The sequence below is a fragment of the Aquimarina muelleri DSM 19832 genome (genome assembly GCF_000430665.1).
Taxonomy (GTDB): Bacteria; Bacteroidota; Bacteroidia; order Flavobacteriales; family Flavobacteriaceae; genus Aquimarina; species Aquimarina muelleri.
Genome location: NZ_AUML01000027.1, coordinates 1 through 46,139, shown reverse-complemented (window position 1 = coordinate 46,139; position 46,139 = coordinate 1). Strand labels below are relative to the sequence as shown.

The following is a 46,139-nucleotide window of genomic DNA, read 5'->3' as shown; positions in this document are numbered from 1 at the left end:
GGTTGAGGAATGCAAATTCAGGGTTGAGGAATGCAAATTCAGGGTTGAGGAATGCAAATTCAAAATCTCGAACCCTGAGGCACTCGAAGGGGAGTTAACCGAAGTATAAGATTCTTTAAATATTTAAAATGTATGCTAATAGTACTAACATCAGAGCAAGAATTAGAAAACGAAGCAAAACAAATTAATGATTTGTTTGATGCAGGATTAGAGATATTGCATTTACGTAAACCAACCTTTACTAGTAATGCATATAAAGCACTATTAGATCAGATAGATATGCAGTATCATAATCAAATTATGATTCATCAGTTTCCAGAACTTACAAAGCAATATAAATTGCGAGGAATACATTTACAGGAACAAGCCAGATTAGATTTTGACCCGTCGGCTCTGGATACAACTATTTTAGTATATAAAAATAAGGGATTTTCGGTAACAAGTTCCTTTCATTCCAAAGAAGATATTATAGCTTGTACTGCTAATTTTGAATATGTTTTATTAAGCCCTGTTTTTGGGTCGATATCTAAAGCAGGGTATAAAGGAAAAGGATTTAATGTTACAGATCTAAATGCAATGGTAATAGGAATGGGTGGAATTAATGAAAGCACATTACAAGCAACATTCGATCTTGGATATAAAGGAGTAGGTGTTTTAGGAGGAATATGGAACACAGAAGATTCTTTAAAAAGTTTTAAAACCATTTACAATAAACTCAAAACCATCTGTTGATTTAAGAATGAAAAAACGTCCATATATACTTACTATTGCAGGTTTTGATCCATCAAATGGAGCTGGGCTTACGGCAGATATAAAAACAATAGAAGCACTAAAAGGATACGGATTGGCAGTTTGTACAGCAAATACTATCCAGAATGATATACAATTTAAGGAGTGTATTTGGCAAGATATTGAAGTAATTAAAAACCAAATAGAAATAATATTAGATCGTTTTGCGATACGTTTTGTAAAAATAGGGATCGTTCAAGATTGGAGAGTGGCTAATCAAATCATAGATTTTTTGTTAGAAAAAAACAAGACAATTAAAATCGTGTTAGACCCTGTATTAAAATCCAGTTCAGATTTTGATTTTCACGACCATTTACCTGCATCCAAATCGAATATACAATTTGACCAAATTTTGGATAAAATCTATTTACTAACACCAAACTATCCAGAAATAGAAAAGCTGTATGTAGATAAAACCGTAGACGAAACAGTCGCTTATATCAGTAGTAAAACTAATCTTTTTTTAAAAGGAGGGCATAGAAAAGATACTATAGGAAAAGATGAGTTGTTTACGGTAACAGGAAAGCATTATATACTCCATCCAAAAGCAAAAAAAATAGCAGAAAAGCACGGTAGCGGTTGCATACTTTCTGCTGCAATTACAACGCAATTGGCATTAGGTTTTCCTTTGCTTAAAGCCTGTTTTAGAGGGAAAAGATATACCGAAAAAGTATTAAGTTCTAATACCAGTTTGTTAGGGTATCATAAGATGTAGAAGTTAAAGCATAAAAATAATGATGAAAGAAATGTATTTGCAGTATATCTCCCAAGGAGAAACACCAAAAGAGCATCTTGATAATATAGAACAAGTATGCAAAGCAGGAGGTAAATGGATACAATTACGAATTAAAGATCAAGATATGGCAACCTATTTGGATACCGCGATAAAATGTAGAAATATCTGTGACCAATATAATGCAATCATGATTATTAATGATAATATAGGTGTGGCAAAGGCCGCTTTGGCAGATGGGGTGCATTTGGGATTACAGGATATGGATACTAGAGAAGCCCGTAAAATTTTAGGAGATAATTTTATTATAGGAGCTACAGCAAATACTTTGCAGGATTGTAAAAAACATAGGGAGGATGAGGTAGATTATATAGGGTTGGGACCTTATCGCCATACAACTACCAAAAAAAAGCTAAGTCCAGTATTAGGGATAAAAGGGTATGAAGAGATACTCTCAAAATTTAGAATTCAAAATATAAAAATGCCTGTTGTAGCAATTGGAGGAATAACAGAACAAGATATTATAGCTCTTATGCAAACAGGAATATCAGGAATAGCAGTTTCTGGACTGTTGACTAATAAAGAGAATATCAAAGAAAAGATTAAGAATATAAAAGAGCAGATAGAAAACAAGTTTTCTTCTAAATAATTAAAAAATGGATAGATTAAAAATTGCAGATAAAGAGTTTTCTTCCCGATTATTTACAGGAACAGGAAAATTCAGCTCTTCTTCACTAATGAGAGAAGCGCTACTTACATCCAAAAGTGAATTAATTACTGTAGCATTAAAACGAGTAGATGTTACAAATCAAGAAGATGATATATTAAATCATTTAGATCATGCTCGAATTAATTTATTACCTAATACCTCTGGAGTCCGCGATGCTAAAGAAGCAATTTTTGCCGCACAGTTGGCAAGAGAAGCTTTAGAAACAAATTGGATAAAATTAGAAATTCATCCAGATCCAAAATACTTATTACCAGATCCTATAGAAACATTAAAAGCAGCAGAACAATTAGTAAAGTTAGGATTTGTAGTAATGCCCTATATTCATGCAGATCCTGTTTTGTGTAAACGATTAGAAGAAGTAGGAGCGCAATGTGTTATGCCATTAGGAGCTCCTATTGGCAGTAATAAAGGATTAAAAACATTAGAATTTTTAGAAATTATAATAGACCAAAGTAACATACCAGTTATTGTAGATGCAGGTATTGGTAGTCCCTCACACGCAGCACAAGCAATGGAGATAGGCGCAGATGCAGTGTTGGTTAATACAGCAATTGCAGTATCCCAAGAACCAGTAATGATGGCTAATGCATTTAGGATGGCGGTAGAAGCAGGACGTATTGCGTATAACGCAAAACTAGCACCGATAAAACAATATGCAGAAGCAAGTAGCCCGTTAACAAGCTTTCTTTTGGAAAAGAATTAGTTTTTGGCGACTAGCTTTTAGCTGATCTGGAAAACGATTAAAAATACTATAGATCTAAAACTATATCAATACGACAAGAATTATAATGAGAAATTTTAGAAATTATGAAGTTTGGAAAAAAGCTCATCAATTCACATTAGTTGTATATAAGGTAACAAAAAAGTTCCCAAAAGAAGAAATGTTTGGATTAACATCACAATTAAGAAGAGCATCACTTTCTATTCCGACTAATATAGCAGAAGGAACAGCAAGAAATTCAGAAAAAAGAATTTGCACATTTTTTGAATATAGCATCTGGATCTGCTTCAGAAGTAGAGTATTTAATTGAATTTTCTAAGGATATCGAGTATATTAATAAGGAAGAATTTAAAAAATTAAATTCAGGAATTGTTGAAGTACGAAAAATGCTTAATTTATTACATTCTATAGTCAAAAAGAACTAAAAGCTAACAGTTAAAGGCTAATAGCTAAGAGGCAACAGTAAAAACTAAAAAATGAAGACCTTCAAAGACATATTCGAACAATATAATTGGAACGAAATACTATCCAGTATTCTTTCTAAAACAGAAAAGGATGTAATCCAAGCATTAAACACATCCAGAAGAAATCTTGAAGATTTTAAAGCCTTAATTTCTCCAGCAGCAGTACCATATCTAGAGCAAATGGCGCAAATGAGTAATAGTATTACAAAAAAACGTTTTGGGAACACCATCCAGATGTATGCGCCAATGTATTTAAGCAATGAATGTCAAAATATTTGTACCTATTGTGGGTTTAGTATGACCAATAAAATACCCAGAAGAACACTAACAGATAAGGAAATTTTAAAAGAAGTAGATTTTTTGAAATCCAAAGGGTATGATCATATCCTTTTGGTTACAGGCGAAGCTAATAAAACAGTAGGAGTAGATTATATTAATAATGCAATACAAGTAATACAATCCAGATTTGCTAATATCACGATAGAAGTACAGCCAATGGATCAATCAGACTATGAAACTTTAATAAAAAGTGGTCTGTATGCAGTATTAGTATATCAGGAAACCTATCATAAATCAGAATATAAAAAGCACCATCCAAAAGGGAAGAAATCTAATTTTGACTATCGATTAGAGACTCCTGATAGACTTGGGCGCGCAGGAATTCATAAAATAGGATTAGGAGCACTTTTTGGGCTAGAAGATTGGAGGGTAGATAGCTTTTTTACCGCCTTACATTTACAGTATCTTCAAAAAGTATATTGGAAAACAAAATACTCTATATCCTTTCCTAGATTAAGGCCACACAGCGGGGGAGTAGAACCAAAGGTAGAGATGACAGATCCAGATTTGGTACAATTAATTTGCGCTTTTAGATTGTTAGATGAAGATGTAGAATTATCCATGTCTACCAGAGAAAGTGAGGTCTTTAGAGAAAACATAGTAAATCTAGGTATAACCTCTATAAGTGCCGAATCTAAAACCAATCCCGGAGGCTATGCCGTTGCTCCACAATCTTTAGAGCAATTTGAAATCTCTGACGAACGATCTACAGAACAAGTAGTAACTATGTTAAAATCTAAAGGACTGGATGTCGTTTGGAAAGACTGGGCCAATAATTGGCAATAATTTTAAGTAGCCAGTTTTAGTTAGTTATGGATAAAGTATTTCCATCTCTTCGAATAGTGTACCGCCTTAGAGCAAACTGTCCTTCGCCAGAAGTTTGTTGTCCAGTAACAATATTATACGCATTACCATCCTTACAATTACAGGTAGCAGTAATCCCTTCAATATCTTGAGTAGAACAATCACTAGGAGAATGATTAGGATCACTTAGCTCAAAAGCGGTGTATTGTGTGTTATCAATATTATAAATAATAATCCCCTTTATGCTTCCATTTGCGGTGTAGTCTATAAAATGACTTGCAGGGAATTTAAGAGGATTAAATTGAGGTAAATTTAGATTGATTTGATAATTAATACGGGTAGGAGGTAAAAATTGGTTGTTGTCAGGTCGATCATCACTACTACAGGATAAAATCAAAATAGGGAGTATTAAAAATAGAATCTTTTTCATCTGTTCTTACTTATTATTAAATAGTCATACTTTAGTTCCATTCGACATAAGTGTTGAATTTACTATCAAACATTATTAATAGTAGCAATTCAATTTATGACATAATGTGTTGCGGTGGCAAATTACGTAAAATTGCCTTCTTCAGTAATTTTTTTGTTATCTTTGAATAACGAATCCCATTCTTGTGGGATTTTTTTGTATTTATATAAACGACGAAGTTATGAGCAAAGTATCTTATTACACTGCAGAAGGGCTTAAAAAATTAAGAGACGAACTAGGTCAACTTAAAGATGTAGAACGTCCAAAAGCTTCTGAAGCAATAGCTGAGGCGCGTGATAAAGGAGATTTAAGTGAAAATGCTGAGTATGACGCAGCAAAAGAAGCGCAAGGATTATTAGAGATGAGAATTTCTAAATTAGAAGAAACCCTTGCTAACGCGCGATTAATAGATGAATCTCAATTGGATATGTCTAAAGCACTTATACATTCTACTGTAAAGATTAAAAACCAGACAAATGGTGCAGAAATGACATATAAATTAGTAGCACAAAGCGAAGCAGATCTTAAAACAGGTAAAATATCTGTAGACTCTCCTATAGGGAAAGGCCTTTTAGGAAAAAGCGTGGGTGAAATAGCTGAAATACAGGTGCCTAACGGTATTATGAAATTCGATATTGTAGAGATTAGAAGAGATTAATAAGAATTATTTTTTTCTGAAATTTAAGAAAAGCCTTTTTTATTTTGTAAAAAAGGCTTTTTTATGGTTTTGACTTACAGATAAATGAACTATATTTCGAAACCGTAACCCAACTAAATTTTAATTAATGCCTACCCTATTTACTAAAATTGTAAAAGGCGAAATTCCATCATTTAAAGTGGCCGAAGATGAGAGTTTTTATGCCTTTTTGGATATTAATCCAAATGCAAAAGGACATACATTGTGTATTCCTAAAAAAGAAGAAGATAAAATTTTTGACCTAGATGAGGATACTTATATAGGTTTAATGCGTTTTTCTCGCAAAGTAGCAAAAGCTATAGAAAAAACAGTGTCTTGCAAGCGTGTAGGAATTGCTGTTGTTGGTCTAGAGGTTCCACATGCACATGTGCACTTAATACCACTTAATGAAATGAGTGAAATGACTTTTCAGCACAAAATATCTATGCTAGAGTCAGATCTAAAAACATTGGCAGCAGAGATTCAATCTAATTTGTAAAAATGAAGGAATCAGATTTTAAGTTACATCTACAGCTAAGGATTGATTGGAGTGAAATGGATACTTATCAACACGTAAATAATGTAAACTTCATGAAATATATGCAAAGCGCACGTGTTCAATTTTGGGAAGTGACAGGTTTAGCAAAATTACATAAAGAAACCAATAAAGGCCCTATGTTGGCTTCTACAAAATGTGATTTTAAAAACCCATTGTTTTTTCCTGGTAATGTAATTATAAAAACTAGAGTTGAGTTTATTAAAAACTCTAGTTTTGGATTACATCATTTATTATACAATGATGCAGGAGTACTTTGCGCAGAAGGTCATGATGTAGCAGTTTGTTTTGATTTTAATACCAATAAAACTTTTTTGATTACAGATAGTTTACGACAAACGATGGAGCAATATTAATTTAAATCACTTATTCCTATAATATTAGGGTGATAAAGATAGATGTAAGCACCAGCAGCTACAAGTAAAATTAGAAATAAAATACTATAAAAAAACCAAGTAAATCGTATTTTTCCAGATGGTTGGGATATTGTTTTTTTATGATAATCATATACCCTTTCAATGTCTGTAGTCCATTGCCCTGGAAAAATCTGATTTTCGCATTTATTACAATAAATACTTTCTATAAGGTTACTTTTGGTAGTTACCAAAAACTTAGATTTCATTTTTTTTTGCTTAAAAGAAAGAACCATGTCTTGGGTAGAATAGCATTCTGGGCAATTGTTATTAAGAGACGCTTCTTTTAAAATAATATACTCCGTTTTCACTTTGTCTAGATTTAGTATTTAATAGCAATTAAAGGTATAACGTTGTGATAAAAATATTGTTATATCAATGAAGTGAATTTCAAGTTTTACTAAAAATTAGATAGTAGTCTCAGATTTGCGAAGTGTAATCTGAAAAGTAGTCCCTTTCCCAAGATCTGTTCTAAGTACTTTGATTTTTCCGGAATGATATTCTTCTATAATCCTTTTAGCTAAAGATAATCCCAATCCCCATCCTCTACTTTTAGAAGTGTATCCTGGTTCAAATATTTTAGTAAATTTACTTTTAGGAATACCTTTACCTGTATCGCTGATCCTTATAAAAACCTTTTTTTCATCATCCACAAGATCAATCTCAAGACTTCCTTTGCCTCTCATTGCATCAATAGCATTTTTCACAAGATTTTCGATTGTCCAACTATAAAGTTGAGAATTTAGATATACAAGAATTGGTTTATTGGGTAAATTAAGAGAAAAATTAATTAATTTAGAACTTCTGGACTGCAGATAGGTATAAGCATTTCGAGTTTCTTCTACAATATCTACTTCTTCCAAATTAGGGATAGATCCAATTTTAGAAAAACGCTCTGTAATTATTTTTAATCTCTCAATATCTTTATCTATTTCTACAATATACTCAGGATTAACATTCTCGGTTTTAAGAATTTCGTTCCATCCTACTAATGAGGATAATGGAGTACCAATTTGGTGAGCCGTCTCTTTTGCCATACCAGCCCACAACTTATTTTGTTCACTAGCTTTAGAAGTAGTAAAAAAGAAGTATATCACCCCTATTAGTAAAAATATAATTATCGCAATGGTCATCGGATAATATTTTAATTTGTTTAGAATATCTGAATTGCCATAATATATATATTGAACGGTATCCTTAAGATCCAGCTCGATAGGGTCATTTTCAGATTTTAATCTTTTCAAATAAGATTGAAGTTTGGTTTCATTATGGATAACATTTTTGGAAATATTTTGAAAATAGCTAGGATCAGGGTTGTCTAAAGAATCTCTAATAAAATCACCTTTAGAATCTGTAATAATAATAGGGATAGATTTGTTAGTAGCTCCGATTACAATAGACAACTCTAGATAGTCATCAGATTGTTCGCTGCCTAATGCTTTTTGAGATTGTACCCAAATCTCGACCTTTGTTCGCTCGTCGTCCTTAAGACGTTGCATAAATAATGAGGTATTCCATAGAACCAGTCCGGTTATTACTAAAACAGCTATAATAATAAAATAGCTCGAAAAATGACGCTCATCAGAAAAATTCATAGGTTGCCTAACTAAATCCTAAATATAAACGTTTTAATATAATTTTATTGTTATTATACCGAATACTAAAACTAGTTTTTAGAATACTTTAAAAATTAAACTTTGGTTATCTTTGTCTAATATAAAATAAATTATGATTACAATAGATCCATTACAAGTAACTACAGGAAAATTACATGGTTTAATGCTAGGAGCAATTGGTCCAAGACCTATTGCTTTTGCTAGTACAATGGATGAAGATGGTAACCCAAATTTATCACCATTTAGTTTTTTTAATGTATTTAGTGCTAACCCACCAATTCTTATTTTTTCTCCAGCTAGAAGGGTTAGAGATAATACGACTAAACACACATTAGAGAATGCAAAAGCTACTAAAGAAGTAGTGATCAATATTGTAAATTATGATATTGTGCAACAAATGTCATTATCGAGTACAGAGTATCCTGAAAGTGTAAATGAGTTTGTGAAATCTGGATTGACTATGGAGCCTGGCACAAAGGTTAATGCATATCGAGTAGGAGAGTCTCCAGTGCAATTTGAGTGTAAAGTAAATCAAATAATTCCGATGGGCGAAGAGGGAGGAGCTGGTAATCTTATCATTTGTGAAGTGCTTTTAATGCATATTAGTGAAGATATTTTGGACGAAAATGATAAAATAGATCAACATAAGATAGACCAAGTTGCCCGTATGGGAGGTAATTGGTATACAAGAGCTAATATGGGAATGTTTGAAGTCCCTAAACCATTAAGTACCATAGGTGTTGGAGTGGATTTTTTGCCAGATGAGATAAGAAAAAGCACTATTTTTACAGGCAATGATTTGGGTAAGTTAGGAAATGTGGCAAAAATACCAGAAAATAAAGAAGCTATAGAATTTGTTAATAACCATAATGATATTAAGGATAAAATTGAACAGTCTAACCTAATAGAAATTCATAAATTTGCAAAGCAGTATTTAGATTTAGATGATATAGATACTGCATGGAATATTTTAGCAGCAAATAAATAATACAATTAAGATGGAAGTACAAGGTAAAGTAAAGATGATAGGAGAGACGCAAACCTTTGGAGGCAATGGTTTTAGAAAGAGAGAAATTGTAGTTACTACTGAGGAGCAATACCCACAACATATTATGGTAGAGTTTGTTCAGGATAAATGTGACTTATTAAATCCCTTTAATGTTGGTCAGGATGTAAAAATAAGTATTAATCTACGTGGTCGTGAGTGGGTAAACCCTCAAGGAGAAACTAAGTATTTTAATTCTATACAAGGATGGAGAATCGAAAATTTACAACCTGCAGCTCAAAATGCTTCAGCTCCTCCTGTTCCACCTGCGGATGCATTTGAACCTGCATCAGATCTTTCTGAAGAAGAACATGATGATTTACCTTTTTAAGGATATGTAATATTTTAATCCACATTGTGGAGTTTGGTTCTCCGAGGCTTGCCTCGAAAACAAAATATATTTTCGGAAGCATACCTAGTCAGCTTGCTCCGAAGTTATTGATTGGAAATAAAAAAGTCCGATATTTTGTATCGGACTTTTCCTTATTGTGGTTTTAGGTTAACCTTCTAATATGACTCAAAAAAATAATGATGCGCAAAATTTATCTAAAAAAGCCTAACAAAAATTGCTATTTTTTAAGTAAATTTAAAACAACTGATTGATATTTAACGTTGTATACGTTTTTTAAAATATTTTGTACATACTTACAGATATAATACGATTTCCGCCCGTTACCTATGCAGATAGTGATGGATTACTGGCTATTGGTGGCGATCTTTCTGTAGATAGATTATTAGTAGCATATAATAAAGGTATTTTTCCTTGGTATAGTGAGGACCAACCTATTTTATGGTTTAGTCCAGATCCCAGGATGGTACTTTTTCCATCAGAACTTAAGGTAAGTAAGTCCATGCGTCAGATTATCCGTAAAAATCAATTTAAGGTTACGTTTAATGAAGATTTTGAAAGTGTAGTTCATAATTGTGCTACCATAAATCGTACGGGACAGGATGGTACATGGATAACAACAGATATGCAGAAAGCATACAAGAAACTCTACGAGATGGGGCGAGTTATATCTGTAGAGGTATGGCACGATAAAAAATTAGTTGGAGGCTTATATGGAATATGGCTAAAAGAAAAAGGAGTGTTTTGTGGAGAAAGTATGTTTTCTAAAGTTAGTAATGCTTCTAAATATGGATTTATTACTTTAGTAGAAAGGTTAAAAGAAAAAGAGATAAAACTTATAGATTGTCAAGTGTATACGGATCATTTGGCAAGTCTGGGCGCGAGAGAAATAACCAGAGCAGCATTTATGAAATATTTAGAATAATATGTTGAAAAAATAATTAATTATTCTCACAGGGTTTAATTTATTGGGGTCTGCGCCATAAGCAAAATATATTTTCGGTAGTATAATTCTCGGATTTGTTCCGAGGTTATTGATTTTCATTTTTAAAAATGTAACACTTATGGTAATTCATAATTTAGGACTAGAAAATTCTATTTTAAATCAATTTGTTTTGGAACTTAGAGATCTTACTATACAAAAAGATAGTATGCGTTTTCGTAAAAATATCGAACGAATAGGTGAGGTCTTAAGTTATGAGCTTAGTAAAACCCTGAACCATGAAATCAAAAAGGTGCAAACCCCACTAGGAGCAAAAGAAATTTCTGTTCCAGATAAGCAATTAGTGTTATGTTCTATACTTAGAGCAGGGTTACCTTTGCATCAAGGTCTTTTGAATTATTTTGATAGTGCCGAAAATGCATTTATTTCAGCATTTCGTGAACATAAAGAAGGTAAAGATGAATTTGAAATTATTATAAAATATCTAGCTTCTCCTTCTTTAATAGATAAAACTTTGATATTAGCAGATCCTATGCTGGCGACTGGCAAAACCTTGGTAGATACTTTTAAAGCAATGAAAAAACATGGAACACCTAAACAAATACATATCGTTTCGGTAATAGGATCACAACCAGGTCTAGAATATATCAAAGAAGTGTTTCCTGATAATACGCACCTATGGATTGCGGCAGTAGACGAAAAACTGAATAGTAAAGGCTATATAATCCCTGGTTTAGGAGATGCAGGGGATTTGGCTTTTGGGGTTAGATTATAAGACAAATATATTAAACCTCTTCATATCTAAAACAACCAGCTATATGATCGTTAACCATACCAGTAGCTTGCATAAAAGCATACATAACTGTAGATCCTACAAACTTAAAACCTCGTTTTTTTAAGTCTTTACTAATTTTGTCAGATATCTCTGTGGTTGCGGGGCAATCTTTATGATTCTTCCAGTTATTTTTAATAGGTGTATTATTTACAAAACTCCAGATATAGGTGTCAAAATTGCCAAATTCTTTTTGAATTTCTATAAATTTTTGAGCATTTACAATTGCCGAGTTTACTTTTAATTTGTTGCGAATAATCCCTGCATTTTGTAACAATTCCTCTCTTTTAGCCTCGTTATAAGTAGCAATGATTTTGTAATCAAAATTATCAAAAGCAATTCTAAAATTTTCTCGTTTTCGCAAAATGGTAATCCAGCTTAATCCGGCCTGAAAAGTTTCTAAAACTAAGAATTCAAATAAAAGTTGATCATCATGTAGAGGAACCCCCCATTCGTTATCATGGTAGGATTCGTATAATGGATCTCCAAGACACCACCCACATTTTTGTTTTGGCATACTCTATGTTTTATAGGCTAGACCCCTAAAATACATTTTATTTTAAAAAGATATAATGCAATTAGGAAGTAGTTTTTGGATTCTTTCTCTTTCGTCTTTAGCTAAATTGTTGCCAGATAAATGTATGCTTTTCAATTTTTTTAAACCCTCTATAGATTCAGGCAAATAAGTAAGTTGATTATTCTCCAGATTTAATTGTTGTAGATTCTTAAGTTTATTAATAAAATCTGGTATTTCAGTGATTTTATTATAAGATAAGGATAGAGATTTTAATCTTTTTAATTTTTCTATAGACTTGGGTAAATTTTTGAGTTGGTTGTTTGTTAGGTGTAACTCTTGTAAGTTTTTAAATTCTTCTATGTGTTCTGGTATTTCGGTAAGGTTATTATCAGAGAGATATAAAACATCTACATTTTTTTTATGGATAAGAGCTTTTTGTATAGAATAATAGCTGTTTTTAAAACTGATTTTGCAATTAGGTAACAGTTGTTTGCTTTTATTTTTTTCTGCTTTTGAAAACGAATTTCCAGATACATTAAGATCTCTTAGGTTAATAAGATTTTTTATTGTTTTTGGTAATTTGTCAATTTTATTAGAGTTTAAGTATAAAAGCTTTAATTTAGAAATAGTGCCCAAAGACTCTGGGATATCTTGTAGTTTATTGTTTTTACAAATTAACCATTCTAGGTTTTGTAAGTTTCCAAAACTATTTGGTAGTTTTTCAATCTCGTTATCCGAAAGGTTTAAAGCCTCTATGTTTTTTAATCCGCCAATGCTTGTAGGTAACTTAGATAACTGGTTTTTTTGTAAAAATAACTCTTTTAATTTAATAAGGTTTCCAAAACTTGAAGGTAGCTCATGGATTTGATTATCACTTAAATCTAGTTTTTTTAGATTAGATAATTTGCCAAAAGATTCAGGCAGTGTTTCTATTTTGTTATTTCTTAAAAATAACCACCCCATGTTTTTTAGATTTCCGATAGAATCAGGTAGTTTTTGAATTTGATTTTCAGATAATAATAGTACTTCGATATGGTTTAAATTACATATCTGATCTGTTAATTCGGTAATCGTATTCTTTTTTAAGTTGAGGGTTCGTAAATTTTTAAGAGTACCTATAGATGGAGGAATTGTGTTTATCTTGTTACCCTCGAGATTAAGGTATTGCAAATTTGGTAATTGTGTAATAGAATCAAGAAACTCTGTTAGGTTACTATAACTCAAGTTTAATTTATAAACCTGTTCTTTATTTTTAAAAGCATCCTGTAAAGAAAAGTATATTTTATCCTTTTGCCCTATAGCAGAGAAATAGCATATAAGTAGAAGAGAGATAGTAATGGTTCTTTTCATCCGTTTATATTAATGGTTAGATAGAATTTTTTAATAATCATTTAGAATAGTATCTGCTTTATTGTTTTGTCTCATTTCATAAATATGTTCTACATAGTAAACCTCATGAAATAAATAAGGTACCCAGTGCATCTGTGCGAAGAATAGCTTTTTTTAGAAGCCTTTCTCGTAAAGTTATGGTTTAAATTTTTTATTTCTAGGGATAAAACAATATTTTTTAAGGTAATATTCATTACAAAGGTTTAAAAATAAAGGGTAGAAAACGTAGCTATAACTAGTGAAAATAGGTTACCAGTTTTCAGGGGTGTATTTTTAAAAGTATCATTTTGTATTTAGTATTGTTTCTGGCTTTTCAACTTTAGAAAAAGCAACTATTCGTTATAAACTCTTCTGAAAACCTTCTGTCTTTTACTTTTTTTAAACAAAATATATCCACTTATACAAGTACCCCAGGGTACTATAACTGTTAAAGCACGCGGTGATTTACCTGTCTACCTACTTGGGTGTGAACGAGTACCCACTTTATTACTGGGTGCTATAGGTAAATTTGCTGTCCATATTACAAATTTTGGAGTATAACTTGTCTTTTTTGTAGGTTATCGTATGAAAATAGATAGTAAACCTATCTTTTTTGAATATTGGAGTTATAAATTTATACTAGCCTCAAAACTATATTTTATATCTGTTAAGTAGTAGTTTTATTTATCGCTTTTGCGGATACAAAAATATATTACAATTAGGAAAAAAGCGAACTAACTGCTCTCTTTGCATACGAGATAAATAATTGTAGGTGGCATATAAGGTGGTTAATTTACTAAGATTTTGTATGGATTTTGGGATAGAGGTAAGATTGTTTTTTGCAATATATAATGCTTTTAAGCTCTTTAAATTTTTAATAGTTTCCGGCAAAGAACTTATTTGATTTTTATTCAAGTTTAATATTTTTAGATTTTGGAGATTAGAAAAACTAAGAGATAGGTTTTTGAGTTCGTTTTTATATAATAAAAGAATTTCAAGGTTGGATAAATTACTTATAGATTCTGGTAGATAATTTAGCTTATTACTGTGTAAAATTAGTTTTTTTAAAGATTTAAGGTGCCCGATTTTAGAAGGTAAGGATACAAGATTATTTTCGTTTAGATACATCTTTTTTAGTGCAAATAATTTATAAATAGAATCGGGTATTTTGTACAATTGATTTTTACTTAGATCCAAAACTTGTAATGCAGATAAATTACCAATAGATTCGGGTAGTGTTTTTAATTTGTTTTTTTGGAATGTACATTCTTTTAAGGAATGCATTTTTCCTATAGATTTAGGGATTTCTTTTAAATTATTATTATTAAGATTTAAAAACTCTAACTGGGATAATTTACCAAAAGATATAGGTAATGAAGTTAGTTGGTTTTTATCGAGATTAAGAGATTTAAGGTTTTTTAGATCACTAAAGGGTTCTGATAAGCTAATGATTTGATTATCAAATATATACAGTTTTTCTAAAGAAGTTAAATGATCAAAATTAGGAGGTAGTGAAGTTAGTTGGTTGTAGCTTAATATTAATTCTTTTAAATTATGTAGGCTCCCTATTTCATTAGGGAGTTCTTTAAGCTGGTTTTGGTGCAAATGTAATACCTCCAACTTGTTTAGGTTTTTGATTGAGCTAGGTAGGGATTGTAATTGGTTTTTGTAAGTTTTTAAATAAACAAGGCTTTTGAGTTTTCCTATGGTAGCGGGTAAATTCTTTAGTTGATTTCTATCTAAAATAAGAGTATGCAAATTAGTTAAATCACCAATAGATTCAGGAATCGAAATAAGTTTATTCTCATAAAGATTTAGGGTGGATAGATTTGTTAGTTTTCCTATACAATCTGGCAGTTCTGTGATTTTGTTTTCAAAAAGAGTAAAAGTTATGAGATTTTTTAAAGAACAAATATTTTTAGGTAATTGGGTTAGTTTGTTCCATTCTAAATGTAATGTTTTTAGATGTATAAGGTTTTCTATAGATTGAGGAATAAGAGAAATTTTATTCCCTTCGAGATTTAATGTTTCTAATTGTGATAAATCACCTATATATTCTGGTAAAATAGTAAGTTGATTTTTATGTAAGTATAACCCTTTTAATAGGGTTAGCTTTCGGATAGATTTTGGTAAGTGTTTAATGCTGTTATCACTAAGATTAAGAACTTGTAAGTTGGGTAATCTTTCTATAAATGAGGGGATAATACTAATTTTATTTCCTTGTATTAATAGAGAGCGTAGATTAGGAAACTCAACTATGCTACTAGGCAATTCGGTAATATTTTTATAAGAAAGATCTAAAATAAATACTTGGTTTTTATTTTCTAAAGCCTCTTCTATAGAGTAGAAAACTTTATCTTTCTGAGCAAATAAAATTACTGGCAGCAAAATTATAAAGATAACAAGCTGTGTTTTTTTTAACGAAACATAATTCAATTGAAAAAAGGTATTTGTTTTTACAAAGATTAAAAAAACGAACTAGAAAAGAACTTGGTAATACAACTTATTTTTAGAAGAATGAGATATCATTTTTGTAAGGTTTCTAAATTAAAACGATCTAATTAAATAATAAAAAGCATCCTATTAAATGAAAAATACAACACTTAAAAATATATCCACATATATCGAAGAAGGTATTAAAAAGTCATACACGTATCAAGAATACAAAAATCTGGTAAGTAGTTTGTTAGCTGATGGTAAATCTACAGGAGATGAACAATCTGAGGTATTAACAAATTATAGTATGCTTAATGATCGCAGGATGAAAAGATGGGATAAAACATTAAAGATTAATGAATCTGTTAGTAATCGGTTTTCTGGTACAGATCTCGATGTAACTTGGGTAGTGTTATCTGAAGGTTGGTGTGGCGATGCTGCACATGTATTACCTGTTTTGAATAAACTTGCAGAATTAAATAAGGGAATTGATTTAAAAATTGTTCTAAGAGATGATAATAAGGAGTTAATGAATAATTTTTTAACCAATGGGGGTAAATCGATTCCTAAATTGATTATATATGATAATCAAAAACAAGAAGTAGTAAACTCTTGGGGTCCAAGACCATCTTTAGCTACTAAAATGGTAAATGATTATAAAGAAAAATACGGTGAATTAGATTCTCAATTTAAAGAAGACTTACAGCTTTGGTATAATAAAGATAAAGGTGCAAATATTGCAAAGGACTTATTAAATTTATTATAAAAGTCATCTTGACTTTAAGAGATTTAAAAAATATAGGTGGGTTCTATAACTAATATCCGTAATTAAAATAATAAGTAATAGAGCCTTCTTGTTTTTCTATATCAGATCTAGAAAATAAGGCTTGCCTAGCATAATCCATAGCGTTATCGAACAGACACTCATTTCTGGTGGTAGAATTTTTTTTATCTATTTTAGTACCCACAACATATCCATTTTTATTGACCTCGATTTTAACTACTACTTTACCACTACCATTACAGGTGTATACGGGGTTTGGTAAATCTATAGATTCTCTGTCTTTTAAACTATAGGTAAGAGAACTATTTCTATTGTTGGTAGCTTCGCCTTGTGGTTTAGAGTCCTCTTTTTTATCATTTTCCTTTTTTTCTTCTTCTTCATCAATAGGGACTTCACCTTCAGCGATTTTAGATTCTTCACCTTCTTCGGGAGTAGCTTCTTCGGTTTCTGTTAAGGATTTAATGCGCTCTTCAAAATCCTCATGATCTTCAAAATCTTCGTTATATGCAGAGTGTGTTCTTTTGTTGTTGTTTATTTGTCTGTCTTCTTGAGCAATAAGTTCTTCTTCAGGCTGTTGTTCTTCTTCTAAAAGAAATTCTTCGGGAATTTCCATTAAGATTTCAGATTGCTCTGTTTGTTTACTCATCATATTGATGTTGTACAAACTCAAAACAACAATACACATTAACATAGATGTGATAATCAAAGCTTTATGTTTTTCTATGAATTCCATAAGTATTTATAACTAATTTTGTTCTACAATATTTTATGTAGTTTCAATTTTTGATTGGAACTGGTTTTCAAAAGCAACGACTGTAGTTGCATTTTCTACTAAAAAAGAACCTATTTTAGTTCTTCTTAAAACAGTTAAGTGGGCTCCACTATCTAAAACTTTTCCGAAATCATGTGCTAAAGATCTTATGTAAGTGCCTTTGCCACAGACTACCCTAAAATCAATTTCTGGTAGTTTGATTCTGGTAATTTCAAATTCTTTAATAATTATTTTTCTTGCAGTAATCTCTACAGCTTCCCCTTCTCTGGCATATTCGTATAATCGTTTACCGTCTTTTTTTAATGCTGAAAAAACAGGGGGATATTGGTCTATTTCTCCAATAAAACGATCTGTTGCATTTCGTATCATTTCTTCCGAAATATGTGCTATAGAAAAAGTCTGATCCACTTCGGTTTCTAAATCGTAAGATGGTGTAGTTTCTCCTAATTTTAAAGTACCCGTATATTCTTTGATTTGCCCTTGAAATTCTTCTATGCGTTTTGTAAATTTTCCTGTGCAAATAACTAATAAACCAGTAGCAAGAGGATCTAATGTTCCTGCATGACCAACTTTTATCTTTTTGATATTAAAATTCTTTCGAATTAACCAACGAAGTTTGTTTACAACTTGGAAAGATGTCCATTGCAAGGGTTTATCGATCAAAAGAACTTGACCGTCTTTATAATCTTGTTCGGTTAGCATTATAGATGGGGCTATTTAGTAAAACCAAAACTGATGGCTATTAGACCAACAATGACACAATATACGGCAAAATACGTTAGTTTACTCTTTTTAACTAAGGAAATCATCCAAGTACAGGCAAAAAGCCCAGAAATAAAAGCGGCTATAAACCCAAGTATAATTGGAGTAGTATTTTCTGAAGAAAAATTAAGATCTCCACTAAGGATATCTTTAGCTATTTTTCCGAAAATTAAAGGAATTACCATTAAAAATGAAAAACGTGCAGCTTTAGTTTTGTCGTTTCCTAATAAAACTGATGTAGAGATTGTAGCGCCACTTCGCGAAATCCCTGGAAGCATGGCAATTGCCTGTGCAATACCAATTACAAATGCATTAGAGGTGCTTACTGGTTTTCGGGTGCTTTTAGCCTTGTCTGCAAACCATAATAATGCAGCGGTAATAAGCAGCATAAAACCTACAAATAATACATTGCCTCCAAAAAGCTTTTCTAGTTGTTCTTCAAAAAATAAACCTACCAAAACAGCAGGAATCATAGAAATAATAATCTTTAATGAAAAAAGGGTTTCTTTATTTTTTTTGAATTGTAATAATCCTCTTATGATCTCAAGGATATCTTTTCTAAAAACCACAATAGTACTAAGTGCTGTTGCAAAATGTAAAACTACGGTAAAAAGTAAGGATTCTTCAGGGACAGTTTTATCCCCTAAAATAGCTTTGCCAAGCTCTAGGTGACCACTAGAGGATACGGGTAAAAACTCTGTAAGTCCCTGTATTATTCCTAAAATTATTGCATCAATGGTTTCCATGAAGAAATATGTGTTTTCTTAAAGTTGGATGCAAATATATAACTACCTTAAAATAAAATGTTGAATTATTGTTTTTTCTTCTTATCAGGATTAAGAAGAATAGCATATACCTCGATGCCAAAACCAATTAAAACAATAGTTGGAGCTAATCTAATTCGTCTAAAATTATAAATTTCAGGATTAAAAACATTAGGATCATCACTTCCTCCACCTGCCATAAGGATAAAACCAAATGCAATTACAGCAATCCCGATAGCCATAACGATATAGTTTTTCTTTTTAAAAACAAATTCAGGTTGGTGAGGAGTGTTTTTATTTGGTTGTTTTTTCATGTGTATCGTTATTTATTTCATTATAAAGCACATTTTTATCGATCATCAATTTCGAAATATGTCCCATATTTTTATCACGGGTAAATATAGTCCATCTTTTTATACCATACAAAGTAACTTTTTTTTGTAAAATAGTCTCTTGTAATTTTTCTAAAGACAAAGAGTGTTGTAATCCCCTGTTAATATAATAGTAGTGGTCATCGTTTTGCAAGGTTATTACAATATCCAGACCAGAACCTTCTTTAAGATCTGTAACTACACCTTCAATTTTCATAACATCTTCTGGTTGTACATCGCGTACTGGTCGAAATGTTTGTATACTAGCCCATATAAATACTATAAATAGAGTTAAGGCACTAAAAAACCATATTTTACCAGCTTTACCCATTAAGAAGAAATTATTATGTTTGTTTTCTTTTTGCTAGAAAGGATTAAAAGTATTCCTGCAATTATAAAAGGAATACTTAATAATTGTCCCATGTTTAAGGTCATACTATCTTCGAATGTGACTTGATTTTCTTTAAAAAACTCGATTACTAATCGTGCTATAAACAAAACACTTAGTAAGGTGCCAAATATAAATCCTTGCTTTTCTATTAAAGTAGTTTTTTTGTATATATACCAAAGCAAAGCAAAAATTAGTAAGTAAGAAAATGCTTCATATAGTTGTGTAGGATGCCTAGGGATAGTGTCGTCTAATAAAAATACGATGCCATAATTTCCATCAGTGGGTTTTCCATATATTTCAGAATTCATAAAGTTTCCAAATCTAATAAAAGCTCCAACAATAGGAGTTACAATAGCAATGCGATCCAGTATCCAAAATATAGGTGTTTTATATTTTTTGCAGTATAAAAGTATAGCAAAAATAGCTCCCAGGCTACCGCCATGACTTGCTAAGCCAGTAAATCCGGTAAAATGCCATTCGCCATTAGTGATCTGAAATGGTAGAAAAATTTCTAAGATGTGCTGCGAGTAATAGTCAAAATCATAAAAAAGACAATGCCCTAATCGCATACCCGCTACTATGCCGATTAAAAGATAGCTAGATAGTTTTTCAAGTTTTTCTACAGAAACGCCCTCTGTTGTATAGATATGTTTAGCAACCGTATAAGCTATTATAATGCCCAAAACAAATAAGAGTCCGTAGTATTTGAGAGGAAAAACTCCAAAGAGTTTTATGATTTCTGGATCCAAATTCCATTCGATAACTCCCATAAAAATGTATTAATAATATAGTTCGTCTGTTCTTAGGTTTAAGAATCGTTGTGTAGCAAAAAAAGTGCTGATCCATGTAATAAGAACTCCAATACCAAAAATACCTGCAAACAAAATGATGAGCAATATTTTGTCATCTAACAGTGCAAGTTCAGGAAATGTTTGATTAAGATAGTACAGTACTACACCAACCCCTGTTAAGGCTACAATGGCCCCTGTCATTCCTAGTCGAACGCTTTTCCATATAAAAGGTCTACGAATAAATTTTTTTGTAGCACCAACCATTTGCATAGTTTTAATAATAAACCGTTTGGAGTATACCGATAAACGAATAGAGCTATTAATGAGTAATACTGCTATAAAAGTGAAAATACCGCTAATGAGTAATACCCAAAAACTTATACGTTTTATATTATCATTTAGTAATGAAATTAGTGGTTTGTCATAAATTACTTCATCTACAAAATTCTTTTTTAAAATAGTAGCATTAATTTCTTCAATTTTAGCTTGATCCACATAATCTGCTTTAAGGTATACGTCAATTGAATTTTGAAGTGGATTATACCCAAGAAAATCCATAAAATTTTCTCCTATGTCTTTGCTGTGCTCCTCAGCAGCTTCATCTTTAGAAATAAAAGTTGTGGATTTGGTGTATTCTGCCAGTGCAAGGGTTTTTTCAAGTTGTTTGATTTCGACATCTTTGGCGGTATCTTTTAAATAAATGGTAAGTGCAATTTTTTCTTTAAAGTGATCCGCTACTTTTTTGGTGTTTAAAACCAACAAGCCTAATAAGCCCAATAAAAACAATACCAAGGATATACTAATAACCACGGAAAAATAAGAAGATATTAGTCGTCGTTTTTGATATTTTTCAAAAGAGGAACTCATAAATAAATCGATTTGTGTGTAAAAATAATAAAGTTTAGTGAGACTCTTGTTTTTAAAACACTTTTGTGTTTTAAATAAGTTAGTCAAATTATTTTAATCTACATTGTGGAGCTTAATTCTCTCGAGACTTACCTCGAAAACAATCATATTTTTGGAAACATACCTCGTGAGCTTGCTCTGATGTTGTTGATTGAAAACTTAGAAAGTGTATTCTTCAAATATCGGATGTTCTAATTTTAACTAACTTTGGTTTCTGTATGCATAACGACAATATAGGGTAAAATATTCTAAGTTGTCTGGCATCTAAAAAAAGCAGTAGCTTAATATCTATTTAATATGCACATAGTAATTATAGGAGTTGGAGGAGTTGGGGGATATTTTGGAGGAAAAATATCTAATTCGGGTCAAAAAGTAACTTTGGTAGCCAGAGGTAAACATCTGGAAACTATTCGTAAAAAAGGTCTACTGGTTAAGAGCATTGATGGAGATTTTGTGACGCATCTTTTTATGGTAACAGATACTATAGAGATGGTAGAAAAGGCAGATCTAGTGCTAATTTGCACAAAATCTTGGCAAGTTGTAGAAGCAGGAAAATCAATTGCACCTATTTTAAAAGAAAACACCATTGTTATTCCTTTACAAAATGGGGCAGACAATGCAGAAAAAGTTTGCTCGGTATTAGATGCAAAACATGTAGTAGGAGGATTATGTAAGATTTATAGTAAGATAGAAGCCTCAGGAATTATTTCGCACTTTGGGCATACTCCTGAAATTGTTTTTGGAGAATTAGATAAGAGTATAACCGAACGACTTACACTAGTTAAACAAATATTTGATAAAGCAGGATTTAAGAACACAGTTTCTGAAGATATAGAAGTAGATATCTGGGGTAAATTTATGTTTATTGCTACTGTAAGTGGCTTAGGAGCATTAACAAGAGCGACTATAGGAGAGATGTACGAAAATAAAGAAACCTATCATATTTTAGAGCAGACAGCAACCGAGATTTACGAAGTAGGTATTGCCAAAGGGATTTCGTTTCCAAAAGATATGGTACAGCGGATTATGTTATTTATAGGGGCGCAATCTTATGCCTCTACAGCTTCTACGCAAAGGGATATTATGGAAGGCAAACCGTCAGAATTAGATAACTTTAATGGGTATATTGTAAAAGAAGGAAAAAAATTAGGGATTGCAACACCAGTAAATATGTTTATTTATAACTGCTTGCTACCTATGGAAAAGAAGGCTCGAAAATAGAGGATGGGCAATGATACTGTGTTATTTTTATTCACTATTAAACATAACAAAAAATTAATTTTTAAACAATGATCTGCTTAGGGTTTTCAAGATAGTAAAACCTATGAGGTCTTTTTGTGGGAGAATCTATTTTTTAGTTAGATAAACAAAGCCTACTAGAATTTCTTCTTAGCAGGCTTTGTCAAACTAACCAATCAATTATTGAAAAAAAAACTTAGCGTTACATACAGTTTGAGTAACACTGCATTATTTTTTAATTTTCTGCCAATTACTATCCGCTTTCTTCTTCAATTTTTCAGGGCCCTTTTCTACCCATTTTTCTAATGTGTTGATCCCCCAAGAATTATAAAAAAGATATAATTTGTTTTCCCGTACTTCAAAAGTTTTGGGATTTATTTTTTCTTTTTTACTATTTATTGCGATTGCATATGCACAATATCCACCATACTGAGGAATATATTTATAAGGACTACTTTTAAAATTATCTAAATTTTTCTGACTTGTGAATTTGTAGCTAACTCCATCTTGAGTTGTTTGGTATTTAGGATCTCCTTTAACCGCTTTATTATTAAAATATTCAGTTACATCATACCCTGATGCTATAAAACCGTTGTCGGTGTTGTAATCTATTTTTTGAGCGATTATATTTGATATAAAAACAGATCCTAAAAAAAGTAAAACAAAGAAATTATTCATGTCTAATACAGAGTTATTAGTATTAGATCGAAAAAAGATAAAGACCTTACATTTTTAAATCCACATTGTGGAGTTTAATTTTCCAAAGCTTGCCTCGAAAACAAAATATAGATGTGTTATCTAATTCATAACGTAATCCAAGAGTAAGTATAAGAATTGAAAATCTATATATGATATTATGTCTACTAGATTTTTTTTCATGGACCTATTCTGATTTTTCTAATAACCAAGAAAAGAATAATATAAAAACAGTAAGTAAAGAGAGGATTGGGAGAGGTTATATGAACCTATTAGCAATCAAAGAAGTTAGTAGAGTTGATGAAGGGATGAAAAATAACACAGATTCCTTTTGTAGTCATAGTTATAAAGCCATTAAGTTACACCCTCTAATGTCACTATGGTCAAATCTGCCTAAAATTTCAAAACTATTATCTTTATAGATCTTGCCCAAATCCTGTGTAGCTATAAAAGAGCAGGAGTTTATGTTAGCAAGGTCTATAATATTTACACCACCAGTTTTGTTGGTTTTGAGAAGGGTTAAAGGGTCTTCGGTATTTCTAATAGAAACCCTCATCCATGGGGGGCAATAAAAAATGCCATTACCTTTGGAGTACGCTTGCGAGAGCAATTCTGTCATACCGTATTCACTATGGATTTTCGAAACACCAAAGCCGTCTTTAAGGACTTCATGTAATTCTTCTCGGATCATTTCTTTTCTTCGCCCTTTCATGCCTCCAGTCTCCATAATTACAGAAATATCGTTCAATTGTAAGTTATGGTTTTCGACAAGGTCCAGTAAAGCAAAAGATACTCCTAGAAGTAATATTTTTTTGTTTTGAGAAGTAAGTTTTCTTATTACAGATACTAGTTTGTGAATGTCGTGTAAATAAAAACCGCTTTCGGGGTGATTACTATCTTTAATAAGCTTTTCTGCCATATATACTAAAGAAGATCCTTCTCTTTCCAGATATGACGGTAACAATGCTAAAACTACATATTCTGTAATATCTCCATAAAAATATTGAAAACCTTTAGTGAAACTTTTTTTATAAACAGATAGATCACTAATATAGTGTTTGCTGGTTATGCTACCTGTTGTTCCACTACTCGTAAATATTTTCTGTATGGTAGCTTGATGACTTATTATTTTTTCTTGTTTAAAGAATTGTATAGGTAAATACGGAATCTGATTTATGTGTTGTACAGAAGTTTTTGTGATCCCAAGTAGGTTACAAAATCTTTGATAAATAATATTATTATGATATTGATGAGTAAAAACACGTAATGCTAATCGCTCAAAATCTGAATGGTTTTGAATAGAAAAAATAGTATCAGCTAGCATAAAGGTTGTTCCACAAATTTTGTAAAACAAAGGTATAAAAATGAGATAAATAGATGTCCTGTTTATTAGGATAAAAGTGGTAAAGAATTTTAGGAAGTAAAAGTAATAGTAAAGCTAGTTAGCCACGTACAAATTTTAAGGTAGCTTTTTGTTCTCCTTCCTTAATTCTAATAACATAAACGGCAGGTGGTAAAGAAGAGATATCTAATTCTCTGCCTATTAACACTTTAAACATTACTTTTTCACCCAATACAGTGAAAATAGAAATGGTTTTGGTTAGGTTTTTGGTAGAGGTAATAGATAGTTTATCGCCAGTCGCAGGATTAGGATAAATGCTAATACCTTCAATTTTTTCAATTTTTGAGCTTTCTTTTTGGATACTATTAGATTGTGCTTGAATTCCCGAGGAAAACGAGAAACAAACAAGACCAATAAATATAAGTAGCAAGTAGATTTTTTTCATACAAAAATTCATTTTGGGATGATAAATATACAACATAAAAATTAAAAATTAGATAAAAATAAATGTACTTAGCTGTTAAACACTGATTAAACGCTTGACCCATATTTTAACTATGGTTTAAACGTAATATATTTTTAATTCTTATATCTGTACCCTATAAGTAAGAATAATATTGTTTAAGATTCTAAAAAGATATTTAATTTTGAAATTCAAAAATAATACTGCATATTTGTTTTATCATGAATTTATAAAAAAAATTAAGTACGTAATAGTACATCTGCAATCTTTTATTTTATAAGTTAAGAACTTCTTCTTAGCTTTTCTATTCATTTTATCATCTTATTTTTTTATTATCATGACTCAAAATAGATCTACTATCACTCATATACTCTCTTGTTTTAAGATTGCAATAACTGGTAAAGAACAAGAATTTACATCTGGGAGTATTCGTCGGGCCATTTTTATGCTTTCAGTTCCTATGGTTCTAGAAATGATGATGGAGTCGGTTTTCTTTCTTGTAGATGCTTACTTCGTTTCGAGTTTAGGAGCCAATGCTATAGCAGCCGTTGGGTTAACAGAATCTGTACTTACTCTGGTATACGCTATTGCTATAGGACTTAGTATGGGAGTTACTGCTATCGTTGCTCGAAGAGTTGGTGAAAAAGATATTAATGGAGCTTCACAAGTAGCAATTCAATCTATTTTTTTAGGAGTTTTTATTGCGTTTATAATCAGTTTGTTAGGTGTGGTTTTCCCGAAAGAGATACTTGGTCTTATGGGTGCGGAATCAGACCTTATTGAAGAAGGTTATGGTTATACACAAATATTATTAGGTGGTAATGTAACTATTATGCTTTTGTTTTTAATCAATGCCATATTTCGCGGTGCAGGTGATGCTTCTGTGGCGATGCGGGTATTGATATTTTCAAATATATTGAATATTATCTTAGATCCTATTTTTATTTTTGGATTTGGTCCTGTTCCTGCATATGGAGTTCAGGGAGCTGCTATTGCTACAACTATAGGTAGAGGTAGTGCAGTTTTATTTCAATTATTAATCCTTTTTTATGGGTGGAGTAAAATCAAAATAGGTGTTAAAGATATTATTTTTCGAGCAGGAGTAATGCTTAACCTTATTAAAGTGTCTTTGGGTGGGATTGGACAGTTTATTATTGGTACCTCTAGTTGGGTGTTTTTAATGCGTATTATGGCAGAGTTCGGGAGTGAGGTACTGGCAGGGTATACTATTGCCATTCGAGTATTAATGTTTACTCTTATGCCTTCTTGGGGAATGAGTAATGCTGCGGCTACATTAGTTGGGCAAAATCTTGGCGCATCAAAACCTGAACGAGCAGAACAATCAGTTTGGAAAACAGCGAAATACAATACTTGTTTTATGGGAGCTGTATCCATGGTTTATCTGTTATTTGCAGAAACTATTATAAAGATATTTAGTAATGAGATGCTTATTGTAGAATATGGAGCATTAAGTTTACGAGTAATTGCTGCTGGATATATATTTTATGCTTATGGTATGGTAATAATACAATCGTTTAATGGGGCTGGAGATACTAAAACACCGACCGTCATAAATTTTTTCTGTTTTTGGGTCTTTCAATTGCCTTTTGCATATTTTGCAGCATTAGTTATGGATTGGGGGGCTATAGGAGTATTCTTGGCAATTACTTTTGCCGAAATACTAATAGCGATACTTGGTGTTTTTTGGTTTAGAAAAGGAAAATGGAAAGAAGTGAAGGTGTAAATAAAGGATCTAGAAACTTGTGATAAATAAAATAAAACGTTTTAATTTGATGGCTTATCTAACTGTTGTGTAGTCTAGTATTTGTGTTTTTTATTACGGTTTTTTTGTAAAACAACCCCTAGATTAACTACTTCTAGGGGTCTAATTGAAACTTAATTATATTAACACAAACTCAACTTATACTAATCATGATAGTTTCAATGTATTGTTAATTATATATAATATACTACTTGTTTTTAAATTCACTAACAAAAGTATCTTTATAAGTTCTTGTAAAATATGATATATATCATTTCATTAATCTATCGTTAGTATATTTTAGATGTAGGGTTTCATTTCTTGTTTACGTTTTTTAAGTTGTTTTTCTAAATCATTTAAAGTTTCTTTAAATGCCATCTCAAATTTTTCTGCGTTAGAAGTAGCATATATTTTTGGACCAGGCAAACTCAATTCTACATCACAAATTTTTCCTTTTCCTTTAGGATCATTTTCTTTCTTAAAAAACACATCGGCTCTGATTATCCAGTCATATTTTTTAAATAGTTTATCTAATCGTTCTTGTACATAGATTTTCATCGTTTCACTAGTAGGCATTTGTACAAATTGTATATTAGTCTTCATATTTTTTTCAATTATCATAGTTATTTTAATGTTACTAAAGCTTAATTTTTATATCAAAAATAGAAGATATAATCTTCTTTTAACATGATAAATATCATTTCAAAAAAACATGTTTTTTTTCGAAACTTGACAAAATTATTGCCAGCATCTCGCATAATTCTATTTTATTATCTAATCTTTTTTGAGGAAATATAAATTTGGTTATACTCCTAAATGAATGAAATAGTATTGTTGTTTTTAAAAAAGATTAAAAATCAAAGTTTAATGTCTGTGATAAAAAAGAAGATGTTTAGATAAGTACATTGTAATTCTAAACTAACTTAAATAGAATATTTATATTTACTAAAACTTAATTTATGTCCTCTCAATTCCGTCTGGATCGCGCATATCAAAATGCTAAAATTATTTCTTTTGATGATAGCTCTAAGTTTGTATTATTTAGTGACTGTCATCGAGGAGATAATAGTTTTGCAGATGATTTTGCTAATAACAGAAATATTTATTTTCATGCACTTAAATATTATTATAATGAGAATTATACTTATTGTGAACTTGGAGATGGCGATGAACTTTGGGAGAATCTAAATTTTGAAACTATTTTTAGAGCGCATAAAAATGTATATGAATTGCTTCAACTTTTTTATCAAAAGAATCGATTAGAAATGATATGGGGTAACCATGATATGGTTTATCGAGATCCTAAATATGCAAAAAAAAACTTAAGTACTTATCTTGATCATAAAACAGGAAAAGAAGTGCCTCTTTTTCCTAATATAAAGTATAATGAGGCTATTGTATTAAGACATCAAGAGACAGAACAAGAGATTTTTTTACTTCACGGGCATCAAGCAGACTTTATGAATTATATAGGTTGGAGAATAAACAGGTTTCTAGTGCGAATTTTATGGAAGCCTTTACAAGTAGTTGGGATTGCTGATCCCACTAGTCCAGCAAAAAATTATAAAGAGACTATAAGAATAGAGCGAAGGATAAAAAAATGGATAATTAATAATAAAAATAAATTTACGGTAATTGGACATACTCATCGACCTAGATTTCCTGAAGCAGGAGAACTTGCCTTGTTTAATGATGGTAGTTGTGTGCATCCAAGATCTATTACAGGTATAGAAATAGAAAATGGGCATATAACTTTAATCAAGTGGCAAATTTCTACTACAGAAGATGGTACCTTAAAAATTATACGAGTTATTTTAGAAGGTCCTCAAAAAACAACGGATTTTATTACTTAATAAATTTTTAGCTTATATTAAGCACTTTTTCGATCTGTGGTGCATATTTTTTTATAGTCATTTCTACTCCAGATTTAAGAGTCATTTGGTTTACACTACATCCTACACATGCTCCTTCTAGTTGTACTTTAACGACTTTGTCATCTTCAATAGATACCAGAGAAATATTACCACCATCACTTTCCAAAAATGGTCTAATTTCATCCAGAGCTTTTTCTACATTAATTCTTAATTCTTCTGAAGTCATTTTTTATTTTTTTACAGCAGAACATCCTGCCATTGTTGTTATTTTAATTGCTTCGGTAGGAGGTAAATTATCGTTTCTATTTACGACTTCCTGAACTACATTTTTAGTTAATTCCTCAAATGCTTTTTCTATTGGAGTTGCTGTTTGTAATGCTGCGGGTCTACCTGCATCTCCTGCCTCACGTATGCTTTGCACTAAAGGAATTTCTCCTAAAAATGGAATATCCAAATCTTCGGCAAGATGCTTAGCTCCTTCTTTACCAAATATATAATATTTATTGTTAGGAAGTTCTTCTGGAGTAAAGTATGCCATATTTTCTATAATCCCTAATACAGGTACATTAATACTGTCTTGCTGAAACATAGCTACTCCTTTTCTTGCATCTGCTAGTGCTACATTTTGCGGAGTACTTACTACTACAGCTCCTGTTATAGGCAGGGACTGCATAATAGACAGGTGTATATCTCCTGTTCCAGGAGGTAAATCGATTAGCATAAAATCTAATTCGCCCCATGCAGCATCAAAAATCATTTGGTTTAATGCTTTTGCTGCCATAGGTCCTCGCCAAACTACTGCTTGATTAGGTTGTGTAAAAAAACCTATAGATAAGATCTTAACTCCATAATTTTCTATAGGCTTCATTTTTGATTTACCATCTTCTTTTACAGATAGTGGACGTTCTCTTTCTACATCAAACATAATAGGAGCAGAAGGGCCATAAATATCTGCATCTAAAAGTCCTACTTTAAATCCCATTTTGGCAAGTGTTACTGCCAAATTAGAGGTTACTGTAGATTTACCCACACCACCTTTACCAGATGCTACTGCAATTATATTGGTTATTCCAGGGATTTGTTTTCCCTTAATTTCATTTTTTTGAGGTTGCGTTGCTGGAGCTTCGACTTTGATGTTTACTTTTATTTTTGCTTTTTCATACACTTTTTCATGAATTACTTTCATTACATCTACCTCGGCACGTTTACGAATGTGTAATGCTGGGGTTGTCAATACTAAATCTACAACAACTTCATCTCCAAAAGTGATTATGTTTTTTACTGCACCACTCTCTACCATATTTTTGCCTTCGCCAGCTACAGTAATAGTTTCTAATGCTTTTAATATATCTGATTTCTCTAACTTCATGGGTGTTATTTCTTTTTCAAGGTACTATATTCATCCAGATGGATCTTAAACGCAAAGATAGGTTGAAAAGTTAAGATTATAAAGCCTGTGAATTGAAATGATTTATAGTGGTATCGCTATTTATAATCACCTAATATTTGTAAATTTTTCAAAAATTAGGAAATATTAGGATAAATTGTATATTTGATGATATTTGTAAATTTTTCAAAAATTAGGAAATATGATTGAAAAAGCGCCTAAATTTGAACCAGATAATGATACTTATTTTCAAATGGGAGCATTGAATATAGAAAATAGTCTAGACAGAGATGCGTTCGCAAAAATAAATTCGAATTATTTGTTTTGGGATAAAGTAAAGTATTTGAAATTTAAAAACCTAGATGCCAATGCTGTCTGGAGACACATAAAGACAAAAAGGTTTTTGAATCAGGTAACCTTGTATCTTGAAGGGGAAAATAGAAGTCTATGGTTTAATTATAATATAAATGGATTTCTACAGCAAAAACTCCATTACCTAGATCATAATTTTGGAGCAGGGTTACAAAAAGAACAATTACTTTCTGAGCTAGACAAACAACAATATCTTAATAATGCATTGATGGAAGAATCTATTTTTTCATCAATGATAGAAGGTGCTACTACCACAAGAGTGCAGGCTAAGGATATGCTCAGAAAAAATAAAAATCCGAAAAATAAATCGGAACAGATGATTCTGAACAATTATGAAACTATCCAATTTATAAGCGATCATAAAACTGAAAATATTTCTATCGAGAAACTTTATGAGGTTCATAGACTGGTTACCAAAAACACCTTAGAAGAAGAAAAAGTAGGTGTTTTTAGAAAAAACAATGAGATACACGTAATGAATGAAATCACAGGAGAGATTGTTCATACCCCTCCAGACTTTAAAGCACTCGATGCTCTTATGTTGTCTTTTTGTGATTTTTTTAATACCAATCCTAAAGAAAGTTTTATCCATCCAATTGTAAAAGCAAGTATTTTACATTTCTTAATAGGGTACATACACCCGTTTGTAGATGGAAATGGCAGAACTGCCCGTGCTATTTTTTACTGGTATTTGTTAAAAGAAGGATATTGGCTAGTAGAATATTTATCTATATCCAGAGTAATTATGAAAACGAAAACCCAATATGAAAAAGCTTATCTATACACAGAAATTGACGACATGGATGTTACTTATTTTATTGACTATCAAGTAAAAGTACTTACGCAAGCTTTTGAGGACTTAAAAAATTATGTAGCCAAAAAGAAAAAAGAGGAAATCCAACTTTCTGTTTTTTACAAAGAACCAAATATTAATGAAAGACAGGCTCAATTATTATTTTGGATAAAGGAAAATAATAATCGTTTTTTTTCGGTAAAAGAAGTCGAAAACATTTTTTCAATTACTAATCAAACTGCAAGAACTGATCTTGAAAGTTTGGTAGAGCGAAATATTTTGAAGAAAATAAACATCAACAAAAAAACCGCAAACTACTGGAAAGGTGATGATTTTGATAAAAAATTCTTATAATTCTTGCATAGGATCCCAAAATATACCCTCAAAATCTATTATTTGGTTATCTACCACTTTAACCCCCTCATTTTCTAATAATTGTTGCATTAGATTGGTTCCTTCAAAATGATGTTTTCCGGTTAGAAGTCCTTTTCGGTTTACAACACGGTGTGCAGGGATATCTTCTCTACCACCACATGCATTCATTGCCCAGCCTACCATCCTTGCACTTCTTGCTGCGCCTAAGCATTTGGCAATTGCTCCATACGATGTTACTCTACCATATGGAATTAGTTTTACTACTTCATACACTCTATCAAAAAAGTTTGTATCAGATCCTGATTGGGTGTCTATTTCTTTTTTATTTACTCCCATGTGTATATAATTCTCGCTAAAGTTATGACTACTAAAATTAGCATTAATATACCCATAAAATAATTAGTATATTTTGTGATGGATGCTGTTTTCTTTTCAATTTTTAAAAAGGAAAATACATAAAAATACAGGGTAACAAAAGTACCTGTACCTGCTGCTATTGTAAACGCTGCGATACGTAAAACATCGTATTCCATTTTCCCACTAACACTCATTCCTGCTGCTATTGCACAAAAGTATGGTATTGGCAAAACATTAAGAGCAGATATCATCATCCCTTTAAAAAAACTTCTGGTTTCATCATGTTTATGGGCTTTGATTTTTGTTTTGTTTTGTTTTGCTTTTGCAAAAAAATAGATTGCCATAAAAAAAAATATTACAGCTCCTGTACGTAATAATATATTTTTAACAAATGGATTAAAGAAAATATACTTTGCTAAAAGAATTGCAATAAGTGCTTGAAAAAGCACTACTACAGAAGCTCCGATTGCAACAAGGATACCATTTTTTTTACCTCTTTCTAGGCAAGTTCTGGCTACAGTCATATTTACCAACCCAGGAGGTATTACTCCTACCAATGAAGCAAAAAATGTGACTAAAAATAGTTTAGTAGTTTCCAAAATAGCGAGACCAGTTACGTAATCTTAAAACAAATGTAAGTTATAGGTTTATTTTTTTCCAAATATTGTTTTTCATAAAAAGTTTGAATAGTAGTTACAACTTCTGGAGCTCCTTCATTATGATATACGTTATGATTTGCATAAAGCACCTCGTGTCCTTCGCCATGAAGTAAACCTAATGTATACCCATGCATAAACTCACTATCTGTTTTAAGATGTACAACCCCATCCTTTTTTAATAATTTTTTATATCGTTGTAAAAATTCGTGATTAGTTAATCGATGTTTGGTTCGTTTATATTTAATTTGAGGGTCTGGAAAAGTGATCCAAATTTCATCTATTTCTCCTTCTTCAAAAATATATTCAATCAACTCTATTTGTGTTCTAATAAAACCAACATTATGCATTTCATCTTCGATAGCTGTTTTTGCACCACGCCAAAAACGAGCTCCTTTGATATCTATGCCTATAAAATTTTTATCTGGATACTGTTTTGCTAATCCTACAGTATACTCTCCTTTACCACAACCTAATTCTAAAACAATAGGGTTTTGGTTTTTAAAGAACTTATCATTCCATTTTCCTTTGTATCCTAATGTATTATTAATTACTTCCTCTCTAGTAGGTTCTACTACATTAGGAAAGGTTTTATTTTCATTAAATCTTTTTAGTTTATTCTTACTTCCCACTGATTCTTTTATTTCTTTGATTTATCTCATTCATTCAGGTTACATGAGGGATAGGAACCAGCTATCTCATAGCGTGGATAGCCCGACCGCAGAGCCCGTGCGATGTGGTCATGCCCAAAACTCATCTTCTAAATAGGTAAAACCCATATTTATATCTAAATATATTGGACATAAAACAGAGTAAATTACACTAAAGATAATTTTTTGGTAAAATTAAGGAAATATATGGAGAAGAAAATAGGATTACTTTTATTATTAAGAATCAATTTGTTAGTTGATATAATAAACTAAAAACTAGAACCTTTGAACAGAAAAGTACTTGTTGCTCCTCTTAATTGGGGGTTAGGTCATGCAACCCGGTGTATCCCTATTATTAATGCTCTTATACAAGAGGGCTTGGAGCCTGTAGTTGCCTCTGATGGTGTTGCTTTATCTTTATTAAAAAAAGAATTTCCTTTATTAGAGACTAAAGAATTACCTTCATATAATATAGAATATGCTAAGAAGGGGAGTAATTTTAAATTAAAATTGCTTATAAATAGTCCTAAAATTGCTCATGCAATAAGTGCTGAAAAAAAGGTTGTAAAAAAGATTATTGAGGAGGAAAATTTTTGTGGAATTATATCTGACAATAGAATGGGAGTGAGGCATAAGAGTATTCCTTCTGTATTTATTACACACCAACTAACTGTGCTTAGCGGAAAAACCACATCTATTAGTACGAAATTACATAATAAGTATATCAAAAGATTTGATGTTTGCTGGGTTCCTGATATGGCAGACGATCCTAACCTTAGTGGTGAATTGGGGCATCCTAAAAAAAGTAATATCCCTGTTACTTATTTAGGCCCGTTAAGCAGGTTTGAATATCAGATTGTTCCTAAAAAGTATGATATTATGGTTTTGCTTTCTGGTCCAGAGCCACAACGTACTTTATTAGAGAAAAAATTACTTCAGGAGTTTGAACAAAGTGACAAAAGAATTGTATTTGTTCGTGGACTTATTGAACAGAGCCATAAAACGTATGTAAAAAACAATATTACTATTCATAACTACCTAACGGGAAAAGATTTGGAAGAAACTATTAATAGTAGTAATTTGATTATTTCCAGATCTGGATATACTACAGTTATGGATCTTGCTAAATTGAAGAAAAAAGCTTTTTTTATTCCTACTCCTGGACAATTTGAACAGGAGTATTTGGCAGAGCGCTTAACTAGTAACAAACTGGTGCCTAGCTGTAGTCAAAATGATTTTACATTAACAAAATTAAGAGATTTAAATGCCTTTAGAGGACTTAGTAGTTTTAGTACTGACATCGACTACAGGGAACTTTTTCACTTTTTCCAGAGTAAATGAAAATTCACTTCCAACTCGGTAGTCGCTTTCTACGTATATACGTTCATGGTGTGCTTCGATAATGTGTTTTACAATGGCAAGACCTAGCCCAGAACCACCTTCTTTACGAGAACCACTTTTGTCTACACGATAAAAGCGTTCGAATAAACGAGGGATATGTGCTTGTGCTATCCCTTCGCCATTGTCTGTAACTCTAATTATTGTTTTATTGCGAATTAAATCCTCAATACTTACCTCTGTAGTACCATCTTCTTTACCGTATTTAATAGAGTTTACGATTAGGTTAGAAAGAACTTGTTGTATTCTTTCTTTGTCTGCATGAACAAGTATTGGTTGACTATAATTCATGTCAAAGGTTAAAACTATATTTTTTTTTGCTGCTTTCATTTCGTACAAATCAAAAACGCTTTGTACTAATTCTACAATATCAAAATTAGTATAATTAAGATTAAGATCTCCAACTTCTAGTTTGGTGATCATGTCCAAATCTTTTACTATATAGATTAAACGTTCTACTCCTTTATTTGCTCGATTTAGATATTTATCAAGAATAACCTTATCATACATTGCGCCATCTAATAAGGTTAGTATATAACCTTGTACTGTAAATAGAGGGGTTTTTAATTCGTGAGAAACATTACCCATAAATTCTTTACGATAAGCTTCTCTAACGTTTAAGGTTTCTATTTCTGTTTTTCTTTGTTGTGCGAATTTTTCAACTTCTTTGATGAGAGTTCTCATATCTGTAGTAACAGGGCCGCCACTGATTGTGTCTACCCCTAGCATTTCGATATCATCATATATTTTACGTACCCTGCGATAAATAAACTTTTCGACTCTATATTGTATAATCAAAAAACAGATAAGGTAACACCCAATTATAAAACCTACTATAAAAAATAGATGTAATAAAGACTGGATGTATAAAAAAACGCTCAACACGAGCGCTAATAATACGGTTATATATAAAGACGAAAGGTATGCAAACCTATATGATTTTTTAAAAATTTCAGCCATTAAACAACAAACTTATACCCTACTCCTTTTATTGTTTTAAAACTATTATCCCCTATTTTTTCTCTTAATTTTCTGATATGAACATCGATAGTACGACCTCCTACGATTACTTCGTTGCCCCAAACTTTATCTAAAATATCTTCTCTTTTAAAAACTTTACCTGGTTTTGAAGCTAATAAAGATAATAATTCGAATTCTTTTCTTGGTAATATAATTTCTGTTTTATCTTTAATTATTTTATACTCGTCTCTGTTAATTACTAGATCTCCTATCTTAACAATATTATCTGAAGACCCTTCTTCCTTAAGTCTGCGTAACAATGCTTTTACTTTACTTACCAAAACTTTAGGCCGAATAGGTTTTGTTATATAATCATCTGCTCCAGCATCAAAACCAGCTACTTGCGAGTAGTCCTCTCCTCTGGCAGTAAGAAATGTAATGATTGTGTCTTGTAGATCTGGTACCTTACGAATATGCTCACAAGCCTCAATACCATCCATCTCTGGCATCATTACGTCCAAGATGATTAAGTGTGGTTTTTTCTTTTTTGCAATTTTTACTGCTTCGGCTCCGTTTTCTGCTGTTAATACTGTGTATCCCTCTGCTGTAAGATTATATCCAACAATTTCTAATATGTCAGGCTCATCATCAACTAGTAAAATTATAATTTCTTTTTTATTCATCTGTTCTGTATAAAATTATATCACTTTAGGTAAATATACTATGTTAAAATGAAGTTTCTATAGTCATATAGCTAGGAAACAATAATCTAACATAAAGATTTTATAAGCATAACAATTACTTAATATTACTACATTTTTTTCAATTATCAAAAAAAAGACTGAATAGTGATTATCCAGTCTTTTGTGCTTTTTTTGATAAATTTTTTATTTGTGTTCTCTATATGTTTCTAATAAATTCATTGTTGCTGTGATTAAATCTTTGGTTTCTAATAATAACCCAAAATATAAAGTTGTGTTTTTTGGACTATTTTCTTCAGTTCTGGTTCTTGCAACTTGTTTATCTATTTTTCTATTTACTGTATTAAATAATTCTTGTTTTTCGTTTATAATTATATCAATATTATCAAATTCTCTATCGCTAAATGCTTTTTTAATTTGTTCAAACAATTCATTTAGTTGTTCTTCAATTTCTTTTAAATCTTTGATTTGATTAAACCGAAGTTTTTTATGATTATTGTTTACATGTTTATGACTTGCTTTAGAGATATAATCTAAAGATTGAGACATGTCTTGTAAGTAACCTAAAATATTGATATAAAAATTACTAGCTCCTATACTTGATTCGTCAAGATTTTTAATGAAATAAAAGATATTGTCTCTTAAGTGCTCAACTTCTTCGTCTAATTTTGCTATTCCTTTTTTAGTTTTCTTTAGAGCTATTAAATCATATTTTACAAGACTATCAATAGTACTTATATATATTTTATTTCCTCTGTTTACAAAAGATTTAATGTTATCTGCACTTTCTTCAATAACTCCTTGAACAGAAGTGCTTTCTGAATTTTTAAGACTATCTTCTGCTTTTTCTGCTTTTACTTTATTTCTGTAGTTAATGGTGTTTCTAGCTAAAAGAAACACTGCTACTAATAATAATACAGCAATCATTACAGAGCCTCCTAAATTAATCAAAAATGCTACTGCTGCAGCTGCAATAAAGGCCATTATGGCAGTAAAAAACCACCCTCCGATTACATTTAATACTCCAGCTACACGATAAACAGCACTTTCTGTTCCCCAGGCTCGATCTGCTAATGAGGTACCCATTGCGACCATAAAAGTCACATAGGTAGTAGAAAGAGGCAAGCCCATAGAAGTAGCTATTGATATTAAAACACCAGCAACCATTAGATTTACTGCTGCTCTAACCATGTCAAAGGCTGGCATTTCGTAAGTCTTATTTTTAGGTAAATCAATAACAGGTTTTGTGAATTTTTTTTCTATAAAGACCATAGCAGGTGTTGGTGTTATAGCCTTAAGCCCCTGAGATAGTAATACTGTTCCTCTTACAATACCTCTGGACAAAAAATTAGGTTTAAAACGTTCTTTAGCTTCTCCTTCTCTGGAAAGATTAATTTCTGTTTCCGCAACATATCGTGCTTTTTTCGAAAACCACAAAGTAAGTACCATAATTGTTCCTGCTAGAAAAAGTAGGATTACTGGGGTGTCTACTTTTGTTGCCAGAACATTCATAGAGAATTCTGATGCGGGTACTCCAGATACGACCCAAGCTTCATAAGATTGCCAACCAGCAATAGGAACACCAATAAAATTTACCAAATCATTACCCGAAAAGGCTAATGCTAAAGCAAAGGTTCCTATAACGATAATAAGTTTATAGATATTTACCTTGAACAGGGTGACTAATATATAAGATAAAGAAGAAAACAATAAGAATCCTGCTATTACAATTTCTAACAGACGTTTTTCGAGAAACCCTCTTAAAGTCATTTTAATAGTACCTGCATCTCCATCAATTTTAAAGAAATCTTTTTGGTCTTTAGCTAATTCTTTTACACTCTCATAAGCACTTCCGAAGTAATTATTTGCCCAATCCAATAAGCCATCAGCTCCTCCGTTATAAACTACATCAACTATAGATTTAGCGTAATTAGTACCTTTGATTCCTTTTATAAAAATAAAATATAAAAGAGCAGTTAATGCAATGCCTCCAAATATGGCACCAACCCATTTGGCTTTCTTTTCAAAATCATACGACAGTAACAAACGAGTTATGAATTGCACAATAGCTCCTACAGAGAAAGCAATTACTACAGATAACAATATACCTGTAATGATCTTTGTTGCTGTTTTAGTATTGATATAATTATCTAAATCAGAAAAAGTAAGTCCTTGGTCTCCACCAATTTTTATTAAAGCAATACATACTGCTGCTCCCAAAAGATTAAACACAATGGATACCGTTGTAGAAGTTGGCATTCCTAAAGTGTTAAAAAAGTCTAGAAGGAGTATGTCTGTAATCATAACAGCCATAAAAATTATCATGATTTCATCAAAATAAAATTCACTGGGATTGAATATTCCTTTACGTGCAACCTCCATAAGTCCACTAGAAAATATAGCTCCTGCGGCAATTCCTATACTCGCTACTATCATTATAGTTCTAAAAGACACTGCTTTAGAACCGATAGCTGAATTTAAGAAATTAACAGCATCATTACTAACTCCTACAATAAGGTCAGCAATTGCTAAAACAGCAAGAGCAACAACCATTAACAAGTAAATATTATCCATTATTTTTTATTTAAGGTGCAAAAATACAATCAATTCCCAGTAAAATGTTATCAAATTGTTATCTATTCAATCTTCATTTAGAAATGTATATCAAATTGCAATCTATACATTAGCCCACTACTATCACTATCTTTTGTAGAATAAGTAATATCCGATTGTACTTTTAAATTATGTCCCACTATATATTTGGAAACTCCTAAAGTATATTGTTCTTTTAATTCATTACTAATAGTTGTATGATAATTAAGATTTGTATAACGAGTTGCTATCTCCCAATTATTTTTAAACAGATACCCTATCTGGATATTTAACGCATTACCAACTTTTACATTTTTTATATCTCCAGCGGTATTCACAAATGTTATTTCATCTGCATTTCTATCTGTAAACTCTCCCATAAAGGATAAGCCTTTATATTTAAACATTGCATCTAGAAATACAGTATAGATATTAGTTTCATGAAAACCATGACTAGTTTTCATGTATGACCCTTGGTTACTTCTGTCTTTAACTGCATTAGCATTAAAATCGTAGGTAATCCCTAATGCTAATTTAGGTTTCTGTTCCCTATAGAGGTCTCCTCCTTTATAATCTCCTTTTCCTTTAAAATCACCAAAAGGTAACAGTTCTATTCTACTTGTGTATTGATGTCCTCCTAAGTTTCCTGTAGTTATATTTCTTCCTTCACCTTGAGAAAAAGCAAATACTTCTTTCAAGATAAATTTGTCTGATAACTTAAAATTATGCCATAATTGTAGCCCGATATCACGATCGATATTAAACGCGCTATTTAACATTGACCGATCTACAAATTGTAAATTAGCAGATGAAATAACTCGTTCTCTATTTCCTGGCAGTTTAGTTTGCCCCGCCCAAAGAGTGAAGTTTTTATAGAAATTCCATTTAATAACTGCATCAAAAATATAACGGGGGGTGTTGTTAGTGTATTCTGAGGACCCTGAAATATCTCTGTTAGATAATCCAATCTCGAGTTTATATTTTAGTTTTGGACTATATGCAAATCCTCCGAATTTTAGTCTAGCTCTTCGAACAAGAAAATCTGTTTTTGATTTACTATAATGATCATCATTAATATCCCAAGCAGTAGTAGAAAGTAACTGAAACCTAGTTGCAAATTTCATGCTCCATGAACTGTCTTTTGCAATTATGTTTAAGTTTCCTTGTCCAAATTTGGTTTTTGTTACTTCCTGAGAGGTTGCTATACACGTTACAAAGAAGAATAACATAATCCATACAATCTTTAATTGTATCATTTCAATATTAGTTTTTGTCGCTGCAAAGAACTAATACGTATGTTAGTTTAACGTTAAGTAAATGTTTTATAATGATTATATTAACTTATTTTCGAGCCCTTTATAAAGACTGAAAAAGAAGGATGCCTTAAAAAAGACATCCTCATGTATTTCAAAAATCTAAGTCGACAAAAACTAATATGATTATTTGAACTACTTTGTCTCGCAACATGACAAAAGTATTTTATTAGCTTAATACCTGTGTTATTAAAACTTTAAGCAATTGTTAAAAATCATTTTTATTATTTTGTGGTATTTATCATAGCTTATTTAGTCTACTGTAAATTACCCAGAAAAAACTATGCTATTGAATTTTGTAGCTTTTCAGAAGTTTTCTAAAAGATTGAGAGAAATACAGCTATTAAATATTTTTTTAAACACATTAAAAAACATCTATTAAGAATAAAAAACCTCTTTATTAACATATATTTTGATTTATTCAAAAACCTGATAAATAGACTATTGAAGATTTAATGTTAATTTAATGTTACCTAAATATTGTTTAAATGTAAAATATATAGTACTTTTATGTTAAAGTCGACATCCCAAATAATCATAAAAAATTAAAATTATGAAAAACATAATCGCAGTTATCGCCATTTTATTTTCTATATCTGCAATGGCTCAGGATGTAAAACCTACTTTTGAAAAACAAGGAAACCTTATTAAAGGCACATTTTATTTTGAAGATGGAACTTTAAGACAACAAGGTTTTTATAATAAAGAAGGAGTGCTTCATGGAGAGTGGAAATCCTATGATGCTACAGGAAAGAAAATTGCCATGGGGCAATATAAAAATGGAGTAAAAACCGGGAAATGGTTTTTCTGGAGTGGTAACAAACTATCAGAAGTAAATTATGATAAAAATCAAATTGCAGATGTAACTACTTGGACGGATAAAAACAATGTAGTAGTTAATTACAAAAATTAAGTTTTTTGTTGTCTGGTCCTAAATAATCGATACAGATTAATAAGGATTAAAATTAATTATTTAAAGCTGAAGAATGATATCATTCTTCAGCTTTTTTGATATATTGTTTTTATATCAAAGAGCAATTTTTTATTCTTCAATCCTGTTTTTTTTAGATTTTTAAGCAGTAATAATAGTTAAAAGAACTTACCATCTTTTTTAAGGCTTGTATCTCTGTAATCTTATCCAAACTAAATGTTTAAAAAATGAAAGTAACAATTACTTATTAGCCGCAGGTGTTTTACCAAAATGTTAAGTACGATCTTGTGAATATAGGTAAATTAACACTGTAATAACAATTACCTAATGATTTATAAAAGCAAACATACTTTGTTTAATCCATATCTTCTTCTTGGATTTAGGTATTAAAAGAGATTAATAAATATAATATAAGATATTGATTTTTAGTTATTTATTATTTTTACTTTTTAAGTAGGTTACTTTAGAAATCATGTAAAAACCTCGTAATTCCGACTTTTTAGGTCATTTTCCTACATCACAATCCCTTAAACTAACGATAATAGTGAGGTAAACATAATTACTGTAAAACCGTATTTATTTGTATCAGATTTTGAAAACACATAATGAGAAAAACATTTACGGTAATAGCACTATTTTTTATAGGGGCTATTTTTGCACAAGAAACCGGTACTATCGCCGGAAAACTACTAGACAAAGAATCTAATAACCAACCTCTTCCTTTTGCCAACGTTGTTGTAAAAGGTACTGCCAAAGGATCCTCTACCGATTTTGATGGCTTATTTGAGATTACAGGAGTACCCGCGGGGACATATACTTTAGAGTTTAGTTTTACAGGATATCAAACTGTAGAAATACCCAATGTGGTTGTACAAGCAAGCAAAGTAGTTGTGGTAGATGCAACTATGGGAGCTACTGCCGCAGCATTAGAAGAAGTAGTTATAAAAGTAGTTACCAGTAGAGAACGAGAAGAAGCCCTCTTAATAGAACAAAAAAATGCAGTAGAAATTAAGCAAGCAATCGGAGCCCAAGAGTTAGCCAGAAAAGGGGTTAGTGATGCAACTGCTGCTGCTGCTAAAATATCAGGAGTAGCTAAACAAGAAGGTTCTAATAAAATCTACGTAAGAGGTCTTGGAGATAGATATAATGGAACTACTCTTAATAACCTGCCTCTACCCTCTAATGATCCTGTTAATAAAAATATATCACTAGATTTATTTCCTACAGACATAATTCAAAACTTAAGTGTTAGCAAAGCTTTTTCATATAACCAGAGTGGTGATGTAGGAGGAGCCAACATAAATATAAACAGTAAAATTTTTGAAGGAAGTGGGGGTCTAAATTTTGGTGTATCAAGTGGATTTAATACCCAAACAATAGGTGTTGATAATTTCAAATCTATAGATGGTGCAAACTGGATAGGTGTCGCAGATCACACAGAGCCAAAATTAACAGATTTAACCGTTTATGCATTTGATGATAATTTAGCTCCAGATCAAGCTGGTAGAACACCTCTAAATATGGGTTTATCTTTAGATTGGGGTAAAAAATATCAAGTTGGTGATGAAGGATATTTTTCTGTTTTTTTGGTAGGGTCTTTTAGTAACGATTATTCCTATAAAGATGGCACATCTGTTAATTTTAATAATGATGGAACTTTTGGAAGTAATTATTCTAAAGCAGAAGAGTTTGATTATTCTTCTAATAAAGTAGCAATGGGTAATTTTAATTATAAAATAAACTCTGCAAATAAACTCTCTTATAACACTCTTCTTATACAATCTAATAGTCAACAAGTTCAGGATTATACTGGTACAAAACCAGATGTAGCAGATACAGAAGGTGAACAGGCACGAGTTGTTCAACAAACTCAAAATCAAAACTTATTATTAGTTAATCAATTAATTTCTGAACATCAAATAGGAGGTCTTTATGATCTTAATTTAGGTGCATCTTATAACACAGTTAAAAATGATGAACCTAATAGAAAGAAAAATATTTTTATTCAGGATTCTAATGAAAATAGTGTTCGTCTAGCTTCTGGAACTCCTAGAAACAATAGTAGATACTATCATAATCTTAATGAAAATGATATAGCTGCTACTGCAGTAGTTACAAGATATTTTGGAGGAAGATCAAAAGATGAAAACAAAGGAAAACTAACACTTGGATATAATTTTAGAAATACCAAAAGAGATTTCGAAGCTACTTATTTCGATTATAATCTACGTAGCACGATAGAGATAGACCCTAATAATCTGGAAGCAACTTTAAATCAAGAAGCTTTAGATAATAATATATTTAGATTTACTACAGGATTTGGATTTGGTGAGGACGCTCTTAATCCATTTACATATGATGCTAAAAAACTTATAAACTCTGTCTCTCTTGGTATAGATTATAAGTTTTCTGAAAAATTCTATGCAAGTATTGGTGGTAAATTCGAAGATATCAAAATGGAAGTAGAATGGTTTACAAATCTTACAAATTCGGATAGAGATAATAATGGCCCTCTAAATGTGGATGAAACTTATTTTCTTCCTTCTCTTAATATGAAATACAATGTAAACGATAAAAACATACTTCGCTTATCGGCTAGCCAAACTTATACTTATCCGCAATTTAAAGAGGTAGCGCCGTTTGTATACGAAGGAATTGATTATCTGGAATCTGGAAATCCAGCTTTAAAACCTTCCGAGAATTATAATTTGGATTTAAAGTGGGAAATATATCCTCAAAGCGACGAATTAATTTCTGCATCTGTATTTGGAAAACAAATAAATAATGCCATTAACAGGATAGAACGAATTTCTGCCGCAGATAGAAATTTTACATACGCAAATCTTGGTGATGCAACAATTGTTGGTATGGAAGTAGAAGTAAAAAAGAATCTTCTAAAAATAGAGGAAGACAACAGGTCTCAAAAAATTAGTTTAGGTGCTAATGCAACTTATATGCATACAAATCTAGAGTTTAAAGATAAAAACATTCTTGAGGATCAAGGATTACTAGTAACAGGTAGCGAATCAGAATTAGAAGGAGCATCACCTTTACTGTTAAATAGTGATGTTACATATAGAAATACTGTAGATAAAAAAGAATTTTTAGCAACCATCGTATTTGCCTATCAATCTGATAAAGTATATGGGATCGGATCAAATTTCAACAATAATATAGTTCAAAAAGGCTTTGCAAATTTAGATTTTATAATGGAAAGAAAGTTTAATGAAAAAATTGGACTGAAATTTAAAGCGACAAACCTTTTAAACCCAGAAATTAAACAAGTAAGGGATGTTCCTCAAGAATTAGTGATGAGGTCTTATAAAAGAGGCGTAGGTATTTCTCTTGGTCTAAATTACTCATTTTAAATATATAATACATACATAACAAACCCTTTACGTTGAATTTAGATTCTATAGGGTTCTTTGTCAATAATAAATAATAACTCAAAAAAAGCAAAAAAATGAAAAAATTAAGGTTTTTACCAATCTTTGTAATTGCAGCAACAATATTCTCTTGCTCTAGTGATGATGACGCTCCAACAACACCTCCAACAGGTGGACCAACATTAGATGGTATTATTGCAACGCAAGATGATGATGATTTAATTGTAGCAGATCTTAAAGGTAATGTAACTGGTAATATCACTTTAGCAGCAAGTGAGGATTGGGTTCTTACAGGCCCTTTAACCGTAAAATCAGGAAGTACTTTAACTATCGAAGCTGGTACTACTATAAAAGCTAAAGCTGGTGTAACAGATGTATATCTAGCTGTAGAACAAGGCGCTAAAATAGAGGCCGAAGGTACTGCTTCTGCTCCTATAAAATTTACATCTAACGCTTCTAACCCAAGACCAGGAGATTGGGGAGGAATTGTAATCGCAGGAAAAACTCCAACCAATAAAGGAGCAACTGCAGAATCTGAAGTTGCAGGTCTTAACTACGGAGGAACAGATGCTACCGATAACTCTGGTACGCTTACATATGTAATTGCAGAATATACTGGTGCTAAAATTAATGGAGATCAAGAATTTAATGGAATCTCCCTATATACTGTAGGTACAGGAACAACTATTAACAACATTGCAGTATTTAATGGTGCAGACGATGGTATCGAATTCTTTGGTGGTACTGTTAGCGTAGAAAACATTCTTTGTGTTAACATTAAAGATGACATGTTCGATTTTACAGAAGGTTATAACGGAACTTTAACCAATCTGTTTGGAGTTAGAGAAAGTGACTTTAATGATGGTACTGAAGATCCAAGAGGTATCGAAGGGGACAGTAATGGTTCTAACAATGCTGCTACACCTGTTTCAAAACCAACTTTTGAAAAAGTAACTGTATTAAACCTGTCTAAAATAACTGCATTAAAAGCAGGAGCTGAAATTAGAAGAGGTACAGAAGCTGTAATCAACAACCTTTTCTTTGGTACATTAAATGGAGCTTCTTTTGGAAACAGAATCGACACAAAAGATGATAAAGGAAATGGTACTATTACTATTACAAATGCTGTTTACCAAGGTGTTGTTGGGGTTGATAATTTAGGTGGTACTATTACCGGTACATTTACAGAAGATACTGCAGCTATTACTGTTGGTGCTGACGATGTAGTGACTGTAAAAGCAGGAGTTGGAGCTGATTTTTCAAAATTCGCTTGGACAAACTATACAGTTAAAAAATAAAAAAATTAGAGTTAGCCAAATTATAAAAAAACACCCTTTAACAGGAGGCTACTGAAAAAGTAAGTCTCTTTTCAAAAAGAGAGGTTCATATAAGAGATTTCACGAGCTAATTTTGTGAAATCTCTTTTTGGTTTATAGGTTCTCAAAGCTGTTTGGACTCTCTTAAAAAGGCTTATTTTAGTTTAAATGGTATGATAATCAAAACGGTATTGTTTTGTCTCATTTTGGACTAGCTTAATTTTAAAATTCTTTT

General features: G+C 31.3%; 49 protein-coding genes. 23 read left to right on the top strand and 26 right to left on the bottom strand.

The window, feature by feature from the left end; all coding sequences use genetic code 11:
• Positions 1–132: 132 nt before the first annotated feature.
• The 7 genes from H527_RS0111855 to thiH all read left to right on the top strand — a co-directional run bounded on the left by H527_RS0111855 (position 133) and on the right by thiH (position 4,562).
• Positions 133–732, top strand: a complete 600-nt coding sequence (locus H527_RS0111855; protein WP_027412919.1) for a thiamine phosphate synthase — start codon at positions 133–135, stop codon at positions 730–732.
• A gap of 7 nt (positions 733–739) precedes the next feature.
• Positions 740–1,504: a hydroxymethylpyrimidine/phosphomethylpyrimidine kinase gene (locus tag H527_RS0111850; RefSeq protein ID WP_027412918.1), complete on the top strand. Its 765-nt coding sequence runs from the start codon at positions 740–742 to the stop codon at positions 1,502–1,504.
• A 19-nt stretch (positions 1,505–1,523) separates the two neighbouring features.
• Positions 1,524–2,171: a thiamine phosphate synthase gene (locus tag H527_RS0111845; RefSeq protein ID WP_035088017.1), complete on the top strand. Its 648-nt coding sequence runs from the start codon at positions 1,524–1,526 to the stop codon at positions 2,169–2,171.
• A 7-nt stretch (positions 2,172–2,178) separates the two neighbouring features.
• Positions 2,179–2,955 carry a thiazole synthase gene (locus tag H527_RS0111840; RefSeq protein ID WP_027412916.1) on the top strand — a complete coding sequence of 259 codons (777 nt, stop codon included), beginning with the start codon at positions 2,179–2,181 and terminating at the stop codon, positions 2,953–2,955.
• 85 nt (positions 2,956–3,040) lie between these two features.
• A complete protein-coding gene (locus tag H527_RS21980) occupies positions 3,041–3,283 on the top strand; it encodes a four helix bundle protein (protein WP_308427878.1) in 243 nt (80 codons plus the stop codon).
• Positions 3,237–3,398 (top strand): four helix bundle protein, encoded by a 162-nt coding sequence (locus H527_RS24770; protein ID WP_308427879.1) that lies wholly within the window; start codon positions 3,237–3,239, stop codon positions 3,396–3,398. The genes H527_RS21980 and H527_RS24770 overlap by 47 nt, the downstream gene beginning before the upstream one ends.
• A gap of 51 nt (positions 3,399–3,449) precedes the next feature.
• The gene (gene thiH, locus H527_RS0111830; RefSeq protein ID WP_027412915.1) at positions 3,450–4,562 is read left to right on the top strand and encodes a 2-iminoacetate synthase ThiH; all 1,113 of its coding nucleotides are present in this window, start codon (positions 3,450–3,452) and stop codon (positions 4,560–4,562) included.
• 16 nt (positions 4,563–4,578) lie between these two features.
• Here thiH and H527_RS0111825 read toward each other — a convergent pair whose 3' ends face one another.
• Positions 4,579–5,010, bottom strand: a complete 432-nt coding sequence (locus H527_RS0111825; protein WP_027412914.1) for a Rieske (2Fe-2S) protein — start codon at positions 5,008–5,010, stop codon at positions 4,579–4,581.
• Between the two features lie 220 nt (positions 5,011–5,230).
• Here H527_RS0111825 and greA point away from each other — a divergent pair, with 220 nt between their 5' ends.
• From greA to H527_RS0111810, 3 genes are all read left to right on the top strand, one after another.
• Positions 5,231–5,707 (top strand): transcription elongation factor GreA, encoded by a 477-nt coding sequence (gene greA / locus H527_RS0111820; protein ID WP_027412913.1) that lies wholly within the window; start codon positions 5,231–5,233, stop codon positions 5,705–5,707.
• 127 nt (positions 5,708–5,834) lie between these two features.
• Complete coding sequence (locus H527_RS0111815; RefSeq protein WP_027412912.1) at positions 5,835–6,224, top strand: HIT family protein; 390 nt, start codon at positions 5,835–5,837, stop codon at positions 6,222–6,224.
• Between the two features lie 2 nt (positions 6,225–6,226).
• On the top strand, positions 6,227–6,637 hold the full coding sequence (locus H527_RS0111810; protein WP_027412911.1) for an acyl-CoA thioesterase: 411 nt from the start codon (positions 6,227–6,229) through the stop codon (positions 6,635–6,637).
• Here the strand turns inward: H527_RS0111810 and H527_RS0111805 are convergent.
• A complete protein-coding gene (locus H527_RS0111805) occupies positions 6,634–7,005 on the bottom strand; it encodes a hypothetical protein (protein ID WP_027412910.1) in 372 nt (123 codons plus the stop codon). The two genes, H527_RS0111810 and H527_RS0111805, sit on opposite strands and share 4 nt — an antisense overlap.
• A gap of 96 nt (positions 7,006–7,101) precedes the next feature.
• The gene (locus H527_RS0111800) at positions 7,102–8,289 is read right to left on the bottom strand and encodes a sensor histidine kinase (protein ID WP_027412909.1); all 1,188 of its coding nucleotides are present in this window, start codon (positions 8,287–8,289) and stop codon (positions 7,102–7,104) included.
• A gap of 133 nt (positions 8,290–8,422) precedes the next feature.
• Here H527_RS0111800 and H527_RS0111795 point away from each other — a divergent pair, with 133 nt between their 5' ends.
• The 4 genes from H527_RS0111795 (at position 8,423) to upp (ending at position 11,422) form a co-directional block, all read left to right on the top strand.
• On the top strand, positions 8,423–9,298 hold the full coding sequence (locus H527_RS0111795) for a flavin reductase family protein (protein ID WP_027412908.1): 876 nt from the start codon (positions 8,423–8,425) through the stop codon (positions 9,296–9,298).
• Between the two features lie 10 nt (positions 9,299–9,308).
• The gene (locus H527_RS0111790; RefSeq protein ID WP_027412907.1) at positions 9,309–9,686 is read left to right on the top strand and encodes a DUF3127 domain-containing protein; all 378 of its coding nucleotides are present in this window, start codon (positions 9,309–9,311) and stop codon (positions 9,684–9,686) included.
• A gap of 304 nt (positions 9,687–9,990) precedes the next feature.
• On the top strand, positions 9,991–10,629 hold the full coding sequence (gene aat, locus H527_RS0111785) for a leucyl/phenylalanyl-tRNA--protein transferase (protein ID WP_027412906.1): 639 nt from the start codon (positions 9,991–9,993) through the stop codon (positions 10,627–10,629).
• A 139-nt stretch (positions 10,630–10,768) separates the two neighbouring features.
• Positions 10,769–11,422 carry a uracil phosphoribosyltransferase gene (gene upp / locus H527_RS0111780; RefSeq protein WP_027412905.1) on the top strand — a complete coding sequence of 218 codons (654 nt, stop codon included), beginning with the start codon at positions 10,769–10,771 and terminating at the stop codon, positions 11,420–11,422.
• 10 nt (positions 11,423–11,432) lie between these two features.
• Here the strand turns inward: upp and H527_RS0111775 are convergent, their stop codons facing one another.
• The 3 genes from H527_RS0111775 to H527_RS21975 form a co-directional block, all read right to left on the bottom strand.
• Complete coding sequence (locus H527_RS0111775) at positions 11,433–11,996, bottom strand: DNA-3-methyladenine glycosylase I (protein ID WP_027412904.1); 564 nt, start codon at positions 11,994–11,996, stop codon at positions 11,433–11,435.
• Between the two features lie 42 nt (positions 11,997–12,038).
• Positions 12,039–13,346 carry a leucine-rich repeat domain-containing protein gene (locus H527_RS0111770; protein ID WP_027412903.1) on the bottom strand — a complete coding sequence of 436 codons (1,308 nt, stop codon included), beginning with the start codon at positions 13,344–13,346 and terminating at the stop codon, positions 12,039–12,041.
• A 702-nt stretch (positions 13,347–14,048) separates the two neighbouring features.
• A complete protein-coding gene (locus H527_RS21975) occupies positions 14,049–15,752 on the bottom strand; it encodes a leucine-rich repeat domain-containing protein (RefSeq protein ID WP_155837879.1) in 1,704 nt (567 codons plus the stop codon).
• A 199-nt stretch (positions 15,753–15,951) separates the two neighbouring features.
• Between H527_RS21975 and H527_RS0111760 the strand changes: the two genes are divergently transcribed.
• A complete protein-coding gene (locus H527_RS0111760) occupies positions 15,952–16,566 on the top strand; it encodes a thioredoxin family protein (protein WP_051316741.1) in 615 nt (204 codons plus the stop codon).
• 49 nt (positions 16,567–16,615) lie between these two features.
• Here the strand turns inward: H527_RS0111760 and H527_RS23160 are convergent, their stop codons facing one another.
• From H527_RS23160 to H527_RS0111725, 7 genes are all read right to left on the bottom strand, one after another.
• Positions 16,616–17,317, bottom strand: a complete 702-nt coding sequence (locus H527_RS23160) for a hypothetical protein (RefSeq protein ID WP_155837878.1) — start codon at positions 17,315–17,317, stop codon at positions 16,616–16,618.
• A gap of 33 nt (positions 17,318–17,350) precedes the next feature.
• Positions 17,351–18,058 (bottom strand): tRNA pseudouridine(55) synthase TruB, encoded by a 708-nt coding sequence (truB, locus tag H527_RS21965; protein ID WP_035088013.1) that lies wholly within the window; start codon positions 18,056–18,058, stop codon positions 17,351–17,353.
• 11 nt (positions 18,059–18,069) lie between these two features.
• Positions 18,070–18,864 carry an undecaprenyl-diphosphate phosphatase gene (locus H527_RS0111745; protein WP_027412901.1) on the bottom strand — a complete coding sequence of 265 codons (795 nt, stop codon included), beginning with the start codon at positions 18,862–18,864 and terminating at the stop codon, positions 18,070–18,072.
• A gap of 65 nt (positions 18,865–18,929) precedes the next feature.
• Complete coding sequence (locus H527_RS0111740) at positions 18,930–19,196, bottom strand: DUF3098 domain-containing protein (RefSeq protein WP_027412900.1); 267 nt, start codon at positions 19,194–19,196, stop codon at positions 18,930–18,932.
• The gene (locus tag H527_RS21960; RefSeq protein WP_155837877.1) at positions 19,177–19,584 is read right to left on the bottom strand and encodes a hypothetical protein; all 408 of its coding nucleotides are present in this window, start codon (positions 19,582–19,584) and stop codon (positions 19,177–19,179) included. The genes H527_RS0111740 and H527_RS21960 overlap by 20 nt, the downstream gene beginning before the upstream one ends.
• Positions 19,584–20,414 (bottom strand): prolipoprotein diacylglyceryl transferase, encoded by an 831-nt coding sequence (lgt, locus tag H527_RS21955; RefSeq protein WP_051316739.1) that lies wholly within the window; start codon positions 20,412–20,414, stop codon positions 19,584–19,586. The genes H527_RS21960 and lgt overlap by 1 nt, the downstream gene beginning before the upstream one ends.
• A 9-nt stretch (positions 20,415–20,423) precedes the next feature.
• A complete protein-coding gene (locus H527_RS0111725) occupies positions 20,424–21,302 on the bottom strand; it encodes a cell division protein FtsX (protein ID WP_027412898.1) in 879 nt (292 codons plus the stop codon).
• A 336-nt stretch (positions 21,303–21,638) separates the two neighbouring features.
• Here H527_RS0111725 and H527_RS0111720 point away from each other — a divergent pair, with 336 nt between their 5' ends.
• On the top strand, positions 21,639–22,562 hold the full coding sequence (locus H527_RS0111720) for a ketopantoate reductase family protein (RefSeq protein ID WP_027412897.1): 924 nt from the start codon (positions 21,639–21,641) through the stop codon (positions 22,560–22,562).
• 246 nt (positions 22,563–22,808) lie between these two features.
• On the opposite strand, the gene H527_RS0111715 is transcribed toward H527_RS0111720, so the two are convergent.
• The 3 genes from H527_RS0111715 to H527_RS0111705 form a co-directional block, all read right to left on the bottom strand.
• Complete coding sequence (locus tag H527_RS0111715) at positions 22,809–23,258, bottom strand: YHS domain-containing (seleno)protein (RefSeq protein WP_027412896.1); 450 nt, start codon at positions 23,256–23,258, stop codon at positions 22,809–22,811.
• Between the two features lie 361 nt (positions 23,259–23,619).
• On the bottom strand, positions 23,620–24,600 hold the full coding sequence (locus H527_RS0111710) for a LuxE/PaaK family acyltransferase (RefSeq protein WP_027412895.1): 981 nt from the start codon (positions 24,598–24,600) through the stop codon (positions 23,620–23,622).
• A 118-nt stretch (positions 24,601–24,718) separates the two neighbouring features.
• Positions 24,719–25,063 carry a T9SS type A sorting domain-containing protein gene (locus H527_RS0111705; protein ID WP_027412894.1) on the bottom strand — a complete coding sequence of 115 codons (345 nt, stop codon included), beginning with the start codon at positions 25,061–25,063 and terminating at the stop codon, positions 24,719–24,721.
• A gap of 355 nt (positions 25,064–25,418) precedes the next feature.
• Here H527_RS0111705 and H527_RS0111700 point away from each other — a divergent pair, with 355 nt between their 5' ends.
• Positions 25,419–26,825 carry an MATE family efflux transporter gene (locus tag H527_RS0111700; protein WP_027412893.1) on the top strand — a complete coding sequence of 469 codons (1,407 nt, stop codon included), beginning with the start codon at positions 25,419–25,421 and terminating at the stop codon, positions 26,823–26,825.
• 318 nt (positions 26,826–27,143) lie between these two features.
• Here H527_RS0111700 and hpf read toward each other — a convergent pair whose 3' ends face one another.
• Positions 27,144–27,446 carry a ribosome hibernation-promoting factor, HPF/YfiA family gene (gene hpf / locus H527_RS0111695; protein ID WP_027412892.1) on the bottom strand — a complete coding sequence of 101 codons (303 nt, stop codon included), beginning with the start codon at positions 27,444–27,446 and terminating at the stop codon, positions 27,144–27,146.
• 356 nt (positions 27,447–27,802) lie between these two features.
• Between hpf and H527_RS0111690 the strand changes: the two genes are divergently transcribed.
• Positions 27,803–28,696 (top strand): metallophosphoesterase, encoded by an 894-nt coding sequence (locus tag H527_RS0111690; RefSeq protein WP_027412891.1) that lies wholly within the window; start codon positions 27,803–27,805, stop codon positions 28,694–28,696.
• 7 nt (positions 28,697–28,703) lie between these two features.
• On the opposite strand, the gene H527_RS0111685 is transcribed toward H527_RS0111690, so the two are convergent.
• Positions 28,704–28,943 (bottom strand): NifU family protein, encoded by a 240-nt coding sequence (locus H527_RS0111685; protein ID WP_027412890.1) that lies wholly within the window; start codon positions 28,941–28,943, stop codon positions 28,704–28,706.
• 3 nt (positions 28,944–28,946) lie between these two features.
• Positions 28,947–30,086 carry an Mrp/NBP35 family ATP-binding protein gene (locus H527_RS0111680; RefSeq protein ID WP_027412889.1) on the bottom strand — a complete coding sequence of 380 codons (1,140 nt, stop codon included), beginning with the start codon at positions 30,084–30,086 and terminating at the stop codon, positions 28,947–28,949.
• 220 nt (positions 30,087–30,306) lie between these two features.
• Between H527_RS0111680 and H527_RS0111675 the strand changes: the two genes are divergently transcribed.
• Positions 30,307–31,623, top strand: coding sequence for a Fic family protein (locus H527_RS0111675; protein WP_027412888.1), 1,317 nt, complete (start codon positions 30,307–30,309; stop codon positions 31,621–31,623).
• On the opposite strand, the gene H527_RS0111670 is transcribed toward H527_RS0111675, so the two are convergent.
• The 3 genes from H527_RS0111670 to trmB are packed head-to-tail and all read right to left on the bottom strand — an operon-like array spanning position 31,618 to position 33,289.
• Positions 31,618–31,980: an MGMT family protein gene (locus tag H527_RS0111670; RefSeq protein WP_051316738.1), complete on the bottom strand. Its 363-nt coding sequence runs from the start codon at positions 31,978–31,980 to the stop codon at positions 31,618–31,620. The two genes, H527_RS0111675 and H527_RS0111670, sit on opposite strands and share 6 nt — an antisense overlap.
• Positions 31,971–32,600, bottom strand: coding sequence for a LysE family translocator (locus H527_RS0111665; RefSeq protein ID WP_027412886.1), 630 nt, complete (start codon positions 32,598–32,600; stop codon positions 31,971–31,973). Before H527_RS0111665 ends, H527_RS0111670 begins: the two co-directional genes overlap by 10 nt.
• 14 nt (positions 32,601–32,614) lie before the next feature.
• Complete coding sequence (gene trmB / locus H527_RS0111660; protein WP_027412885.1) at positions 32,615–33,289, bottom strand: tRNA (guanosine(46)-N7)-methyltransferase TrmB; 675 nt, start codon at positions 33,287–33,289, stop codon at positions 32,615–32,617.
• Positions 33,290–33,592: 303 nt separating this feature from the next.
• On the opposite strand from trmB, the gene H527_RS0111655 reads away from it, so the two are divergent.
• The gene (locus tag H527_RS0111655) at positions 33,593–34,648 is read left to right on the top strand and encodes a glycosyltransferase (RefSeq protein WP_027412884.1); all 1,056 of its coding nucleotides are present in this window, start codon (positions 33,593–33,595) and stop codon (positions 34,646–34,648) included.
• On the opposite strand, the gene H527_RS21950 is transcribed toward H527_RS0111655, so the two are convergent.
• From H527_RS21950 to H527_RS0111635, 4 genes are all read right to left on the bottom strand, one after another.
• Entirely contained in the window at positions 34,568–35,665 is a 1,098-nt protein-coding gene (locus tag H527_RS21950; RefSeq protein ID WP_051316737.1) for a sensor histidine kinase, read from the bottom strand. The genes H527_RS0111655 and H527_RS21950 overlap by 81 nt on opposite strands.
• The gene (locus H527_RS0111645) at positions 35,665–36,348 is read right to left on the bottom strand and encodes a response regulator transcription factor (protein ID WP_027412883.1); all 684 of its coding nucleotides are present in this window, start codon (positions 36,346–36,348) and stop codon (positions 35,665–35,667) included. The genes H527_RS21950 and H527_RS0111645 overlap by 1 nt, the downstream gene beginning before the upstream one ends.
• A 204-nt stretch (positions 36,349–36,552) precedes the next feature.
• Positions 36,553–38,940 (bottom strand): inorganic phosphate transporter, encoded by a 2,388-nt coding sequence (locus tag H527_RS0111640; RefSeq protein ID WP_027412882.1) that lies wholly within the window; start codon positions 38,938–38,940, stop codon positions 36,553–36,555.
• 77 nt (positions 38,941–39,017) lie between these two features.
• Positions 39,018–40,214, bottom strand: a complete 1,197-nt coding sequence (locus H527_RS0111635) for a porin (protein ID WP_051316736.1) — start codon at positions 40,212–40,214, stop codon at positions 39,018–39,020.
• A 610-nt stretch (positions 40,215–40,824) separates the two neighbouring features.
• Here H527_RS0111635 and H527_RS0111630 point away from each other — a divergent pair.
• The 3 genes from H527_RS0111630 (at position 40,825) to H527_RS21945 (ending at position 45,886) form a co-directional block, all read left to right on the top strand.
• Positions 40,825–41,184 carry a toxin-antitoxin system YwqK family antitoxin gene (locus H527_RS0111630; RefSeq protein WP_027412880.1) on the top strand — a complete coding sequence of 120 codons (360 nt, stop codon included), beginning with the start codon at positions 40,825–40,827 and terminating at the stop codon, positions 41,182–41,184.
• Between the two features lie 623 nt (positions 41,185–41,807).
• On the top strand, positions 41,808–44,570 hold the full coding sequence (locus H527_RS0111625; protein ID WP_027412879.1) for a TonB-dependent receptor: 2,763 nt from the start codon (positions 41,808–41,810) through the stop codon (positions 44,568–44,570).
• 95 nt (positions 44,571–44,665) lie between these two features.
• Positions 44,666–45,886, top strand: coding sequence for a hypothetical protein (locus H527_RS21945; protein WP_051316735.1), 1,221 nt, complete (start codon positions 44,666–44,668; stop codon positions 45,884–45,886).
• Positions 45,887–46,139: the final 253 nt, after the last annotated feature.

Bases quoted from the DNA above. Each gene is read 5' to 3' on its own strand.
- H527_RS0111840 (WP_027412916.1), top strand. From the start codon at position 2,179: ATGGATAGATTAAAAATTGCAGATAAAGAGTTTTCTTCCCGATTATTT.
- truB (WP_035088013.1), bottom strand. From the start codon at position 18,058: ATGCTAACCGAACAAGATTATAAAGACGGTCAAGTTCTTTTGATCGAT.
- H527_RS0111810 (WP_027412911.1), top strand. From the start codon at position 6,227: ATGAAGGAATCAGATTTTAAGTTACATCTACAGCTAAGGATTGATTGG.
- H527_RS0111770 (WP_027412903.1), bottom strand. From the start codon at position 13,346: ATGAAAAGAACCATTACTATCTCTCTTCTACTTATATGCTATTTCTCT.
- H527_RS0111790 (WP_027412907.1), top strand. From the start codon at position 9,309: ATGGAAGTACAAGGTAAAGTAAAGATGATAGGAGAGACGCAAACCTTT.
- H527_RS0111710 (WP_027412895.1), bottom strand. From the start codon at position 24,600: ATGCTAGCTGATACTATTTTTTCTATTCAAAACCATTCAGATTTTGAG.
- H527_RS0111720 (WP_027412897.1), top strand. From the start codon at position 21,639: ATGCACATAGTAATTATAGGAGTTGGAGGAGTTGGGGGATATTTTGGA.
- H527_RS0111640 (WP_027412882.1), bottom strand. From the start codon at position 38,940: ATGGATAATATTTACTTGTTAATGGTTGTTGCTCTTGCTGTTTTAGCA.
- H527_RS21945 (WP_051316735.1), top strand. From the start codon at position 44,666: ATGAAAAAATTAAGGTTTTTACCAATCTTTGTAATTGCAGCAACAATA.
- H527_RS0111825 (WP_027412914.1), bottom strand. From the start codon at position 5,010: ATGAAAAAGATTCTATTTTTAATACTCCCTATTTTGATTTTATCCTGT.
- H527_RS0111800 (WP_027412909.1), bottom strand. From the start codon at position 8,289: ATGAATTTTTCTGATGAGCGTCATTTTTCGAGCTATTTTATTATTATA.
- upp (WP_027412905.1), top strand. From the start codon at position 10,769: ATGGTAATTCATAATTTAGGACTAGAAAATTCTATTTTAAATCAATTT.
- H527_RS0111680 (WP_027412889.1), bottom strand. From the start codon at position 30,086: ATGAAGTTAGAGAAATCAGATATATTAAAAGCATTAGAAACTATTACT.
- H527_RS21960 (WP_155837877.1), bottom strand. From the start codon at position 19,584: ATGGGTAAAGCTGGTAAAATATGGTTTTTTAGTGCCTTAACTCTATTT.
- H527_RS0111705 (WP_027412894.1), bottom strand. From the start codon at position 25,063: ATGAAAAAAATCTACTTGCTACTTATATTTATTGGTCTTGTTTGTTTC.
- H527_RS0111725 (WP_027412898.1), bottom strand. From the start codon at position 21,302: ATGAGTTCCTCTTTTGAAAAATATCAAAAACGACGACTAATATCTTCT.
- H527_RS0111795 (WP_027412908.1), top strand. From the start codon at position 8,423: ATGATTACAATAGATCCATTACAAGTAACTACAGGAAAATTACATGGT.
- H527_RS0111635 (WP_051316736.1), bottom strand. From the start codon at position 40,214: ATGATACAATTAAAGATTGTATGGATTATGTTATTCTTCTTTGTAACG.
- H527_RS0111760 (WP_051316741.1), top strand. From the start codon at position 15,952: ATGAAAAATACAACACTTAAAAATATATCCACATATATCGAAGAAGGT.
- H527_RS21950 (WP_051316737.1), bottom strand. From the start codon at position 35,665: ATGGCTGAAATTTTTAAAAAATCATATAGGTTTGCATACCTTTCGTCT.
- H527_RS0111685 (WP_027412890.1), bottom strand. From the start codon at position 28,943: ATGACTTCAGAAGAATTAAGAATTAATGTAGAAAAAGCTCTGGATGAA.
- H527_RS0111775 (WP_027412904.1), bottom strand. From the start codon at position 11,996: ATGCCAAAACAAAAATGTGGGTGGTGTCTTGGAGATCCATTATACGAA.
- H527_RS0111715 (WP_027412896.1), bottom strand. From the start codon at position 23,258: ATGAATAATTTCTTTGTTTTACTTTTTTTAGGATCTGTTTTTATATCA.
- H527_RS0111690 (WP_027412891.1), top strand. From the start codon at position 27,803: ATGTCCTCTCAATTCCGTCTGGATCGCGCATATCAAAATGCTAAAATT.
- hpf (WP_027412892.1), bottom strand. From the start codon at position 27,446: ATGAAGACTAATATACAATTTGTACAAATGCCTACTAGTGAAACGATG.
- H527_RS23160 (WP_155837878.1), bottom strand. From the start codon at position 17,317: ATGGAATTCATAGAAAAACATAAAGCTTTGATTATCACATCTATGTTA.
- H527_RS0111740 (WP_027412900.1), bottom strand. From the start codon at position 19,196: ATGAAAAAACAACCAAATAAAAACACTCCTCACCAACCTGAATTTGTT.
- H527_RS0111645 (WP_027412883.1), bottom strand. From the start codon at position 36,348: ATGAATAAAAAAGAAATTATAATTTTACTAGTTGATGATGAGCCTGAC.
- H527_RS0111630 (WP_027412880.1), top strand. From the start codon at position 40,825: ATGAAAAACATAATCGCAGTTATCGCCATTTTATTTTCTATATCTGCA.
- H527_RS0111675 (WP_027412888.1), top strand. From the start codon at position 30,307: ATGATTGAAAAAGCGCCTAAATTTGAACCAGATAATGATACTTATTTT.
- H527_RS0111625 (WP_027412879.1), top strand. From the start codon at position 41,808: ATGAGAAAAACATTTACGGTAATAGCACTATTTTTTATAGGGGCTATT.
- H527_RS0111850 (WP_027412918.1), top strand. From the start codon at position 740: ATGAAAAAACGTCCATATATACTTACTATTGCAGGTTTTGATCCATCA.
- H527_RS0111670 (WP_051316738.1), bottom strand. From the start codon at position 31,980: ATGGGAGTAAATAAAAAAGAAATAGACACCCAATCAGGATCTGATACA.
- thiH (WP_027412915.1), top strand. From the start codon at position 3,450: ATGAAGACCTTCAAAGACATATTCGAACAATATAATTGGAACGAAATA.
- H527_RS0111745 (WP_027412901.1), bottom strand. From the start codon at position 18,864: ATGGAAACCATTGATGCAATAATTTTAGGAATAATACAGGGACTTACA.
- lgt (WP_051316739.1), bottom strand. From the start codon at position 20,414: ATGGGAGTTATCGAATGGAATTTGGATCCAGAAATCATAAAACTCTTT.
- H527_RS21980 (WP_308427878.1), top strand. From the start codon at position 3,041: ATGAGAAATTTTAGAAATTATGAAGTTTGGAAAAAAGCTCATCAATTC.
- H527_RS0111845 (WP_035088017.1), top strand. From the start codon at position 1,524: ATGATGAAAGAAATGTATTTGCAGTATATCTCCCAAGGAGAAACACCA.
- H527_RS0111700 (WP_027412893.1), top strand. From the start codon at position 25,419: ATGACTCAAAATAGATCTACTATCACTCATATACTCTCTTGTTTTAAG.
- greA (WP_027412913.1), top strand. From the start codon at position 5,231: ATGAGCAAAGTATCTTATTACACTGCAGAAGGGCTTAAAAAATTAAGA.
- H527_RS0111815 (WP_027412912.1), top strand. From the start codon at position 5,835: ATGCCTACCCTATTTACTAAAATTGTAAAAGGCGAAATTCCATCATTT.
- H527_RS0111855 (WP_027412919.1), top strand. From the start codon at position 133: ATGCTAATAGTACTAACATCAGAGCAAGAATTAGAAAACGAAGCAAAA.